At 71.3% G+C, this 57,263-nt stretch carries 49 protein-coding genes, 1 tRNA gene and 2 pseudogenes (2 of these 52 only partly in view); 20 read left to right on the top strand and 32 right to left on the bottom strand.

The window, feature by feature from the left end; genetic code table 11:
• Window position 1: a 1-nt sliver of an RNA-binding S4 domain-containing protein gene (locus TU30_RS07395; RefSeq protein ID WP_042166124.1), read on the top strand. 662 nt of this gene lie to the left of the window's left edge; just 1 of its 663 coding nucleotides falls inside the window; its start codon lies beyond the left edge, outside the window; the stop codon is cut by the window's left edge — 1 of its three bases falls inside, at window position 1.
• Between the two features lie 44 nt (window positions 2–45).
• Here the strand turns inward: TU30_RS07395 and TU30_RS07390 are convergent, their stop codons facing one another.
• On the bottom strand, window positions 46–741 hold the full coding sequence (locus tag TU30_RS07390) for a bifunctional 2-polyprenyl-6-hydroxyphenol methylase/3-demethylubiquinol 3-O-methyltransferase UbiG (protein ID WP_042166122.1): 696 nt from the start codon (window positions 739–741) through the stop codon (window positions 46–48).
• 161 nt (window positions 742–902) lie between these two features.
• Between TU30_RS07390 and TU30_RS07385 the strand changes: the two genes are divergently transcribed.
• Window positions 903–1,166 (top strand): DUF6343 family protein, encoded by a 264-nt coding sequence (locus TU30_RS07385; RefSeq protein ID WP_042166121.1) that lies wholly within the window; start codon window positions 903–905, stop codon window positions 1,164–1,166.
• Between the two features lie 58 nt (window positions 1,167–1,224).
• On the opposite strand, the gene TU30_RS07380 is transcribed toward TU30_RS07385, so the two are convergent.
• From TU30_RS07380 to rpsA, 4 genes are all read right to left on the bottom strand, one after another.
• Complete coding sequence (locus TU30_RS07380; protein ID WP_042166119.1) at window positions 1,225–1,623, bottom strand: M48 family metallopeptidase; 399 nt, start codon at window positions 1,621–1,623, stop codon at window positions 1,225–1,227.
• 50 nt (window positions 1,624–1,673) lie between these two features.
• Complete coding sequence (gene coaE / locus TU30_RS07375; protein ID WP_042166117.1) at window positions 1,674–2,291, bottom strand: dephospho-CoA kinase; 618 nt, start codon at window positions 2,289–2,291, stop codon at window positions 1,674–1,676.
• Window positions 2,292–2,345: 54 nt separating this feature from the next.
• Window positions 2,346–3,284 (bottom strand): PAC2 family protein, encoded by a 939-nt coding sequence (locus tag TU30_RS07370; protein ID WP_042166114.1) that lies wholly within the window; start codon window positions 3,282–3,284, stop codon window positions 2,346–2,348.
• A gap of 253 nt (window positions 3,285–3,537) precedes the next feature.
• A complete protein-coding gene (gene rpsA / locus TU30_RS07365; RefSeq protein WP_042166112.1) occupies window positions 3,538–5,052 on the bottom strand; it encodes a 30S ribosomal protein S1 in 1,515 nt (504 codons plus the stop codon).
• Between the two features lie 426 nt (window positions 5,053–5,478).
• On the opposite strand from rpsA, the gene TU30_RS07360 reads away from it, so the two are divergent.
• Both TU30_RS07360 and hrpB read left to right on the top strand, forming a co-directional pair.
• Complete coding sequence (locus TU30_RS07360) at window positions 5,479–6,309, top strand: class I SAM-dependent methyltransferase (protein WP_176726222.1); 831 nt, start codon at window positions 5,479–5,481, stop codon at window positions 6,307–6,309.
• 4 nt (window positions 6,310–6,313) lie between these two features.
• Window positions 6,314–8,878 carry an ATP-dependent helicase HrpB gene (hrpB, locus tag TU30_RS07355; protein ID WP_042166110.1) on the top strand — a complete coding sequence of 855 codons (2,565 nt, stop codon included), beginning with the start codon at window positions 6,314–6,316 and terminating at the stop codon, window positions 8,876–8,878.
• Between the two features lie 166 nt (window positions 8,879–9,044).
• Here the strand turns inward: hrpB and TU30_RS07350 are convergent, their stop codons facing one another.
• The gene (locus tag TU30_RS07350) at window positions 9,045–10,874 is read right to left on the bottom strand and encodes a lytic transglycosylase domain-containing protein (RefSeq protein WP_042166107.1); all 1,830 of its coding nucleotides are present in this window, start codon (window positions 10,872–10,874) and stop codon (window positions 9,045–9,047) included.
• Between the two features lie 340 nt (window positions 10,875–11,214).
• Here TU30_RS07350 and TU30_RS07345 point away from each other — a divergent pair, with 340 nt between their 5' ends.
• On the top strand, window positions 11,215–12,075 hold the full coding sequence (locus tag TU30_RS07345) for a DUF4184 family protein (protein WP_042166105.1): 861 nt from the start codon (window positions 11,215–11,217) through the stop codon (window positions 12,073–12,075).
• Here the strand turns inward: TU30_RS07345 and TU30_RS07340 are convergent.
• Both TU30_RS07340 and polA read right to left on the bottom strand, forming a co-directional pair.
• Window positions 11,993–12,436 (bottom strand): hypothetical protein, encoded by a 444-nt coding sequence (locus TU30_RS07340; RefSeq protein WP_042166103.1) that lies wholly within the window; start codon window positions 12,434–12,436, stop codon window positions 11,993–11,995. The two genes, TU30_RS07345 and TU30_RS07340, sit on opposite strands and share 83 nt — an antisense overlap.
• A 484-nt stretch (window positions 12,437–12,920) precedes the next feature.
• Complete coding sequence (gene polA, locus TU30_RS07335) at window positions 12,921–15,647, bottom strand: DNA polymerase I (protein ID WP_042166101.1); 2,727 nt, start codon at window positions 15,645–15,647, stop codon at window positions 12,921–12,923.
• A 125-nt stretch (window positions 15,648–15,772) separates the two neighbouring features.
• On the opposite strand from polA, the gene TU30_RS07330 reads away from it, so the two are divergent.
• The 8 genes from TU30_RS07330 to TU30_RS07290 all read left to right on the top strand — a co-directional run bounded on the left by TU30_RS07330 (window position 15,773) and on the right by TU30_RS07290 (window position 25,934).
• Window positions 15,773–18,052, top strand: a complete 2,280-nt coding sequence (locus tag TU30_RS07330; RefSeq protein ID WP_042166099.1) for an FdhF/YdeP family oxidoreductase — start codon at window positions 15,773–15,775, stop codon at window positions 18,050–18,052.
• 71 nt (window positions 18,053–18,123) lie between these two features.
• Window positions 18,124–18,618: a PaaI family thioesterase gene (locus TU30_RS07325; protein WP_042166097.1), complete on the top strand. Its 495-nt coding sequence runs from the start codon at window positions 18,124–18,126 to the stop codon at window positions 18,616–18,618.
• A 271-nt stretch (window positions 18,619–18,889) separates the two neighbouring features.
• On the top strand, window positions 18,890–19,249 hold the full coding sequence (locus tag TU30_RS07320; RefSeq protein ID WP_234307804.1) for a hypothetical protein: 360 nt from the start codon (window positions 18,890–18,892) through the stop codon (window positions 19,247–19,249).
• Between the two features lie 948 nt (window positions 19,250–20,197).
• Complete coding sequence (locus TU30_RS07310) at window positions 20,198–21,433, top strand: branched-chain amino acid ABC transporter substrate-binding protein (RefSeq protein ID WP_042166095.1); 1,236 nt, start codon at window positions 20,198–20,200, stop codon at window positions 21,431–21,433.
• Between the two features lie 109 nt (window positions 21,434–21,542).
• The gene (locus TU30_RS07305; protein ID WP_042166092.1) at window positions 21,543–22,475 is read left to right on the top strand and encodes a branched-chain amino acid ABC transporter permease; all 933 of its coding nucleotides are present in this window, start codon (window positions 21,543–21,545) and stop codon (window positions 22,473–22,475) included.
• Window positions 22,476–22,480: 5 nt separating this feature from the next.
• Window positions 22,481–24,307, top strand: a complete 1,827-nt coding sequence (locus TU30_RS07300) for a branched-chain amino acid ABC transporter permease (protein ID WP_042166090.1) — start codon at window positions 22,481–22,483, stop codon at window positions 24,305–24,307.
• A gap of 5 nt (window positions 24,308–24,312) precedes the next feature.
• Window positions 24,313–25,221: an ABC transporter ATP-binding protein gene (locus TU30_RS07295; RefSeq protein WP_042166087.1), complete on the top strand. Its 909-nt coding sequence runs from the start codon at window positions 24,313–24,315 to the stop codon at window positions 25,219–25,221.
• Window positions 25,218–25,934 (top strand): ABC transporter ATP-binding protein, encoded by a 717-nt coding sequence (locus tag TU30_RS07290; RefSeq protein WP_042166085.1) that lies wholly within the window; start codon window positions 25,218–25,220, stop codon window positions 25,932–25,934. The genes TU30_RS07295 and TU30_RS07290 overlap by 4 nt, the downstream gene beginning before the upstream one ends.
• Window positions 25,935–26,009: 75 nt before the next feature.
• Here TU30_RS07290 and TU30_RS07285 read toward each other — a convergent pair whose 3' ends face one another.
• Window positions 26,010–26,666, bottom strand: a complete 657-nt coding sequence (locus TU30_RS07285; RefSeq protein ID WP_042166083.1) for an ANTAR domain-containing response regulator — start codon at window positions 26,664–26,666, stop codon at window positions 26,010–26,012.
• Between the two features lie 102 nt (window positions 26,667–26,768).
• On the opposite strand from TU30_RS07285, the gene TU30_RS07280 reads away from it, so the two are divergent.
• Together TU30_RS07280 and TU30_RS07275 are read left to right on the top strand one after the other, a co-directional pair.
• Window positions 26,769–26,851: transfer RNA gene (locus TU30_RS07280), tRNA-Leu, on the top strand.
• Window positions 26,852–26,976: 125 nt separating this feature from the next.
• The gene (locus TU30_RS07275; protein ID WP_042166081.1) at window positions 26,977–27,702 is read left to right on the top strand and encodes a hypothetical protein; all 726 of its coding nucleotides are present in this window, start codon (window positions 26,977–26,979) and stop codon (window positions 27,700–27,702) included.
• 18 nt (window positions 27,703–27,720) lie between these two features.
• On the opposite strand, the gene pyk is transcribed toward TU30_RS07275, so the two are convergent.
• From pyk to TU30_RS07255, 4 genes are all read right to left on the bottom strand, one after another.
• The gene (pyk, locus tag TU30_RS07270) at window positions 27,721–29,157 is read right to left on the bottom strand and encodes a pyruvate kinase (protein ID WP_042166079.1); all 1,437 of its coding nucleotides are present in this window, start codon (window positions 29,155–29,157) and stop codon (window positions 27,721–27,723) included.
• A gap of 183 nt (window positions 29,158–29,340) precedes the next feature.
• Window positions 29,341–31,938 (bottom strand): aminopeptidase N, encoded by a 2,598-nt coding sequence (gene pepN / locus TU30_RS07265; RefSeq protein ID WP_042166077.1) that lies wholly within the window; start codon window positions 31,936–31,938, stop codon window positions 29,341–29,343.
• Between the two features lie 253 nt (window positions 31,939–32,191).
• Window positions 32,192–32,575 (bottom strand): chorismate mutase, encoded by a 384-nt coding sequence (locus TU30_RS07260; protein WP_042166074.1) that lies wholly within the window; start codon window positions 32,573–32,575, stop codon window positions 32,192–32,194.
• Window positions 32,576–32,718: 143 nt separating this feature from the next.
• Window positions 32,719–33,441, bottom strand: coding sequence for a VWA domain-containing protein (locus TU30_RS07255; RefSeq protein ID WP_042166072.1), 723 nt, complete (start codon window positions 33,439–33,441; stop codon window positions 32,719–32,721).
• Window positions 33,442–33,585: 144 nt separating this feature from the next.
• Between TU30_RS07255 and TU30_RS07250 the strand changes: the two genes are divergently transcribed.
• Together TU30_RS07250 and TU30_RS07245 are read left to right on the top strand one after the other, a co-directional pair.
• Window positions 33,586–34,515 carry a rhomboid family intramembrane serine protease gene (locus tag TU30_RS07250; protein ID WP_042166070.1) on the top strand — a complete coding sequence of 310 codons (930 nt, stop codon included), beginning with the start codon at window positions 33,586–33,588 and terminating at the stop codon, window positions 34,513–34,515.
• On the top strand, window positions 34,512–35,417 hold the full coding sequence (locus TU30_RS07245; protein WP_042166069.1) for a chitosanase: 906 nt from the start codon (window positions 34,512–34,514) through the stop codon (window positions 35,415–35,417). Before TU30_RS07250 ends, TU30_RS07245 begins: the two co-directional genes overlap by 4 nt.
• A 219-nt stretch (window positions 35,418–35,636) precedes the next feature.
• Here the strand turns inward: TU30_RS07245 and TU30_RS07240 are convergent, their stop codons facing one another.
• The 3 genes from TU30_RS07240 to TU30_RS07230 form a co-directional block, all read right to left on the bottom strand.
• Complete coding sequence (locus TU30_RS07240; RefSeq protein WP_042166066.1) at window positions 35,637–37,100, bottom strand: glutamate synthase subunit beta; 1,464 nt, start codon at window positions 37,098–37,100, stop codon at window positions 35,637–35,639.
• On the bottom strand, window positions 37,093–41,697 hold the full coding sequence (gene gltB / locus TU30_RS07235; protein WP_042166063.1) for a glutamate synthase large subunit: 4,605 nt from the start codon (window positions 41,695–41,697) through the stop codon (window positions 37,093–37,095). The genes TU30_RS07240 and gltB overlap by 8 nt, the downstream gene beginning before the upstream one ends.
• A 472-nt stretch (window positions 41,698–42,169) precedes the next feature.
• Entirely contained in the window at window positions 42,170–42,901 is a 732-nt protein-coding gene (locus TU30_RS07230; RefSeq protein WP_042166599.1) for a VIT1/CCC1 transporter family protein, read from the bottom strand.
• 353 nt (window positions 42,902–43,254) lie between these two features.
• On the opposite strand from TU30_RS07230, the pseudogene TU30_RS33775 reads away from it, so the two are divergent.
• Window positions 43,255–44,065, top strand: a pseudogene (locus TU30_RS33775) (CoA ester lyase); the annotation flags it as partial.
• A 130-nt stretch (window positions 44,066–44,195) separates the two neighbouring features.
• Here the strand turns inward: TU30_RS33775 and lgt are convergent.
• The 11 genes from lgt to hisI all read right to left on the bottom strand — a co-directional run bounded on the left by lgt (window position 44,196) and on the right by hisI (window position 53,412).
• Window positions 44,196–45,380 (bottom strand): prolipoprotein diacylglyceryl transferase, encoded by a 1,185-nt coding sequence (gene lgt / locus TU30_RS07220; protein ID WP_078878158.1) that lies wholly within the window; start codon window positions 45,378–45,380, stop codon window positions 44,196–44,198.
• An 81-nt stretch (window positions 45,381–45,461) separates the two neighbouring features.
• Window positions 45,462–46,238: a thioredoxin domain-containing protein gene (locus TU30_RS07215; RefSeq protein ID WP_042166059.1), complete on the bottom strand. Its 777-nt coding sequence runs from the start codon at window positions 46,236–46,238 to the stop codon at window positions 45,462–45,464.
• Window positions 46,239–46,368: 130 nt separating this feature from the next.
• Window positions 46,369–47,187, bottom strand: a complete 819-nt coding sequence (trpA, locus tag TU30_RS07210; RefSeq protein WP_042166056.1) for a tryptophan synthase subunit alpha — start codon at window positions 47,185–47,187, stop codon at window positions 46,369–46,371.
• Window positions 47,184–48,470 carry a tryptophan synthase subunit beta gene (gene trpB / locus TU30_RS07205; protein WP_042166054.1) on the bottom strand — a complete coding sequence of 429 codons (1,287 nt, stop codon included), beginning with the start codon at window positions 48,468–48,470 and terminating at the stop codon, window positions 47,184–47,186. The genes trpA and trpB overlap by 4 nt, the downstream gene beginning before the upstream one ends.
• A 57-nt stretch (window positions 48,471–48,527) precedes the next feature.
• Window positions 48,528–48,779 carry a tryptophan biosynthesis modulator TrpM gene (gene trpM, locus TU30_RS07200; RefSeq protein ID WP_042166052.1) on the bottom strand — a complete coding sequence of 84 codons (252 nt, stop codon included), beginning with the start codon at window positions 48,777–48,779 and terminating at the stop codon, window positions 48,528–48,530.
• Between the two features lie 22 nt (window positions 48,780–48,801).
• A complete protein-coding gene (trpC, locus tag TU30_RS07195; protein WP_042166050.1) occupies window positions 48,802–49,611 on the bottom strand; it encodes an indole-3-glycerol phosphate synthase TrpC in 810 nt (269 codons plus the stop codon).
• Window positions 49,612–49,793: 182 nt separating this feature from the next.
• Window positions 49,794–50,219, bottom strand: a complete 426-nt coding sequence (locus tag TU30_RS07190; protein WP_042166048.1) for a DUF2752 domain-containing protein — start codon at window positions 50,217–50,219, stop codon at window positions 49,794–49,796.
• A gap of 86 nt (window positions 50,220–50,305) precedes the next feature.
• The gene (locus tag TU30_RS07185; protein WP_042166045.1) at window positions 50,306–50,557 is read right to left on the bottom strand and encodes an HGxxPAAW family protein; all 252 of its coding nucleotides are present in this window, start codon (window positions 50,555–50,557) and stop codon (window positions 50,306–50,308) included.
• A 153-nt stretch (window positions 50,558–50,710) separates the two neighbouring features.
• Entirely contained in the window at window positions 50,711–51,352 is a 642-nt protein-coding gene (locus TU30_RS07180; RefSeq protein ID WP_042166041.1) for a TIGR02234 family membrane protein, read from the bottom strand.
• A gap of 117 nt (window positions 51,353–51,469) precedes the next feature.
• On the bottom strand, window positions 51,470–52,993 hold the full coding sequence (locus TU30_RS07175) for an anthranilate synthase component I (protein WP_042166038.1): 1,524 nt from the start codon (window positions 52,991–52,993) through the stop codon (window positions 51,470–51,472).
• A gap of 11 nt (window positions 52,994–53,004) precedes the next feature.
• Entirely contained in the window at window positions 53,005–53,412 is a 408-nt protein-coding gene (gene hisI / locus TU30_RS07170; protein ID WP_176726221.1) for a phosphoribosyl-AMP cyclohydrolase, read from the bottom strand.
• 149 nt (window positions 53,413–53,561) lie between these two features.
• On the opposite strand from hisI, the gene TU30_RS07165 reads away from it, so the two are divergent.
• Window positions 53,562–54,197: a TIGR03085 family metal-binding protein gene (locus TU30_RS07165; RefSeq protein WP_042166034.1), complete on the top strand. Its 636-nt coding sequence runs from the start codon at window positions 53,562–53,564 to the stop codon at window positions 54,195–54,197.
• 54 nt (window positions 54,198–54,251) lie between these two features.
• Window positions 54,252–54,638: pseudogene (locus TU30_RS33770) on the top strand (VOC family protein); the annotation flags it as partial.
• 45 nt (window positions 54,639–54,683) lie between these two features.
• Here TU30_RS33770 and hisF read toward each other — a convergent pair.
• The 5 genes in view from hisF to TU30_RS36435 are tightly spaced (at most 16 nt apart) and all read right to left on the bottom strand, a layout consistent with a single transcriptional unit that may run on beyond the window.
• A complete protein-coding gene (gene hisF, locus TU30_RS07160) occupies window positions 54,684–55,442 on the bottom strand; it encodes an imidazole glycerol phosphate synthase subunit HisF (protein WP_042166032.1) in 759 nt (252 codons plus the stop codon).
• Complete coding sequence (locus tag TU30_RS07155; RefSeq protein WP_042166029.1) at window positions 55,439–55,843, bottom strand: Rid family hydrolase; 405 nt, start codon at window positions 55,841–55,843, stop codon at window positions 55,439–55,441. Before TU30_RS07155 ends, hisF begins: the two co-directional genes overlap by 4 nt.
• A gap of 16 nt (window positions 55,844–55,859) precedes the next feature.
• Window positions 55,860–56,582, bottom strand: coding sequence for a bifunctional 1-(5-phosphoribosyl)-5-((5-phosphoribosylamino)methylideneamino)imidazole-4-carboxamide isomerase/phosphoribosylanthranilate isomerase PriA (gene priA / locus TU30_RS07150; protein WP_042166027.1), 723 nt, complete (start codon window positions 56,580–56,582; stop codon window positions 55,860–55,862).
• Between the two features lie 4 nt (window positions 56,583–56,586).
• The gene (gene hisH, locus TU30_RS07145; protein WP_042166024.1) at window positions 56,587–57,234 is read right to left on the bottom strand and encodes an imidazole glycerol phosphate synthase subunit HisH; all 648 of its coding nucleotides are present in this window, start codon (window positions 57,232–57,234) and stop codon (window positions 56,587–56,589) included.
• Window positions 57,231–57,263 carry the end of a hypothetical protein gene (locus TU30_RS36435; protein WP_042166022.1) on the bottom strand. Its footprint extends 126 nt past the window's final position, so the window shows 33 of its 159 coding nt (coding positions 127–159); the start codon falls outside the window, past its right edge — the gene reads right to left on this strand; the stop codon is at window positions 57,231–57,233. The genes hisH and TU30_RS36435 overlap by 4 nt, the downstream gene beginning before the upstream one ends.

Genomic DNA, 57,263 nt, shown 5'->3' with positions numbered 1-57,263 from the left:
AGCGCACGGCGGCAGCGGTCCGGGACGGAAGCCACCGCGTTGCGCTCAGCCTTCGGCCGCCACCGCCCTCACCCACATCCCGTCCTCCGTCAGATACCGGTCCACGCGCAGGCCCTCCTCCCCCAGCGCCTCCTCGAACCGCGTCCTCGACAGCGTCCTCGACCGGAACGTCTGCGTCCACACCGCGTCCGGGAACACGTACTCGGCGTGCACCGTGTCGACCCCGTCGCCGAGCGGCTCGACCGACACGATGCGTACGGTGAAGCCCGCCGGGTCCACCCGCTCGCGCGGCACGTTCGTGTGGTGGTCCTCGCCCTCCCGCTGGACGAGTACGCACCCTCCCTCCGCCAGATGCCGCGCACAGGTGCGCAGCAGTCCCCGCCGCACCTCCGCGTCGCCCGCGTGCACCAGGAACGAGGCGAGCAGCACCACGTCGAACGTCTCGTCCAGCCGCAGTTCCTCTATGGGGCCGCACAGGGTCCGTGCCCCGCGGACGCGCTCCAGCATCTCGGCGGACTCGTCCACGGCCGTGACCGTGAATCCGCGTTCCAGCAGTGCGTGGGTCATCCTCCCCACGCCGCTGCCCAGCTCCAGGACCCGCGCGCCCGCCGGTACCGCGGCGGCGATGATGTCCGGCTCGTCCCCGACGGGCAGCCGTGAGTACAGTTCCACCGCGCAGCCGTCCGGGGTGATCGCCCCGGGGCCCGTCCCCTCGTACCCTTCACGCCTTCTCCGCTTCATGTCCGTCCAACGGACCGGATCCGCACGCCCGTTCCCCCGCGCTCCCGGTTCACCCGTCCGAGTGACGGCAGGCCTCCGGCCGGCGACAGCGGCCGTTCCGCCGACCGGACGTGCCGTGGGCCGGCCGGACGTACCGTGGAAGGAGGAATGGTGGTGACGGCATGCGGACGGGCAGTGAGCCGAGGACCGCGCGCAGTGCGCTGCGCATGCGGCTCTGGCTGAGCGTGTGGGGCGAGGTCTGGACCGTCCTCGGGACGGTGGCGTTCGCGGTCGCCGGGCATCCCGGCTGGGCCCTGGTGTGCGCACTGCTGTGGCTGCTCGTCACCGTCGACCTGATCGTGGTCGTCCGGCATATGCGCCAGGGACCCCGCTACCAGCCGGGCCGTGATGTGCCGCCGTACGATCCGCCCTGGGGCACGAGGTGACCCGCGTGCTCTCCCTTCCGGGGCGTCGTCCCCCAGCCCTCGCCGTCAGTCCTTGTCGTCAGTTCTCGTCGCCCTGGCCGTCGTCGAAGCGCGCGGCCTTCAGGTACTCCGGGTTCGGGTCCAGGGCGGCGGCCAGCCGGAAGTGGCGCCTGGCCGGGTCGGGCCTCCGCTGCCGCTGGTAGGTGCGGGCGAGCGCGAAGTGCGCGAAGGCGTTGTCCGGCTCGCGCTCCAGGACGAGGGAGAACTCCAGCTCCGCCGGACGCAGCTGGGCCGCCGCGAAGAACGCCCGCGCGCGCAGCAGCCGCGCCGCCGTGTTCTCCGGATACGCGTCGATGACCCCGTCCAGCAGCTTCACCGCACCTCGCGGGTCCCGTGAGGCAAGCAGCTGCTCGGCGGCACGGAAGTCGATGACATGTGTCTCCGGCGTACGTCCGGTCGAACCACTGTTCTGGGGCACAGCCGCATCCTTTCCTTGCCGAACGGGTTCAACGCCCCGGCCGAAGACCTCTATTCCTGCGCGGGCCGCCGGTCCGCGGCCCGGCGCACGAGCTCGGCCCATACGTCCTCGACCCTCCGCTCCAGCTCGTCCAGGGGTACGTCGTTGTCGATGACGATGTCCGCGATCTCCCGGCGCTGCTCGCGCGTCGCCTGGGCGGCCATGCGGGCGCGGGCGTCCTGCTCGCTCATGCCGCGTCGGCCGACGAGCCGGTCGAGCTGGGTCCCGGGGCTCGCGTCGACCACGATCACGAGGTCGTAGCGGGGCGCGAGGCCGTTCTCCGTGAGGAGGGGGACGTCGTGGACGACGACGGCGTCCTCGGCGGCGGCTTCCTCCAGCTCCCGGGAGCGGGCACCCACCAGGGGGTGGACGATCGAGTTGAGGAGGGCGAGCTTCTCCGCGTCGGTGAAGACGATCGCGCCGAGCCGCGGCCGGTCCAGACTGCCGTCCCCGGTGAGGATCTCCTCGCCGAAGGCCGCCACGACCGCCGTGAGACCGGGGGTCCCCGGTGCGACGACCTCGCGCGCGATGCGGTCCGCGTCGATCAGTACGGCGCCGCGCTCGACGAGCAGCCGCGACACCTCGCTCTTGCCGGCGCCGATCCCACCGGTCAGTCCCACGGTCAGCATGCCCGAAAGCCTAGGGCCTGCCGCCGGCGGCAGGCCGGGCGGGACCCGGCCGTCTCAGACGTCGCCTTCGCGCTCCGCCAGGAACCGCTCGAACTCGAGCCCGATCTCGTCCGCCGACGGGATCTCCACCGGCTCGGCGAGCATGTTGCCCCGGGTTTCGGCCCCCGCGGCGGCGTCGTACTGGTGCTCGAGGCCCTGGATGAGGGCCGTGAGTTCCTCGTCGCCCTCCTGCACCTGGCGGTCGATCTCGGTCTGGGTGCGGTGCGCGTCGGTGCGCAGGGCGTGCGCCACAGCGGGCAGGACCAGGCCGGTCGCGGCCGTGATGGTCTCCAGGACGGTCAGCGCCGCGTCCGGGTACGGGGAGCGGGCGATGTAGTGCGGCACGTGCGCGGCGACGCCGAGCACGTCCTGTCCGGCCTGCATGAGCCGGTACTCGACGAGGGCCTCGACGCTGCCGGGAACCTGCGCCTCGTCGAAGGGGCTGCTGTGGCCGGGGACGAGGTCGGTGCGGTTGCCGTGCGGGGTGATGCCCACGGGGCGGGTGTGCGGGACGCCCATGGGAATGCCGTGGAAGTTCACCGACAGGCGGACGCCGAGCCGTTCCACGATCTGCCGCACCGCGGCGGCGAACCTCTCCCACTCGACGTCCGGTTCCGGACCGGACAGCAGCAGGAACGGCGCTCCGGTGGCGTCCTGGACCAGCCGCACCTCGAGTGCGGGCACCTCGTAGTCGGTCCAGCGGTCGCGGGTGAACGTCAGCAGGGGGCGACGGGCCCGGTAGTCGACGAGCCGGTCGTGGTCGAACCGGGCGACGACCTGGTGGGGCAGCGAGTCGAGCAGCCGCTCGACGATCTGGTCGCCGGTCTCGCCCGCGTCGATGTATCCGTCGAAGTGGTAGAGCATGACAAGACCGGCCGATTCCTGGGCGAGCGCCGTGTCGACGACGGCCAGCCCATTCGGCTCCCACGCGTACAAACCCTGCGGATCAAGCACAGTGACCGCTCCTCCTCGTGTCCGTCATCCACAACGGCCTCACGGCCGTCGGCATTCCCCGAGAAGGAGAACCATGATCGTGGAGGCGGGGACAACACCCCGAGGGCCGCGGGGAACCGCGCGACAAGCCCTCACCGGTCCGCAGGCACCCCACCACCCCGAAGCGCTCCACACCCCCAGGGCACAGCACCGAGGGCCCGCACCTCGAAAGGTGCGGGCCCTCGGTCAACGGCTGAACCTCAGCGGTCGGCGATCAGCTCTGGCCGCCGGCCAGCTTCTCGCGCAGCGCGGCCAGCGCCTCGTCCGAGGCCAGGGCACCGGAGTTGTCGCCGCCCTCGGAGGAGTACGAACCGCCGCCACCGCCACCGCCACCGGACGCGGCCGGAGCCGCACCCGCGGTGTCGACACCCTCGGCGGCGGCCTTCTCGTCCGCCTCGCGGGACTTGATGACCTGCGCCTGGTGCTGCTCGAAGCGGTTCTGCGCCTCGGCGTACTGGGTCTCCCACGCCTCCCGCTGGGTCTCGTAGCCCTCGAGCCAGTCGTTGGTCTCGGGGTCGAAGCCCTCGGGGTAGATGTAGTTGCCCTGGTCGTCGTAGGACGCGGCCATGCCGTACAGGGTCGGGTCGAACTCGACCGCCGACGGGTCGGCGCCGAAGGCCTCGTTGGCCTGCTTCAGCGAGAGGCTGATGCGACGGCGCTCGAGGTCGATGTCGATGACCTTGACGAAGATCTCGTCGTTGACCTGGACGACCTGCTCCGGGATCTCCACGTGGCGCTCGGCCAGCTCGGAGATGTGGACCAGACCCTCGATGCCCTCGTCCACGCGGACGAACGCACCGAACGGAACCAGCTTCGTGACCTTGCCGGGCACGACCTGGCCGATCTGGTGGGTGCGGGCGAACTGCTGCCACGGGTCTTCCTGGGTCGCCTTCAGCGACAGGGAGACGCGCTCGCGGTCCATGTCGACGTCGAGGACCTCGACGGTGACTTCCTGACCGACCTCGACGACCTCGGAGGGGTGGTCGATGTGCTTCCAGGACAGCTCGGACACGTGCACCAGGCCATCGACGCCACCCAGGTCCACGAAGGCACCGAAGTTGACGATCGAGGAGACGACGCCGGAACGCACCTGACCCTTCTGGAGGGTGGTGAGGAACGTCTGGCGGACCTCGGACTGGGTCTGCTCCAGCCAGGCACGGCGGGACAGGACCACGTTGTTGCGGTTCTTGTCCAGCTCGATGATCTTCGCCTCGAGCTCCTTGCCCACGTAGGGCTGGAGGTCGCGGACGCGGCGCATCTCGACCAGGGAGGCCGGGAGGAAGCCGCGGAGGCCGATGTCGAGGATGAGACCACCCTTGACGACCTCGATGACGGTACCGGTGACGATGCCGTCCTCTTCCTTGATCTTCTCGATGGTGCCCCAGGCGCGCTCGTACTGGGCGCGCTTCTTCGAGAGGATCAGGCGGCCTTCCTTGTCCTCCTTCTGGAGAACAAGGGCTTCGATCTCGTCACCGACGGCGACGACCTCGTTGGGGTCGACGTCGTGCTTGATCGAGAGCTCGCGGCTCGGGATGACACCTTCGGTCTTGTAACCGATGTCGAGCAGGACCTCGTCCCGGTCGACCTTCACGATGACGCCGTCGACGATGTCGCCGTCGTTGAAGTACTTGATCGTCTCGTCGATCGCGGCGAGGAAGGCTTCCTCGTTACCGATGTCGTTGACCGCAACCTGCGGGGTGGTGGCGGTGGTCTCGGTGCTGCTCGTCATGTGGGAAAGGGCTCCGGTACGGACAGTGAGTCGTAGGTACTGCTACGCCCGAGCCCGTTTCGCTCTGCAGAAGCCGGACAGCCTAGGAAGCGCCGTTACCAGACACCGGGTATCCGGTGACGCCTCGACAACCGAGGGGACATACAACAGACGCGAGCACAACCTGCTATGTCTGAGGTGCGCAGGCTCGCAGCGCAACTTGTAGCATACGGGGGCCGCCGGGCAGGGTCAATGAGCGAAGCCCCCCACCCGGGGCGGATCGCCGCAAAACCGGCACAATTCCCCCGTTCGGGGGTGGTGCCGCATGTCAGATACCACCTCGAGGCCACACGGAACCCGCCCCGCGGACACCACGCGGACACCACACGGCAGGACACCGCGCGCCCCGGTGGCGACAGCCGGGCGACTGGACGGAAGAGTACGACGATGGAGCCGATCATCCAAGAGCCCGAAGGTCCCGAAGCACCCGAACCGGAGGCGACCCGGCGGGACGCCGGCGTCACCGAGAGCGCCCGCGCCAACCGCGGCTGGTGGGACCGCAACGCGGACGAGTACCAGGTCGAGCACGGCACGTTCCTCGGCGACGACCGCTTCGTGTGGTGCCCCGAGGGACTCGACGAGGTGGAGGCCGAGCTGCTCGGCCCGCCGGAGGAGCTGAAGGACCGCGCCGTCCTGGAGCTCGGTGCCGGCGCGGCCCAGTGTTCGCGCTGGCTGGCCGCGCAGGGCGCGCGCCCGGTGGCCCTGGACATCTCGCACCGGCAGCTGCAGCACGCGCTGCGCATCGGGGGCCCGTTCCCGCTGGTGTGCGCGGACGCGGGCGCCCTGCCGTTCGCGGACGGCTCCTTCGACCTGGCCTGCTCGGCGTACGGGGCGCTGCCCTTCGTCGCCGACCCGCGGCTGGTGCTGCGCGAGGTGCACCGGGTGCTGCGGCCCGGCGGCCGGTTCGTCTTCTCCGTCACGCATCCCATCCGCTGGGCGTTCCCGGACGAGCCCGGCCCGGAGGGGCTGAGCGTCTCCGGGTCGTACTTCGACCGCACGCCCTACGTGGAGCAGGACGAGGAGGGCCGCGCGGTGTACGTCGAGCACCACAGGACGCTGGGCGACCGGGTCCGCGACGTCGCCGTCTCGGGCTTCCGTCTGGTGGATCTGGTGGAGCCTCCGTGGCCGGAGTGGAACAGCTCCGAGTGGGGCGGCTGGTCCCCCCTGCGCGGCCGGCTGATCCCGGGGACGGCGATCTTCGTGTGCGTACGGGACTGAGTGCGTGATCCGTCATGACGCGCTCGACGCCCTCCCGGTGCGCGAGGCGGTTCCCCCACTGACCGACGCCCTTCGGGAACGCGGCACCGCCGTCCTGGTCGCACCGCCCGGCACCGGCAAGACGACCCTGGTGCCGCTGGTGCTGGCGGGACTGGCCGGTGACGGTCCCGCGCGGCGGGTCCTGGTCGCCGAACCGCGGCGGATCGCGGCGCGCGCGGCGGCCCGGCGGATGGCCTGGCTGCTGGGCGAGGAGCCCGGCGAGTCGGTGGGCTTCACGGTGCGCGGGGAACGGGTGACCGGGCGGCACACGCGTGTGGAGGTCGTCACGACCGGTGTGCTGCTGCAGCGGCTGCAACGCGACCAGGAGCTGACCGGCGTGGACGTCGTGGTCCTCGACGAGTGCCACGAGCGGCATCTGGACGCGGACACGGCGGCGGCGTTCCTGTGGGACGTGCGCGAGACGCTGCGTCCGGAACTGCGGCTGGTGGCCGCGTCGGCGACGACCGACGCGGCGGGCTGGGCACGGCTGCTGGGCGACGCGCCCGTCGTCGAGGCGCGCGGCACGGCACATCCGGTGGAGGTGGTGTGGGCGCCTCCCGGCCGGCCGCCGCGGCCGCCGCACGGCATGCGGGTCGACCCGGCGCTGCTGACGCACGTGGCGTCGGTGGTGCGGCGGTCGCTGGCCGAACGGGACGGGGACGTCCTGGTGTTCCTTCCGGGCGTGGGCGAGATCGCCCGGGTCGCCGCGCAGCTGGGGCCGCTCCCGGACGTCGAGGTGCTCCAGGTGCACGGGCGGGCGCCGGCCGCCGTGCAGGACGCGGTGCTGGTGCCCGGACGGCGGCGCCGGGTGGTGCTGGCGACGTCGGTGGCGGAGTCGTCGCTGACGGTGCCGGGGGTCCGGGTGGTCGTCGACGCGGGCCTCGCGCGTGAGCCCCGCGTCGACCACGCGCGCGGGCTGAGCGCGCTGACGACGGTACGGGCCTCGCAGGCGGCGGGCCGGCAGCGGGCGGGGCGGGCCGGGCGTGAGGCGCCGGGCGCGGTGTACCGGTGCTGGGCACCGGCGGAGGACGCCCGGCTGCCGCGGTTCCCCTCCCCCGAGATCAAGGTGGCCGACCTGACGGCGTTCGCACTCCAGGCGGCCTGCTGGGGCGATCCCGACGCCTCCGGGCTCGCTCTGCTCGATCCTCCCCCGGCCGGGGCGATGGCGGCGGCGGGGGCCGTCCTGACCGCGATCGGGGCCGTCGACGCCGACGGGCGGGCCACGGGGCGGGGCACCCGGCTCGCCCGGCTGGGCCTGCACCCCCGGCTCGGGCGGGCCCTGCTGGACGCGGCACCGGCCGTGGGTCCGGCGCTCGCCGCCGAGGTGGTCGCGCTGATCGGCGAGGAGGCGCCGCGGAGCTACGGGGACGATCTCGCCGGCGCGCTGCGCGCCGCGCGGCGCGGGGACGACGCCTACGCACAGCGGTGGCGGACCGAGGTGCGCCGACTGCGCGCGCTCGCACCGGACGCCTCCGCGCGGACCTCCGCACCAGCGTCGGCAGAGCGCTCCTCACGGGGCTTCTCGCCGTCGGGCGCCGGCCTGCCGCGCCTGGACGGGGAGGACGCGCGGGTCGGGCTGGTGGCCGCGCTCGCGTTCCCCGAGCGGATCGCCCGCGCGGACGGCGGTTCGTACCTGATGGTGTCCGGGACGCGGGCCGAGGCCGGAGCGGGCAGCGGGCTGCGCGGCGCGCCCTGGATCGCGGTCGCCGCGGCCGACCGGCCCGTGGGGCGGGGCCACGCGCGCGTGCAGCTCGGCGCGGTCGTCGACGAGGACACCGCGCGGTGGGCGGCCGGCACCCTGCTGGAGACGCGCGAGGAGGTGCGCTGGGCCGACGGGGACGTCCTCGCCCGGCGGGTCGAGCGGCTGGGCGCCGTCGAGCTGGCCGTACGGCCCCGTACCGACCCGGAGCCGGCGCTCGTACGGGCCGCGTTGCTGGACGGGCTGCGGCGGGAGGGGTTCGGGCTGCTGCGGTGGCCGGCCGGGGCGGCCGTGCTGCGGCAGCGGCTGGCGTTCGTGCACCGGCAGGCCGGCGAGCCCTGGCCCGACGTGTCCGACGAGGCGCTCCACGCGCGCGTGGAGGAGTGGCTGGAGCCGGAGCTGAGCCGCGCCCGGCGCCGGGCCGACCTGGCCCGGATCGACGCCGGGCAGGCCCTCGGCCGGTTGCTGCCGTGGGCGTCCGGGGAGGCCGCCCGCCTGGACGGTCTCGCCCCCGAGCGGATCACCGTGCCCAGCGGGTCCGCGATCCGGATCGACTACTCCGACCCCGGGCAGCCGGTCCTCGCCGTGAAGCTCCAGGAGATGTTCGGACTCCAGGAGTCGCCGCGGGCGGCCGGGGTGCCCCTGCTGGTGCATCTGCTGTCCCCGGCCGGGCGGCCCGCCGCCGTCACCGCCGACCTCGCCTCCTTCTGGAAGGACGGCTACAAGGGTGTACGGGCCGAGCTGCGCGGCCGGTATCCCCGGCATCCGTGGCCCGAGGACCCCGCCGCCGCCGAGCCGACCCGGCACACCAACGCGCGGCTCGGGCGGTGACCTCCTGCTCCACGGCCGGACCGAGGGGCCGTCAGGTGGCGCCCGGGTCGGCACAGTGGTGACGGCGGGTGGGACGGGAACACGTCGCACGTACGCGGAAGGGCGCCCCCTCCGGCGGTGACGGAGGGGACGCCCTGTGTGCGTGCGGGTGCCCGCGCGGGCGCGGCTACGCGCCGGTGGTGGGGCCGGGGGACGCCGACGGGTCGGGGGACGCCGACGGGTCGGGGGACGCGGTCCCGTCCGCGGCCACGGTGAGTTCGGCCGTGAGGGTGACGCCGCCCGCCAGGGTGATGCGGAGCAGGAAGGTGCCGGTGGTGTCGTCCGCGTACAGCCGGGGCAGCTTCAACCGGCCGTCCGCGTCCGTCTTCAGGCCGCCGAGGGTGCGTACGGCCTTGTCGTCGGCGTCCTTGAAGTAGGGGCCCTTGTCGGTGGCGGTCGGGTCGTCGGCCGATGTGATCAGGGTGGCGGTGGCCGCGACCTTGCCGGCGGCATCGCCGTCGCGGGTGGCCCGTACCTCGAGGCGGTGGGCGAACTCACCGCCCGGCGTGCAGGTCAGCGCCTCGTCATCGGTGCGTACGACGGTGTCGGCGACGCGCTCGGTGACGGTGGCCCGGTAGTCGAGGCCCGGCACCACGCGGCCGACGACGGTGGCGCGGACAGTGACGTCGCCGGTCTTCTCGCCCGCCCGGAGTGCAGGCGCGACGGCGATCCCGGAGCTGTCGGTGAGGACGGTGGCCACGCTCTCGCCGCCGGTGAAGGTGGTGTCGGTGTCGCCGACGACGGTGAAGCGGATCCGCACCTTCGCGACGGTCCTGCCCTCGTCCGTCTCCGCGCGGGTGCTGATCCGCTCGGCGAACGTCTCGCCCGCCGTCGCGGTGAGCCTGCCGGTGCCGGCGTTCTCCAGGTGGTCCACCGTGTCGGTGGGCGTGGGGGGCGGCGTGGTGGGCGGCGGCGTTGTCGTCGGTGGCGGCGTTGTCGTCGGTGGCGGGGTCGTGGCCGGTGGCGGGGTCGTGGCCGGCGGGGTGCTCGGTGTGCCCGGCGGCCTGGTGCTGCCGCTGCCGCCGCCCTGCTTGCCGGGTCCGGTGCCGGGCTTCGTCGACGGCGTGTCCGGCTCGGACGGACCGGCGCCCGGCCTCGACGGGGTGGGGCTCGTGGTGTGGGCGTCGCTGCGGTTGTCGGGCAGGGTGCCGGTGCCGTCCGGGACCTCGTGCGTGCCCTTGCGGTAGTACTCCAGCCACGACAGGACGGTGTTCAGGTACTCCGTCGAGTTGTTGTAGCTGAGGATCGCCCTGCCGAGGTCCGCCCGGTCGGACAGGTCCCAGTCGAAGCGGCACAGGTAGTGGCCGGCCGCCAGCGCGGCGTCGTAGATGTTGTTGGGGTCCTCGCGGCCGTCGTCGTTGCCGTCACGGCCGGCCCACGCCCAGGTGGACGGGATGAACTGCATGGGGCCGACGGCGTTGTCGTAGGCGCTGTTGCCGTCGTACTCGCCGTTGTCGGTGTCCTTGATGAGCGCGAAGCCGTTGCCGTCGAGCTGCGGGCCGATGATCGGGGAGGTCGTCGTGCCCTCGGCGTCGACGCGTCCGCCGCGGGCCTGGCCGGACTCCACCTTGCCGATGGCGGCGAGCAGTTGCCAGGGCAGGTTGCAGGCGGGCTTGGACTCGCGCAGCGCGGCCTCGGCCTTCTTGTAGGCATCGAGGACGGTCGCGGGTATGCCCGCTTCGGAAGCGCCCGAGGCGATGGGGTCGGAGCTCGCGGACGGCGCGGGGTTGGGGCTGTTGAGCGGCGGCAGGTCCGTGTAGTACGGCGAGTTGCCGGTCGCGCCGGGGTCGCCGGCGCTCTCCTCGGGCGCCGATGCGGCATCGGACGAGGTCCGGCCGCCCGGGCCGTCGACCGTCGCACCCGGAGCCTGGGACGCGGACAGAGCCGCAACCGCGGCCGCCGCCACGGCGGTGGTCGCCGCTCCCTTGCGCAGCCTCCTGCCGAAATGCGCCGCCATAGAGTGAATCCCTCCCCGTGGACGCCGGAGCATCCGTCGACGTCTGTCACGCTCGCCTGTGGTGCCGATCGGCCGCGACCGTCGGTGGTGACGACCGGTGCGATGATCCGGTGCACCGATCCGTTCCGGCGGTGCGGCCCGCCCCACCGGTTGCACCGGACACGGCAACTCCCGCGACCCTACGGCAACATCCTTTGCCCGGACACCCGTTCATGCCCGGTATTCACCGGTTGACCACAGTCGTTCTCTCCCCGGTCACGGACGAGCGCGTCACGCATACTGGGGCCCGCCGAACGCCCGGGCCGAACCGCCGGGTCAACCACCCTCCCGAGGAGCCGGGTTGCCTTTCACACTGAGCCACGCGGTGGCGGTCCTGCCCGCCGTACGCACCGACGGGACCGGCCGGGGCCCGCTGGTACCTGCCGTGCTGGTGGCGGGCAGTCTCGCTCCGGACCTGACCTACTACGCGGCCGGTGTCCGGTCCGGGGCGATGGAGTTCGGGGAGGTCACGCACTCGTTGCCGGGCGTTCTCACCGTCGATGTGTGCATCGCCTGGGCGCTGGTGGGGCTCTGGCTCCTGGTCCGCGAACCGCTCGTCGCGCTGCTGCCGCGGTCTCGGCAGGGGCGGACGGCCGCTCTGCTGCGCTGCGGCACGCCCCGCGCACGCGTCCGCGCCTCCTTGGTGGCGCGCTGGTACGTCTCGGCCGTGCTGGGCGCGTTGACGCACGTGGTCTGGGACGAGTTCACGCACCTCGACCGGTGGGGGATGCGGGTCCTCCCCGTCCTGGGGCAGGAGATCGCGGGCTCACCGCTGTACTGGTACCTGCAGTACGGCGGGTCGGCGGTGGCCGCGGTGGTGATCGTCGTGTTCCTGGCACGGGCACTGCGCCGTGCGACACCCCGCCCGGGGCCGGCGGGGGTGCCGGTGCTGTCCGCGGCCGACCGGTGGGCAGCAGCCGCGCTGCTCGGCGGCTGCGTGCTGGCGGGGGCCGTGCAACGGGCCTCGCGCTGGTGGGCCTACTGGGGCGAGGTCGCGAAGCCCTGGGAGCTGATCCCCACGGTGTGTTTCGGGGCGGGCGCCGGGCTCGTCCTCGCGCTGCCGGTGTACGCCGTGGCGGTCAGGGCGTGGCGTCCGGCCCCGGCCACCGGGGTCCCCGAGGGCGTGGAGAGGAAGCGGCCGAGCCGTACGGCCGCGCGCTGAGGGTCTCGCCCGCCGCCACGAACACGGTGACGGTACGGACCGGGCGGGGCCGGGGCAGCAGGGTGAGGGCGAGCGTCAGACAGCCGCGGGCAAGTTCGGCCCACAGCCGCCACGGCAGCGGCTCGCCGGGGCGTGGGAGTGCGGGGCCCGCGGCACGGCCGGGGCGCCAGGGGCCGCCGGCGATGCGGTGGCCGAGGTCCGCGGTGGTACGGCGCAGCGCGCGGGTGAGGGGGAGGACGGGGGTGCGGGCGGTACTCGCGTCGGCCGCGAAGACCGGAACCGGCGACGGCGCCTCGGGGGTGGGTCCGTCTGCGGCGGCCCTCGGGGATGCCGCTCTGCGGTGAAGCATGCGTATACCCATGACCCGCATCCTGGCGCCCGACCCACCCGACGGCCTGCCCGTACGGTCCACGCGGGTGAAGCAGCCTGCGGAAGGGGAGAGCGGAGTGAGCCGTGAGCCGTGCGGGGAGAGGAGGGCGGGCGCCGGGGTGGGCGGGACGGCGGCATGGCGCGTATGCCGCCGTCCCGGCTCGGCAGGCGGAGGCGGCGAGCGGACGCCCGCGGGCCCCGCACCGCGAGACGGCTGCGGCCGCACGAGGACGGAGAGCCTCGGCGACAGGCAGCAGACGGTCGCTCCTGAGGGTCCCGGCGGCCTCGGGCGCGCCGCCCCGTGCCGCCGCCGTGCCCGGGGGAGTAACTGGTGACCGGCGTCCCCGCGCGGGAATCGCACAGGGCGCCGACGGGTCACGGGGTGGGAGGGGCCGGGCGGTGACGGCCGACGCCTGCCGGCAGCCCTCCCGCTTCCCTCTGCCACCGCCCGTCGCTCCCGGCCGAGCCCGGTGTCGTCAGTGTGCCGCCGACTCCCAGTCCGGGCCCGCGCCGACCGAGACGCCCAGCGGGACGCGGAGCCGGACCGCGTCGGCCATCTCCCGGCGGATCAGTTCCTCCGCCGCCGGGCGCTCCCCGGGGGCGATCTCCAGGACGATTTCGTCGTGGACCTGGAGGAGCAGGCGGGACTTGAGGTCCGCCTCGCGCAGGGCGCGGTCCACGTTCAGCATGGCGATCTTGACGATGTCCGCCGCCGTGCCCTGGATCGGCGCGTTCAGCGCCATGCGCTCGGCCGCCTCGCGGCGTTGGCGGTTGTCGCTGTTGAGGTCGGGCAGGTAGCGCCGGCGGCCGAAGAGGGTCGCCGTGTAGCCCGTCGCCCGCGCCTCGTCGACCACGCGGTGCAGGTAGTCCCGTACGCCGCCGAACCGCTCGAAGTACGCGTCCATCAGGGCGCGGGCCTCGGCCGCCTCGATGTTCAGCTGCTGCGAGAGCCCGAAGGCCGACAGCCCGTACGCGAGGCCGTACGACATCGCCTTGATCTTGCGGCGCATCTCCGCGTCCACGGCGGACTGCTCGACCGCGAACACCTGCGCGGCGGCCGTGGTGTGCAGGTCCTCACCGGAGGTGAACGCCTCGATGAGACCGGCGTCCTCGGAGAGGTGGGCCATCACCCGCAGCTCGATCTGGCTGTAGTCGGCGGTGAGGAGGGACTCGAAGCCCTCGCCGACGACGAAGCCCCGGCGGATCGCGCGTCCCTCGTCGGTACGGACCGGGATGTTCTGCAGGTTCGGGTCGGTCGACGACAGGCGGCCGGTGGCGGCGACCGTCTGGTTGAACGTGGTGTGGATCCGGCCGTCCGCGGCGACCGTCCTGATCAGTCCCTCGACGGTCACGCGCAGCTTCGCCTGCTCACGGTGGCGGAGCATGATCACCGGAAGCTCGTTGTCGGTCTGCCCGGCCAGCCAGGCCAGGGCGTCGGCGTCGGTCGTGTAGCCGGTCTTGGTCTTCTTCGTCTTCGGCAGGCCGAGTTCGCCGAAGAGGACCTCCTGGAGCTGCTTGGGCGAACCCAGGTTGAACTCGTGCCCCGCCGCCGCGTGCGCCTCCTTCACGGCCTGCTGCACGGCGCCCGCGAACATCTGCTCCATGGACTCCAGATGGGTGCGGTCCGCCGCGATGCCGTGCCGCTCCATGCGGGCCAGCAGGGCGGACGTCGGCAGCTCCATGTCCCGCAGCAGGTCCGCGGCGCCCACCTCCCGCAGGCGGCCCTCGAAGGCCTCACCCAGGTCGACGACCGCGCGGGCCTGCACCATCAGCGCCTCGGCCTCGGCGGCGTCGTCCGCGCCGAAGGCCAGCTGGCCGTCGGCCGCGGCGGCGGGCGCCAGCTCGCGGTGCAGGTACTCCAGGGACAGGGCGTCCAGGGCGAAGGAGCGGCGGCCCGGCTTGACCAGGTAGGCGGCGAGCGCCGTGTCCATGGAGATGCCCTCGGCGCTCCAGCCGTGCTCGGCGAGGACCCGCATCGCACCCTTGGCGTTGTGGAACACCTTGGGCCGGTCCGCGTCCGCGAGCCAGGCGGCGAACGCCTGCTCGTCGCTCTCGTCCAGCTCGGCCGGGTCGAACCAGGCGGCCGGTCCGGCGGCCGCGGCCAGGGCGATCTCGGCGACCGAGCCGGTTCCCAGCGCCCAGGTGTCGACCGTGGCGACGCCGAGGGGACGGGTGGCGTGCTCGGCGAGCCAGCCGGTCAGCTCGCCCGCGCCCAGGACGGTCCCGTCCAGCTCCACGCCGTCCGCGACGACCGGGGCGGTCTCGGCCTCCTGGGCTCCGGGGTCGACGGCGAAGAGCCGCTCGCGCAGCGACGGGTTCCTGATCTCCAGGGTGTCCAGGATCATCGTGACGGCCTTGCGGTCGTAGGCCGTCCGCTCCAGGTCGGTGACGCCCTTGGCCAGCTCGACCTGCCGCTCCAGCTCGGTGAGGCGGCGGTTGAGCTTGACCGACTCCAGGTGGTCGCGCAGATTCTGGCCGGCCTTGCCCTTGACCTCGTCGACCCGCTCGACGAGGTCCGCGAAGGAACCGAACTGGTTGATCCACTTCGCGGCCGTCTTCTCACCGACACCGGGAATACCGGGCAGATTGTCGGACGGGTCGCCGCGCAGTGCCGCGAAATCGGGGTACTGCGCGGGTGTCAGCCCGTACTTCTCGAACACCTTCTCGGGGGTGAACCGGGTCAGCTCGGAGACGCCCTTGGTCGGATACAGCACCGTGGTGTGCTGGGAGACCAGCTGGAAGGAGTCCCGGTCACCGGTGACGATCAGCACGTCGAAGCCCTCGGCCTCGGCTCGGGTGGCGAGCGTGGCGATGACGTCGTCCGCCTCGAACCCGTCGACCGCGAAACGCGGGGCGTGCATCGCGTCGAGCAGCTCCCCGATCAGCTCGACCTGTCCCTTGAACTCGTCCGGGGTCTTGGAGCGGTTCGCCTTGTACTCGGCGAACTCCGCCGAGCGCCAGGTCTTGCGGGAGACGTCGAAGGCCACCGCGAAGTGCGTGGGCGCCTCGTCGCGCAGCGTGTTCGCCAGCATCGACGCGAAGCCGTAGATCGCGTTCGTCGGCTGGCCCGTCGCGGTGGTGAAGTTCTCCACGGGCAGCGCGAAGAACGCGCGGTAGGCCAGCGAATGCCCGTCCATGAGCATCAGTCGCGGTCGGGCCTCGCCGGAGGTCTGGTCGGTCTTCTTCGCTGCTGTCTCTGCCACGCCCCCGATCCTGCCACGCGACGCTGACACCCGGCCCCGCACCCGCTCACGCCCGGCCTCCGTCGTCGCCTCCCGTGCGAGGATCGGAGGCGTACCTCACATGTGTACGCGAAGAGGAGTGCGCGATGGCCAGCAAGCCGCCCAAGGGTGACCCGGTCCAGGACGCGCCGAAGGTCGCCGGACCGAAACACACGGCCGCCGGCCTCACGGCGGTCGGCCACAGCCTGCGCATGGCCCACCAGCAGATGGGCGTGAAACGCACGGCGCTGACCCTCCTCAGCGTCAACCAGAAGAACGGCTTCGACTGCCCGGGCTGCGCCTGGCCCGAGCCCGAGCACCGGCACACGGCGGAGTTCTGCGAGAACGGCGCGAAGGCCGTGGCCGAGGAGGCCACCCTGCGCCGGGTCACCCCCGAGTTCTTCGCCGAGCACCCCGTCGCCGACCTGGCCGGCCGCAGCGGCTACTGGCTGGGCCAGCAGGGCCGCCTGACCCACCCCGTCCACCTCCCCGAGGGCGGCGACCGCTACGAGCCCGTCACCTGGGAGCGCGCCTTCGACATCATCGCCGAGGAGATCAACGCCCTCGGTTCCCCCGACGAGGCCGTCTTCTACACCTCCGGACGCACCAGCAACGAGGCCGCGTTCCTCTACCAGCTGTTCGCGCGCGAGCTCGGCACCAACAACCTGCCCGACTGCTCGAACATGTGCCACGAGTCCTCCGGCTCCGCCCTGTCCGAGACGATCGGCGTCGGCAAGGGCAGCGTCCTGCTCGAGGACCTCCACAAGGCCGACCTGATCATCGTCGCCGGACAGAACCCCGGCACCAACCACCCGCGCATGCTCTCCGCCCTGGAGAAGGCCAAGGGCAACGGCGCACGGATCATCAGCGTCAACCCGCTGCCCGAGGCCGGCCTGGAACGCTTCAAGAACCCGCAGACCCCCAAGGGCCTCACCACCGGCGCCGCCCTGACCGACCTGTTCCTGCGGATCCGCCTCGGCGGCGACCAGGCACTCTTCCGCATCCTCAACAAGCTGATCCTCGATACGCCCGACGCCGTCGACGAGGACTTCGTCCGTGAACACACCCACGGCTACGAAGACTTCGCCGAGGCCGCCCGCGCCGCCGACTGGGACGCCACCCTCACCGCGACCGGCCTCACGCGCGAGGACATCGAGACGTGCCTGCGCATGGTCCTCGCGTCCCGGCGCGTCATCGTGTGCTGGGCGATGGGCCTCACCCAGCACAAGCACTCCGTGCCCATGATCCGCGAGATCGTCAACTTCCTGCTGCTGCGCGGCAACATCGGCCGCCCCGGCGCGGGCGTCTGCCCGGTGCGCGGCCATTCCAACGTGCAGGGCGACCGCACCATGGGCATCTTCGAACGCCCCGCCGGGGCGTTCCTGGACGCCCTGGAGAAGGAGTTCGGCTTCACCCCGCCGCGCGAACACGGCTACGACGTCGTACGGGCCATCCGCGCGCTGCGCGACGGGGACGCGAAGGTCTTCTTCGCCATGGGCGGCAACTTCGTCTCCGCCTCCCCCGACACCGAGGTCACCGAGGCCGCGATGCGCCGGGCCCGGCTGACCGTGCACGTGTCGACCAAGCTGAACCGCTCGCACGCCGTCACCGGCGCGCGCGCCCTCATCCTGCCGACCCTGGGCCGCACCGAACGCGACCTGCAGGGCAGCGGCGAGCAGTTCGTGACGGTCGAGGACTCCATGGGCATGGTGCACGCCTCCCGCGGACGCCTCGAACCGGCGAGCGCACAGCTGCTGTCCGAGCCCGCCATCGTCTGCCGGCTGGCCCGCGGCGTCCTGGGCGCCGGCAGCAGGGTGCCGTGGGAGGAGTTCGAGAAGGACTACGCGACGATCCGCGACCGCATCGCACGCGTGATCCCCGGCTTCGAGGACTTCAACGCGCGCGTGGCCGACCCCTCGGGCTTCGCCCTCCCCCACGCCCCGCGCGACGAGCGGCGCTTTCCCACCGCCACCGGCAAGGCCAACTTCACCGCCGCCCCGGTCGAGTACCCCGAACTGCCCAAGGGGCGGCTGCTGCTGCAGACCCTGCGCTCGCACGACCAGTACAACACCACGATCTACGGCCTCGACGACCGCTACCGCGGCATCAGGAACGGCCGCCGCGTGGTGCTCGTCAACCCCGAGGACGCGCGCGAGCTGCGGCTCGCGGACGGCTCGTACGTCGACCTGGTCGGCGAGTGGAAGGACGGCGTGGAGCGCCGGGCCCCCGGATTCCGCGTCGTGCACTACCCGACGGCCCGCGGCTGCGCCGCCGCGTACTACCCGGAGACCAACGTCCTCGTGCCGCTGGACGCCACCGCCGACACCAGCAACACCCCTGCCAGCAAGTCCGTCGTGGTCCGTCTGGAACAATCCGGGACCGACTGAGCGTTTACTCAGTGCGGTACGGCGGCGCAGCCGCACCGCCTCGGGGATCACGACGAACGGAGCCCGGCCCCATGGGAGAGCAGCAGCACGTCACGTTCCCGCAGGAGGTCATCGACGAGTACGCCTCGCTCGGCGTGGACCTGCGGGCACTGTTCTCCGCCGGCCACCTCGGCGCCCGCATGGGCGTGCAGATCCTGGAGGCCTCGGCCGAGCGCGTCGTCGGGACGATGCCGGTGGAGGGCAACACCCAGCCCTACGGGCTGCTGCACGGCGGCGCCTCCGCCGTCCTGGCCGAGACCCTCGGGTCGGTGGGGTCGATGCTGCACGGCGGCGCCGGCCGGATCGCCGTGGGCGTCGACCTCAACTGCACCCACCACCGCGGCGTGCGCTCCGGACTGGTCACCGGGGTCGCCACCCCGGTGCACCGGGGACGCTCCACCGCCACGTACGAGATCGTCATCAGCGACGAGGCCGGCCAGCGGGTGTGCACCGCGCGCCTGACCTGCCTGCTGCGCGACCTCGGTCCGAAGGACGCGCAGCAGGCCTTCGGCACCGCGACGGGCTGACCCGACGGGCCGACCGGCCAAGTGGGTGCGGGGCGCGTGACCGCCCCGCACCACCCGCCGCCCGCCCATTGCCCGGGAGCCGTGGGCGTCCTACCGTGCGGACATGGAACGGGGAGGCGCCACCCGGCCCGCCACGCGGGGCCCCGGCCGCCCCCTGCGCACACCGGCGCCGCTCCCTCCTCTCCCGCCGCTCCCCTCACTCCTCGGACTCCTCCCGTCGTTCCCCGGTCTCCTCCCGCCGGGCTTCACGACCGCGTTGCCCGCTGCCCTCGTGACCGTCCTCCTGGCAGCCGGATGCGGCCCGTCCGGACGTGCCGGCGCCCCGGCACCGTCCCTGCCGTCGGCGTCCCCGGCGTCCTCACCGCCGGCGACCGCCCCCGAGGACGTGTGCGTACGGATCGTCACCCACTGGGCCCGCGAGGTGCTGGACGGCACCTCCTACGGCGACTACCAGTCGATGGGCCTGTCCAACGGCCAGTACGACATCCTGCGCGACGCCGTGGACGCCGCCCGCCCCGCCCGCGAGCGCCAGGGCACCGCGGCCGCGCACGAGGTGATCGGCCGTCACGTCCGCGAGGCCTGCGCCGAGCGGTACCGCCCCGGCGGACCGGACGAAGGCGCCTGGCGGTGAACGCCGTCGGCCCCGTGGAACCCGGCGACGGAACCCGCCCCCCGTCCGCCCCGCCGCTCCCCCGCGGCCCCCGCGGACTCCTCGGATTCCTCGGATTCCTCGGCTCTCGCCGCGAGTGCCTCACGCGGCGGTACGGGCGTCACCGCCGGACCGTACTCGTCGCCCTCACCGCGGCGGCCGTCCTCGCGGCCGGCACCCTCCTGCACGTCACCCGGCCCCGGCAACCCCCGCCGCCCGCACCGCCGTTGCCGTCCGGAGCGACGACCGTCAGCTACCCGTAACCGCAGCCCGCAGGCCCGGGCACAGACAAACGGAATTTCACCTTCACCATCGAACCCGTCGTGGAATCAGGCCCTCCGGTCACCGTCACCCGCACATCCCAGCCGTACGCCGGCCTTTCCGCGACCTCCAGCCCGCACGCCCCTTTCCGGACAAAAGCGGGGTCCCCCCACAGGATCGCCGTCACCCTGCGCATCACGGAATGCGGAGGATTGCCGGGGAACGCCGGACTCCCTTTCCTGGATGTAACTCTGCGTAATACGCACGCAATGCAGACCCACAGCTTCACCCTCGGACCACGGTACGCACAGGACCTCTCCCTGGCCCTGCAGGTCGCCTGCAGGTCGCCTGCAGGTCGCCTGCAGCAACGATTTTCGGTAATCACCAAAACCCCTGATACGCCTGAACACACCCCGCCCGGTCCTGCGGTTTCTCACCATCCGGACAGGTCAAAACGGCTTGAATTCCGCCGTTCCCCCCACTCGGTACCGCTCTGCAATACGTCGTGTCATAACAAGAGAGTCACAGCATGGTCCAGACCCTCCTCCCCGTTCCCCCCACCCGCTTAGAGTCACGGCCAGTCACCGCGCACCCCGATTATCACTTCGGCCCCGCGCTCGACTCGGCCGTTTCCACCGGGAAACGACCGTCAGGGGAAAGGACTGGATCGTGCGTCAACGTTCACTCATCGCCGTCACCGCTGCCTTGGCGGCGGGAGCACTCACCCTCACCGCTTGCGGTTCGCGCGACGAGAACGGCGGCGGCAGCTCGGACTCCGGCAACGGCGGCACCACCGTCGTCATCGGCGTCGACGCGCCGCTGACCGGCGACCTGTCCGCGCTGGGCCTCGGCATCAAGAACTCCGTGGACCTCGCCGCCAAGACCGCCAACAAGGAAAAGACCGTCGAAGGCATCACCTTCAAGGTCGAAGCCCTCGACGACCAGGCACAGCCCTCCTCCGGCCAGCAGAACGCCACCAAGTTCGTCGCCAACGACGAAGTCCTCGGCGTCGTCGGCCCGCTGAACTCCTCCGTCGGCGAATCCATGCAGAAGGTCCTCGACGACGCCAAGCTCGTCCAGGTCTCACCCGCCAACACCAGCCCCGCCCTCACCCAGGGCACCGACTGGCAGACCAAGCCGGTACGCACCTACAAGTCCTACTTCCGTACCGCGACCACGGACGCCATCCAGGGCCCCTTCGCCGCCCAGTACCTGTACAACGACTCCAAGAAGCGCAAGGTCTTCGTCATCGACGACAAAAAGACCTACGGCGCCGGCCTCGCCGGCACCTTCACCGACGAGTTCAAGGAACTCGGCGGCGACGTCGTGGGCACCGAGCACATCAACCCCGACACCAAGGACTTCTCCGCAGTCGCCACCAAGGTCAAGAACTCCGGCGCCGACGTCGTCTACTACGGCGGCGAATACCCCCAGGCCGGCCCCCTCAGCAAGCAGATCAAGGCCGCAGGCGCCAAGATCCCCCTCGTCGGCGGCGACGGCATCTACAGCGCCGAGTTCATCAAGCTCGCCGGCACCACCGGCACCGGCGACCTCGCCACCTCCGTCGGCGCCCCCGTCGAAGACCTCCCCTCCGCCAAGGAGTTCGTGGCCAACTACGAGGCCGGGAACTACAAGGAGGACTACGAGGCCTACGGCGGCTACAGCTACGACTCGGCCTGGGCCGTCATCGAAGCCGTCAAGAAGGTCGTCGAGGACAACGACGGCAAACTCCCCGACGACGCCCGCGAAAAGGTCACCGCCGCCATGCAGGACGTCTCCTTCGACGGAGTCACCGGCCCCGTCGCCTTCGACGAGTTCGGCGACGCCACCAACAAGCAGCTCACCGTCTACGCCGTCGAGAACGGCGACTGGAACGACGTCAAGTCCGGCACCTACACCGGCTGACCCAAGCCCGCACCCACCGAGCCGCGCGGGGCGCCACACCACTGGCGCCCCGCGCGGCTCGCATCCGGCCCCATCCGTCGAACATTCCGAACGTCTCGGAGGACATGCGGTGAACGAACTGCCGCAGCAGCTGGTCAACGGCCTGCTACTGGGATCCATGTACGGGCTGGTCGCCCTCGGCTACACAATGGTCTACGGCATTGTCCAGCTCATCAACTTCGCCCACGGCGAGATCTTCATGACCGGCGCCTTCGGCGCACTCACGGTCTACCTCTACATCCTGCCCGACGGCACCTCCATGCTCATCGCCCTCCCCCTCATGATCATCGGCGCGATGCTCGTCTCCGCCACCGTCGCCGTCGGAGCGGAACGATTCGCCTACCGGCCCCTCCGAGGCGCCCCACGCCTCGCCCCCCTCATCACCGCCATCGGCCTCTCCCTCGCCCTCCAGCAAGCCGTATGGGCCTGGTACCCCGACGCGAAATCCGCCCACACCTTCCCCAGCATCCCCGGCGGCCCCTTCGACATCGGCTCCGTCACCATCCAGACCGGCGACATCTTCGTCCTCTGCGCCGCCCCCCTCAGCATGGCCATCCTCGGCTACTTCGTCATGCGCACCCGCACCGGACGCGGCATGCAAGCCACCGCCCAGGACCCCGACACCGCCAAACTCATGGGCATCAACACCGACCGCATCATCGTGGTCGCCTTCGCCCTCGGCGCCGTCTTCGCCGCCGTCGGCGGCGTCGCCTACGGCCTCAAATACGGCCAGATCGACTTCCGCATGGGCTTCATCCTCGGACTCAAAGCCTTCACCGCCGCCGTCCTCGGCGGCATCGGCAACATCTACGGAGCCATGCTCGGCGGCCTCGTCCTCGGCATCGCCGAAGCCCTGTCCACCGCCTACATCTCCGACATCCCCGGCATGAACCAGTTCGGCAGCCAGTCCTGGGCCGACGTCTGGGCGTTCGTACTCCTCATCCTCGTGCTCCTCTTCAGGCCCCAAGGCCTGCTCGGCGAGCGCGTCGCGGACAGGGCGTGACACCGATGACCACACACACCACCACCCCCAAGACCCCCCACACCCCCACCACCCCCACCCCCACAGGCCTCATCGGCATACCCCCGCACACCGGCCGCGCCCTCGCCACCGGCAGCGCCGCCCTCACCGCCCTCTCCACCCTCCTCGCCTGGACCTGGACCAGCGAATTCCCCGGCGACCTCACCTACTACGGCTACCCCGGCGGCCTCCAGGTCCTCGTCCTCATCGGCGGCCTCCTCACCACCCTCCTCGGCCTCGCCTCCTACGGCACCAAAGGCCTCCAATGGCTCACCCCCGCAGGAGCCGACAGCGCCCTCAAACTCGCCGCCACCGGCACCTTCGCCACCACCTGGTACACCGTCACCGCCATCAGCATCAACCTCGGCGGAATCGTCAACCTCGAACCCGGCGGCTGGATCGCAGCCCTCACCACCCTCACAGCCCTCCTCGGCGCCCACGCCCTCCCCTTCGAACGACCCGCACCCGACCCCCACGACCCCGACGACAGCAGCTGGGAAAAACTCCGCCACACCACCCGGCACAACATCACCGTCCTGCGCGCATCCATCGCCACCGGCCGCACCCGGCCCGCACGCGAACTGCCCGCCTACGCCGAAATCCTCATCATCGTCGCCGCCCTCGCCCTCGGCCTGATCGTCTTCACCTACGGCATCGGCACCGAATACGACGAACTCTTCATCGGCTTCCTCATCACCGCCGGCTTCGGCTTCGCCGCCCTCACCAAAGCCGGACTCATCAACCGCATCTCCGCCATCACCGCCGAACACCGCAACGTCACCCTCATCGGCGCCTTCGTCGCAGCCGCCGCCTTCCCCTTCACCCAGTCCGACGACCAGTACGCCACCATCGGCGTCTACATCCTCATCTTCGCCACCGTCGCACTCGGCCTCAACATCGTCGTCGGCCTCGCCGGCCTCCTCGACCTCGGATACGTCGCCTTCCTCGGCGTCGGCGCCTACACCGCCGCCATGGTCTCCGGAAGCCCCTCCAGCCCCTTCGACATCCACCTCCCCTTCTGGCTCAGCGCCCTCCTCGGCGCAGCCGTCGCCATGGTCTTCGGCGTCCTCATCGGAGCCCCCACCCTCCGCCTGCGCGGCGACTACCTCGCCATCGTCACCCTCGGCTTCGGCGAAATCTTCCGCATCGCCGTCCTCAACACCGACGGCACCTCCGGACCCGACATCACCAACGGCTCCAACGGCATCTCCTCCATCCCCAACCTCAACATCCTCGGCTTCGACTTCGGCCAGGAACACAGCATCGCCGGCTTCACCATCGGCCGCTTCGCCAACTACTTCCTGCTCATGCTCCTCATCACGCTGATCGTCGTCATCGTCTTCCGACGCAGCAGCGACTCCCGCATCGGCCGAGCCTGGGTAGCCATCCGCGAAGACGAAACCGCCGCCCTCGCCATGGGCATCAACGGCTTCCGCGTCAAACTCATCGCCTTCGCCCTCGGCGCCACACTCGCCGGCCTCGCCGGCACCGTCCAGGCCCACGTCACCTACACCGTCACCCCCGAGCAGTACCAGTTCGCCCACGTCGTCCCACCCAACAGCGCCTTCCTCCTCGCCGCCGTCGTCCTCGGCGGCATGGGCACCATCAGCGGACCCCTCGTCGGCGCAGCACTGCTCTACCTCATCCCCGCCAAACTCCAGTTCCTCGGCGACTACCAACTCCTCGCCTTCGGACTCGCACTCGTCCTCCTCATGCGCTTCCGCCCCGAAGGACTCATCCCCAACCGGCGCCGACAGCTCGAATTCCACGAAGAGGCCGAACCACCCACAGTCCTCAGCAAGGCAGGGGCCTGACCACCATGACTACCGACACCACCACCAAGAACACCTCCACCGGCGCCACCCCCGGCGAAACCGTCCTCGACGCCCGCGGCGTCACCATGCGATTCGGCGGCCTCACCGCCGTCCGCGACGTCGACCTCACCGTCAACAGCGGCGAAATCGTCGGCCTCATCGGACCCAACGGCGCCGGAAAAACCACCTTCTTCAACTGCCTCACCGGCCTCTACATCCCCACCGAAGGCGAAGTCCGCTACAAGGGCAACGTACTGCCCCCCAAATCCTTCAAAGTCACCGCCGCCGGCATCGCCCGAACCTTCCAGAACATCCGCCTCTTCAGCAACATGACCGTCCTGGAAAACGTCCTCGTCGGCCGCCACACCCGCACCAAAGAAGGCCTCTGGTCCGCCCTCCTCCGCGGCCCCCGCTTCCACAAAGCCGAAGCAAAATCCCGCGAACGCGCCATGGAACTCCTCGACTTCGTCGGCCTCGCCGACAAAGCCGACCACCTCTCCCGCAACCTCCCCTACGGTGAACAACGCAAACTCGAAATCGCCCGCGCCCTCGCCAGCGAACCCGGCCTCCTGCTCCTCGACGAACCCACCGCCGGCATGAACCCCCAGGAAACCCGCGCCGCCGAAGAACTCATCTTCGCCATCCGCGACATGGGCATCGCCATCCTCGTCATCGAGCACGACATGCGCTTCATCTTCAACCTCTGCGACCGCGTCGCCGTCCTCGTCCAAGGACAAAAACTCGTCGAAGGCGACGCCACCACCGTCCAGGGCGACGAACGCGTCATCGCCGCCTACCTCGGAGAGCCCCTCGACAACGACTCCGGCACCGAAGAAGCAGCCGAAGTCGAAGCCGCCGAAGCCGCAGCCGAAACCACCACGGACGCAGCGCCCGGCAAGGAGAACGACCGATGACCGCACTCCTCGAAGTCGAAGACCTCAAAGTCGCCTACGGCAAAATCGAAGCCGTCAAAGGCATCTCCTTCAAGGTCGAAGCCGGCGAAGTCGTCACCCTCATCGGAACCAATGGCGCAGGCAAAACCACCACCCTCCGCACCCTCTCCGGCCTCCTCAAGCCCACCGGCGGCCACATCAAATTCAACGGCAAATCCCTCAAAAAAATCCCCGCCCACGAAATCGTCTCCCACGGCCTCGCCCACTCCCCCGAAGGCCGACACATCTTCCCCCGCATGACCATCGAGGACAACCTCCGCCTCGGCGCCTTCCTCCGCACCGACAAAACCGGAATCGAAAAAGACATCCAACGCGCCTACGACCTCTTCCCCATCCTCGGAGAACGCCGCAAACAAGCCGCCGGAACCCTCTCCGGCGGAGAACAACAAATGCTCGCCATGGGCAGAGCCCTCATGTCCCAACCCAAACTCCTCATGCTCGACGAACCCTCCATGGGCCTCTCACCGATCATGATGCAGAAAATCATGGCCACCATCACCGAACTCAAAGCCCAGGGCACCACCATCCTCCTCGTCGAACAGAACGCCCAAGCCGCACTCTCCCTCGCCGACCACGGCCACGTCATGGAAGTCGGCACCATCGTCCTCTCCGGAACCGGACAAGACCTCCTCCACGACGAATCCGTCCGCAACGCCTACCTCGGCGTCGACTGACCCACCCCCACCCGACGCAACACCGAGGCCCGCGCCCCCCACCAGGGACACGGGCCTCAACAACACCACCGACACCTACCCCTTCGACGCCTTCTTCTCCGCCGCGTCGTCAATAACCGCCTGCGCCACCTGCTGCATCGACATCCGCCGATCCATCGACGTCTTCTGAATCCACCGGAACGCCGCCGGCTCCGACAACCCGTACACCGTCTGCAACACCGACTTCGCCCGATCCACCAACTTCCGCGTCTCCAACCGCAGACTCAGATCCGCGACCTCACGCTCCAACTCCCGCAACTCCGTGAACCGCGACACCGCCATCTCGATCGCCGGCACCACATCACTCTTCGAGAACGGCTTCACCAGATACGCCATCGCCCCCGCATCCCGCGCCCGCTCCACCAGATCACGCTGCGAGAACGCCGTCAGCATCAACACCGGCGCGATACTCTCCTCAGCGATCTTCTCCGCCGCCGAGATCCCATCCAGCTTCGGCATCTTCACATCGAGAATCACCAGATCAGGACGGTGCTCACGGGCCAGCTCCACCGCCCGCTCACCATCACCGGCCTCACCGACGACGGTGTACCCCTCCTCCTCCAGCATCTCCTTGAGATCGAGCCGGATCAGCGCCTCGTCCTCGGCGATGACGACGCGCGTCGTCATCGGAGGCACGTGCGACTTGTCGTCGTCGGACGCGTCTACTGGCTGGGGCGACTCGGGGACGCTCACGTGGGGCTCCTTGGTGCGGGCCGGGCAGGTGCTGCTGCCTATGCAGCCTACCTAGCGGCGGCGACTACGACCGACCCGGTATGCTTCCGAGCAGCCAGTCCTGCCGGGTTGGTGGAATGGCATACACGGATGTCTCAAACACATCTGCCCGAGAGGGCTTGCGGGTTCGAGTCCCGCACCCGGCACACTGTAAGCGGAGGATCACATTCGCGTGATTCTCCGCTTTTTCGTACACTCGGTCACATTTCGTGACGCACAGTGGTTGCATGGATCAGCACAGTCCTTCGATCCGCGCCCAGGCTGTCGACCGATGCGCCAAGGTGTTCCGAACCGTGTCGTCGCGGAGCGGCTCAATATCCCCCGGGGAACTGTTGGCTGGTGGCGCAGCGAGGACCGCAAGGTGCGGGGCGAGGTGCATCAGCCACCAACCGACTGCCCCAGGTGCACCGGCCGCACACTCGATGAGGAAGCGTACGCATACCTACTGGGGCTGTACCTCGGTGACGGGCATATCGTCTCGAAGCGCAAGCAACATCATCTGTCGATCTACTGCAACGCCACCCAGGGCGGCCTGATCGCCGCTGCGGCGGATGCCCAGCGCAGGGTGATGCCGTTGACCAGCGTGGCGCTGCGGCCCAAGCCCGGCTGTGTCGAGGTTCAGTCCTTCACCAGGCACTGGGTCTGCATGTTCCCCCAGCACGGTCCCGGCAAGAAGCACGATCGGCCGATCACCCTCGCCCCGTGGCAACGGACCATTGTCGACGTGCACCCCTGGAAGTTGGTTCGAGGTCTGATCCACTCCGACGGATGCCGGATCACCAACTGGACCACCAGAGTGGTCGGCGGTGAGCAGAAGCGTTATGAGTACCCGCGTTACGTTTTCACCAACAAGTCCGACGACATCCGGGCCCTCTACACCGACACCCTGGACCGCCTCGGCGTCGAGTGCACGCGTGACGGTGTGCCGTTCAACATCTCGGTCGCCGAGAAGGCGTCCGCCGCGCTGATGGATCTTCACGTGGGCCCCAAGTACTGAACCGGGGCCCCGGTCGGGTCACTTGGGGCTGTCGTCCTCGCCGATGCGGTGGACGCGGACGAGGTTGGTCGTGCCGGAGACGCCGTGTGGGGAGCCTGCGGTGATGACGACGATGTCGCCCTTCTTGCAGCGGCCGTAGGCCAGGAGGAGTTCGTCGACCTGGTCGACCATGGCGTCGGTGGAGTCGGCGTGGGGGCCGAGGAACGTCTCCACGCCCCAGGTGAGGCTGAGCCGGGAGCGGGTGGCGGGGTCGGGGGTGAAGGCGAGGAGGGGGATGGGCGAGCGGTAGCGGGAGAGGCGGCGGGCGGTGTCGCCCGACTGGGTGAAGGCGACGAGGTGGGTGGCGTCGAGGAAGTCGCCCATTTCGGCGGCGGCCCGGGCGACGGCGCCGCCCTGGGTGCGGGGTTTGTTGGTTTCGGTGAGGGGTGGGAGGCCCTTGGCGAGGAGGTCTTCTTCGGCTGCTTCGACGATGCGGGCCATGGTGAGGACGGTGCTGAGGGCGTGTTTGCCGACGCTGGTTTCGCCGGAGAGCATGACGGCGTCGGTGCCGTCGAGGACGGCGTTGGCGACGTCGGAGGCTTCGGCGCGGGTGGGGCGGGCGTTGTCGATCATCGAGTCGAGCATTTGGGTGGCGACGATGACCGGTTTGGCGTTGCGTTTGGCGAGTGTGATGGCGCGTTTTTGGACGATGGGGACTTGTTCGAGTGGCATTTCGACGCCGAGGTCTCCACGGGCGACCATGATGCCGTCGAAGGCGGCGACGATGTCGTCGAGGTTCTGGACGGCTTGGGGTTTTTCGATTTTGGCGATGACGGGGAGGCGGCGGCCTTCTTCTTCCATGATGCGGTGGACGTCTTTGATGTCGTGTCCGCTGCGTACGAAGGAGAGGGCGATGGTGTCGAAGCCGGTGCGCAGGGCCCAGCGGAGGTCGTCCTCGTCTTTTTTGGAGAGGGCGGGGACGGAGACGGCGACGCCGGGGAGGTTGAGGCCTTTGTGGTCGGAGACCATGCCGCCTTCGATGACGGTGGTGTGGACGCGGGGGCCGTCGACGGTGTCGACCCGGAGGGTGACTCTGCCGTCGTCGACGAGGATGCGTTCGCCGGTGGTGACGTCGTCGGCGAGGCCTGCGTGGGTGGTGCCGCAGGTGTGGCGGTCGCCTTGGGTGCCGTCTTCGACGGTGATGGTGAAGGTGTCACCGCGTTCGAGGAGTACGGGTCCTTCGGTGAAGTGGCCGAGTCTGATTTTGGGGCCTTGGAGGTCGGCGAGGAGGCCGACGCTGCGGCCGGTTTCGTCGGCGGCTTTTCGGACCCGGTGGTAGCGCTCCTCGTGTTCGGCGTGGGTGCCGTGGCTGAGGTTGAGTCGGGCTACGTCCATTCCGGCGTCGACCAGGTTTTTGATCTGGTCGTATGTGTGGGTGGCGGGCCCTAGTGTGCAGACGATTTTTGCTCGGCGCATGGTGTGAGCCTAGGGCTTACCGGTGGGTAGCGATCAGGTCGCATGTGACCGTTCGGCGCACTGGTCATGAATGGTTATGGGCAGGTGTTGAATTGCGCGACCGGGTGCTCCGATGAGCACACCGGTTCGCGGACCGGGTGCCGCGTGGTGCGGCACCCCCGGTTGTGCGGTGTGCCTGCCGGTCTATGCCTGGGTCTGCTGTATGCGCAGTGCGCGGGCCAGGTCGTCGAGCTGGTCGACGAGTTTGCGGCGGAGGGCGGGGGTGGGGTCGGCCTTGCGGAGGCATTTCTGGCCGAGGCGGAGGGTTTCGGGGTCGATGGCGTGGGCGGGGAAGGCCCAGTGGCCGGCGGCTTCGGCGATGGCGGGGCCGCGGCGGGCGGCGAGGGCGACGGCGTCCTTGTAGTAGCGGGCGACGTGGGGGCGGGTGAGGTCGGCCTGTTCGGGTTGCCAGAAGCCCTGGGCGGTGGCGGTGAAGAGGTAGGTGGACAGGTCGTCGGTGTGGAACATGGCGTCCCAGGCGCGGTTTTTGGCGTCTTCGTGGGGCAGGGCGGCGCGGCAGCGGGCGGCGCCTTCCTGGCCGGCGGCGCTGGGGTCGTTGGCGAGTTCTGCGGTGATGGCGGCTTCGTCGGTAGCGTCGAGGACGGCGAGTCGGGTGAGGATGCGCCAGCGCAGTTCGGGGTCGAGTTCGGGGCCGCCGGGGACGGTGCCCTCGGTGAGCCAGGCGGCGATGGTGTGGGGGTGGGCGGCGGTGTCGATGCGGTGGCGTACGGCGATGAGGCGCAGGCCGGGGTTGTCGCCGTCCTCGGTGCGGCGGATGAGGTCGCGGCACAGGTCGGTGAGGGTGGCGAGGGCGGCGGGCCGCCCGCCGGGGGTGACGTAGCGGCCGGTGATGTGGGTGGTGGCGAAGGCGAGGACGCCCTGGACGAGGGCGAGGTCGGTTTCGTGGGGGAGGTGGGTGCGGGCGATGTCGAGGTAGTCGGTGGGGGGGAGTTCGCCGTCGCGGACGGCGTCGCGGAGGGCGTTCCAGACGACGGCGCGGGTGAGGGGGTCGGGGAGTCCGGAGAGGCGGGTGCGGAGGGTGTGGGTGGATTCGTGGTCGAAGCGGATTTTGGCGTAGGTGAGGTCGCCGTCGTTGAGGACGAGGAGGGCGGGGCGGGGTCCGGCGGCGCTGATGTCGATGCCGTCGGTGGTGGGGAGGTCGATGTCGAGGTGTTTGCGGAGGGTGAGGCCGTGGGCGTCGTGGAGGTCGTGGTCGTAGAGGCCGAGGGTGATGCGGTGGGGGCGGCCGGCTCCGCCGGTTTCGAGGGTGGTGAGGTGTGTGAGGCCGTCGCGGTTCTTGGCGGGGTCGGGTTCGGACCAGGTGGGGGGGGTGGGTTCGTGCTGGACGGTGAGGTGCCAGTGGCCGTTGTCGGTGTGGAGTCGGGGGGTGAGGGTGTCGACTCCGGTGGTGGTGAGCCAGGCGTTGGCCCATGCGTGGACGTCGCGGTCGGTGGCGGTGGCGAGGGAGTCGATGAAGTCGGTGAGGGTGGCGTTGGCGAACTTGTGGCGGTCGATGTGGGTGTTGATGCCGGCGAGGAAGGCGTCCTGGCCGAGCCAGGCGACGAGTTGGCGCAGGGCGGAGGCGCCCTTGGCGTAGGAGATGCCGTCGAAGTTGAGGAGGGCGGAGGCGGTGTCCTGGACGTCTTCGGGGGCGACGGGGTGGGTGGAGGGGCGTTGGTCGGCGTCGTAGCCCCAGGGTTTGCGGGTGACTCCGAAGTCGGTCCAGGTGTCGGTGTGGCGGGTGGCTTCGGCGGTGATCTGGTAGCCCATGTATTCGGCGAAGGACTCGTTGAGCCAGATGTCGTCCCACCAGGTGAGGGTGACGAGGTCGCCGAACCACATGTGGGCCATTTCGTGGGCGATGACCATGGCGCGGGTCTGTCGTTGGGTGTCGGTGACGGCGGACCGGAAGACGAATTCGTCGCGGAAGGTGACGAGGCCGGGGTTTTCCATGGCGCCGGCGTTGAATTCGGGGACGAATGCCTGGTCGTAGGAGTCGAAGGGGTAGGGTTCGGCGAATTTCTCGTGGTAGCGGTCGAAGCAGGCGCGGGTGATGTCGAGGAGTTCGTCGGTGTCGGCGTCGAGGTGGGGGGCGAGGGAGCGGCGGCAGTGGAGGCCGAAGGGGAGGCCTCGGTGTTCGGTGCGTACGGAGTGCCAGGGTCCGGCGGCGACGGCGACGAGGTAGGTGGAGATGAGGGGGGTGGTTGCTGCTTTCCAGCGGCCGTTGCCGAGGTGTTCGGTGATGCCGTTGGCGAGGACGGTCCAGGTGGGGGGAGCGGTGACGGTGAGGTCGAAGACGGCCTTGAGGTCGGGCTGGTCGAAGGCCGGGAAGACGCGTTGGACGTCGTCGAGGAAGAGCTGGGTGTAGGTGTAGGTCTCGCCGTCGGCGGGGTCGGTGAAGCGGTGCATGCCTTCGCCGGTGCGGGAGTAGTGCATGGCGGCGTCGACGTGGAGTTCGTGCGGGCCGGGGGTGAGGTCCTTGAGCGGCAGCCGGTTGCCGTCGAGGGTCGCGGGGTCGAGGGGGTGTCCGTCGAGGGTGACGGAGCGCAGCTCGGCGGGCTTGACTTCGACGAAGGTGTCCGTGGTGTCCTGGTCTGCGAGGACGGTGAAGTGGATCACGGTGTGGGAGTCGAAGGTGTCGTCACCGGTGGTGAGATCGAGTTCGATCGCGTAGCGGTGGACGTGGAGGAGCTGTGCTCGGTTCTGCGCTTCGTCGCGCGTCAGTACGGACATGCGGGCCATGCTGCCTGATGGCGGTGGTGTGGCACAGAGGCGGATCGGTACACGGCTTATGTCCGGGCCTGGGTCGGGGTTCTGGATGTGCGCCCGCGTGCGGGGGTTCTGGGGTGTGGGGGGCCTGCGGAGTGTGCGGCGTGTGAGTGCCGTCACAGGGGGGAGGCCTGCCGGGTGGTGTGGGGGCGCACGTGGAGGGGTGGGGCGGGGGGCGGTCCGGCAGGTCGTGGTGGTGGTGTCGCGTCGCGGTGTGGGGGCGGGGTCAGCCGGTGGTGGGTGCCGGGGCGCCGGTGGAGCTGGTGGGACCGGTGAGGGTGTTCTTGGTGGTGTCGTCGGCGATGCGTTCGTGGTGGCGGATCACTTCGGCGATGATGAAGTTGAGGAACTTCTCGGCGAAGGCCGGGTCGAGTTTCGCGTTCTCGGCGAGGGCGCGCAGCCGGGTGATCTGGCGGTTTTCGCGGGCCGGGTCGGCGGGGGGCAGCCGGTGTTCGGCTTTGAGGCGTCCGACTTGCTGGGTGCATTTGAAGCGTTCGGCGAGCATGTGGACGACGGCGGCGTCGATGTTGTCGATGCTGTCGCGCAGTGCGGCGAGTTCCTCGCGGACTGCGGGGTCGACGTCGCTGGTGCCGGTGTTGCTGGTGGTCATGGGGAGTCAGCCTACGGGGCTGTGGTGGGGTGCCGGGTGTTCGCGGTCGGCGGTCGTTGTGCCGCGTGCCCGGGGTGCGGGCCGATCCTGCGGCCGCTGTGCTGCTGGAGGACACCGTTGTGCCGCGTGTCCGGGCTACGGCGCTACGGCGCTACGATCCCGCGCGTCCGCGCGGCCGCCAGCCAGGTGGGGAACCCGTCCAGCAGCCGGTCGTACAGTTCGGTGTCGGGCAGTGTGCGGGGGTCGGTGCCCGCGAGGAAGAAGCCTGCGTTGTCGACGATCCGCTGGTCCGGCACGGCCAGGTCGTCCAGTGTGCGCAGGTGGTCGAACTGGCGGCTGTCGGGGTCGCCGAAGCCGATGAACTGCCAGAACAGCGGTAGTTTCGCCGCCTTGCACAGGTAGCGCTGTGCGGCGAGGCGGTTGACGGGGGCGCCGTCGGTCTGGAAGACGACGAGGGCCGGCTCGGTCGTTCTGCTGTCGAGGTAGTGGTCGATGACGGCGTCCATGGCCAGGTGGTAGCTGGTCCTTCCCCTGTGGCCGAGTCCGGCCGCGATTCGTTCGACCCGTCCCTCGTGGTCGGCGAGGGTGATGTGGGTGACGGCGTCGATGTCCGTGGAGAAGAACACCACCGGGACGATGCCGTCGTCGTCGAGGTGGGCGGACAGGCCCAGCACCCGGTCGGCGAGTGCCTGGACGCTGCCGTCCTTGTAGTACGGCCTCATCGATCCGGAGTGGTCGAGTACGAGGTAGACCGCGGCGCGCAGGCCGTCCGGTCCGTGTCCGGACACGGCGTGTCCTGCGGTTTTGTACAGGCTGACCAGCTGGGGCGCGGTTTCCTCGATCTTGGTCAGGCTGATCGCGGCCATGCGCGTTTCCTCTCGGTCACCGGGACTGGCGCCGAGGGTACGGCACCTCGACCCCGCCTTCGCGGCGCTCCCCCGCTGTTGGCTATTTTGTTCGCCGCCGTCCCCACCGGCTCGTCCGTCCCGTTCTTCGCTAGGAGCCGGCTCGTGGATTCCGAGTCCACCGTGACCACCTGTTACCGCCATCCGAAGGTGGAGTGCCGTGTCCGCTGTGTGCGCTGCGACCGGTACATCTGCCCGGACTGCATGCGTGAGGCGGCGGTCGGCCATCAGTGTCCGGGCTGTGTGAAGGAGGGCGTGCGGTCGGTGCGGCAGGCCCGTACCGTGGTCGGCGGCCGTGTCTCGGCGGTGCCGGTGGTGACGTACGTGCTGATCGCCGTCTGTGTGGTGGTGTATCTGGCGGAGCTGGCGCTGCCGGAGGTGGTGGACCGGTTCGCGATGCTGGGGGCGGGGCTGGTCGGGCCGGACGGCGGTCACTATCTGTGGGTCGAGGGGCCGCTGTTCGAGGGTTTCCGTCCGGAGGGCGTGTTGGACGGGGAGTGGTACCGGCTGCTGACCGGTGCCTTCCTGCATCTGCCGCCCGCCGAGGGCACGTTCGGGATCCTGCACATCGCCATGAACATGGTGGCGTTGTGGAACCTGGGCCGGGTTGTCGAGCCGATGCTGGGCCGGGTGCACTGTCTCGTGCTGTATCTGCTGTCGGCGCTGGGTGGTTCGGTGCTGGTGCTGCTGCTGGCGCCGCAGGATTCCGTGGTGGGTGCGTCCGGGGCGGTCTTCGGGCTGGGTGCGGGGTACTACGTGCTGGCCCGTCGGATCGGCGCCGACATGGGGGTGGTCAACCGGTTCATGGGCGGGCTGCTGCTGTGGCTGGTGATCTCCGCGGTGGCCACGTCCTGGGAGGGGCATCTCGGGGGGCTGCTGACGGGCGGTGCAGTGGCGGTGGCCTTCGCGTACGCGCCCAGGGGCAGGCACCGTATGGTGCTGCAGGCGGGAGCGTGTCTGGTGCTGCTCGGGCTGCTCGTGGTCCTGACGGTGGTCGAGGTGGCGGAACTGAAGGGTGGAGGTGTTTCCCGGTGAAGCGTTCGGCTCTGCTGATCGCGGCTGTACCCGTGGTGGCGACGGCCGTGTACCTGTCGGTGCCCGGGGGGTCCGACGGCGCGGCCGTGGGCGGGGGCCCGGCCGTGTCCGCCTCGCCGCATGCGGGAGAGCTGGCGAAGGAGCGCGCCGAGTCGGAGTCGGCCGAGGACGACAGGCTGGTGACGAGTCGGCCGCCGGGGCTGGCCGCCCCGGCGAAGAAGGAACTCGCCCAGCAGATTTTGGCGAGCGCCGAGAACTCGACGCTGCGCTGGCGGGAGACCTACGGCGTCATCGAGGACGCCGGTGACGGGGACGGCTACACGGCCGGCATCGTCGGTTTCTGCACCGGCACCCACGACCTGCTCGCCCTGGTCGAGGGCTATACCGAGGACCACCCGGGCAACGGTCTGGCGGGGTATCTGCCGGCGCTGCGCGAGGTGGACGGCACGGATTCGCACGAGGGTCTGGATCCGGGCTTCACGGACGCCTGGCGGGCCGAGGCGGAGGTGCCGGCGTTCCGGGCGGCCCAGGAGGCCGAGCGCGACCGGGTGTACTTCGAGCCGGCGGTGCGGATGGCGAAGCTCGACGGCCTCGGTACGCTCGGTCAGTTCGTGTACTACGACGCGATGGTCGCGCACGGTCCCGACACCTCTCCCGCGGGCTTCTACGGCATCCGGGAGCAGGCGGTGCGCAAGGCGGGGACGCCGGGCGGGGGTGGCGGTGAGGAGGCGTACCTGGAGGCGTTCCTGGAGGTGCGCCGCGCCGCGGTGCTGGCACGGGACGCGGGCGCGGACACGTCCCGGATCGACACCGCCCAGCGCCGGTTCCTGCGGGAGGGGAACCTGGAGCTGTCCGCGCCGCTGACGTGGCAGGTGCACGGGGAGACCTTCCGGATTCCCTGAGACCTTCCGGGTTCCCCGACCGTGCGGGGAGCGCGCGGGGAGCGGGTGGGGGCATGCGGCAGCGCCTGCCCGGTTCGTCCGGTCGGGGACTGGCGGGCAGGCGCCACCTGTTGTTCCGTACGCCTTTGTACGGGACCTCTGTGGGGGACCGTCAGGTCCCGTCGTGCGCGGTCCGGGCCGGTGCGGTCCGGACCGCGTGGTGGGGTGCGGGCGGGCCGGTCACACCATCAGGGAGCGGTCGGTCGGGCGGATCGGGGCGTGCAGTTCGCTCGTCCCGGTGAGGTGGCGGTCGCAGCCGCGGGCGGCGGAGCGGCCCTCGGCGATCGCCCAGACGATGAGCGACTGGCCGCGTCCGGCGTCACCGGCGACGAAGACGCCCGGCACGCTGGTCTGGAAGTCGGCGTCGCGGGCGATGTTGCCCCGTGCGTCGAGTTCCAGGCCGAACTGCTCGACCAGGCCGTTGTCCCGGTCGGTGCCGGTGAAGCCCATGGCGAGGGTGACCAGCTGGGCCGGGATCCTGCGCTCGGTGCCGGGCTTCTGGGTGAGCTTGCCGTCGACGAACTCGACCTCGGTCAGGTGCAGCCACTGCACGTTGCCGTCCTCGTCGCCCTCGAAGTGGGTGGTGGAGACGGAGTAGACCCGCTCGCCGCCCTCCTCGTGCGCGGAGGTGACCTTGTAGAGCATGGGGAAGGTCGGCCAGGGCTGGGAGAGGGCGTCGCGCTCCTCGTTCGGGCGGGGCATGATCTCGAGCTGGGTGACGGAGGCGGCGCCCTGGCGGTGGGCGGTGCCCACGCAGTCGGCGCCGGTGTCGCCGCCACCGATGACGACGACGTGCTTGCCCTCGGCGGTGATCGGCGGGGCGACGTAGTCGCCCTCCTGGACCTTGTTGGCCAGCGGCAGGTACTCCATGGCCTGGTGGATGCCGGCCAGTTCGCGGCCCGGTACCGGCAGGTCGCGCGCGGTCGTCGCGCCGACGGCGAGGACGACGGCGTCGTAGCGCTTGCGCAGCGCGGTGGCCGGCATGTCCCGGCCGATCTCGACACCGGTGCGGAACTTGGTGCCCTCCGCGCGCATCTGTTCGATACGGCGGTTGATGTGCCGCTTCTCCATCTTGAACTCGGGGATGCCGTAGCGCAGGAGGCCGCCGATGCGGTCCGCCCGCTCGTACACGGCGACCGTGTGGCCGGCCCGGGTCAGCTGCTGGGCGGCGGCGAGGCCGGCCGGTCCCGAGCCGACGACGGCGACGGTCTTGCCGGAGAGGCGTTCGGGGATCTGCGGGGCGACGTCGCCGGTCTCCCACGCCTTGTCGATGATGGAGACCTCGACGTTCTTGATGGTGACCGGCGGCTGGTTGATGCCGAGCACGCACGCCGACTCGCACGGAGCGGGGCACAGGCGGCCGGTGAACTCCGGGAAGTTGTTGGTGGCGTGCAGGCGTTCGCTCGCCGCCGACCAGTCCTCGCGGTAGGCGTAGTCGTTCCACTCGGGGATGAGGTTTCCGAGCGGGCAGCCGTTGTGGCAGAACGGGATGCCGCAGTCCATGCAGCGGCTCGCCTGCTTGCTGATGATCGGCAGCAGGGAGCCGGGGACGTAGACCTCGTTCCAGTCCTTGACGCGTTCGGTGGCCGGGCGGGAGGTGGCGACCTCGCGGCCGTGGTTCAAGAAGCCCTTCGGATCAGCCATTGGTCGCCGCCTCCATCATCTTCCGGTGGGTGTCGGACTCGGAGAGTCCGGCTCGCTCGGCGGCGTCCTTGGCGGCGAGCACTGCCTGGTACGTACTGGGGATGATCTTGCTGAAGCGGGCGGCGCCTCCGTCGGGGCCGTCCCACTCGGCCAGCAGCTTGGCGGCGACGGTGGAGCCCGTCTCCTCCTGGTGCCGGCGCACCACGTCGTGCAGCCAGGCGCGGTCGGTGTCGTCGAGCTCGTGGACGGCGTCCAGGTGTCCGGGGTTGACGTTGTCCCGGTCGAGGTCGATGACGTAGGCGGTGCCGCCGGACATGCCGGCCGCGAAGTTGCGTCCGGTCTCGCCGAGGACGACCGCCTGGCCGCCGGTCATGTACTCGCAGCCGTGGTCGCCGACGCCCTCGGAGACGACGAGCGCGCCGGAGTTGCGGACGCAGAAGCGTTCGCCGACCTTGCCGCGCAGGAACATCTCGCCGCCGGTGGCGCCGTAGGCGAGGGTGTTGCCGGCGATGGTGGAGTACTCGGCGAGGTGGTCGGCGCCCCGGTCGGGGCGGACGACGATCCGGCCGCCGGACAGGCCCTTGCCGACGTAGTCGTTGGCGTCACCCTCCAGGCGCAGCGTGATGCCGCGCGGGACGAAGGCGCCGAAGGACTGGCCGGCGGATCCGGTGAAGGTGATGTCGACGGTGTCGTCGGGCAGGCCGGCGCCGCCGAACTTCTTCGTCACCTCGTGGCCGAGCATCGTGCCGACGGTGCGGTTGATGTTGCGGATGGGGACCTGGGCGCGTACGGGCTGGGCCTCGCTCGCGCCGTCGGCGGCGAGGGCGTCGGCGGCGAGTTTGATCAGCTCGTTGTCGAGGGCCTTCGCCAGGCCGTGGTCCTGGGTGACGGTCCGGTGGCGGACGGCGCCTTCGGGCAGGCCGGGCACGTGGAAGAGGGGAGCCAGGTCGAGGCCCTGTGCCTTCCAGTGGTCCACCGCGCGGGTGACGTCGAGGACCTCGGCGTGGCCGACGGCCTCCTCGATGGAGCGGAAGCCGAGTTCGGCGAGGAGTTCGCGGACCTCTTCGGCGACGAAGCGGAAGAAGTTGACGATGTACTCGGCCTTGCCGGCGAACCGGTCGCGCAGGACCGGGTTCTGCGTGGCGATGCCGACCGGGCAGGTGTCCAGGTGGCAGACGCGCATCATGACGCAGCCGGAGACGACCAGCGGGGCGGTCGCGAAGCCGAACTCCTCGGCGCCCAGGAGGGCCGCGATGACGACGTCGCGGCCGGTCTTGAGCTGGCCGTCGGTCTGGACGACGATCCGGTCGCGCAGGCCGTTGAGGAGCAGGGTCTGCTGGGTTTCGGCGAGGCCGAGCTCCCAGGGGCCGCCGGCGTGCTTGAGGGAGGTCAGCGGGGAGGCGCCGGTGCCTCCGTCGTGGCCGGAGATGAGCACGACGTCGGCGTGGGCCTTGGAGACGCCGGCGGCGACGGTGCCGACGCCGACCTCGGAGACCAGCTTGACGTGGATGCGCGCCTGGGGGTTGGCGTTCTTCAGGTCGTGGATGAGCTGGGCGAGGTCCTCGATGGAGTAGATGTCGTGGTGCGGCGGCGGGGAGATGAGGCCGACGCCGGGCGTGGAGTGGCGGGTCCTGGCGACCCACGGGTAGACCTTGTGGCCGGGCAGCTGGCCGCCCTCGCCGGGCTTGGCGCCCTGGGCCATCTTGATCTGGATGTCGTCCGCGTTGACCAGGTACTCGGAGGTCACACCGAAGCGGCCGGAGGCGACCTGCTTGATGGAGGAGCGGCGGGCCGGGTCGTACAGGCGCTCCGGGTCCTCGCCGCCCTCACCGGTGTTCGACTTGCCGCCGAGCTGGTTCATGGCGATGGCGAGGGTCTCGTGCGCCTCCTGGGAGATGGAGCCGTACGACATGGCGCCGGTGGAGAAGCGCTTGACGATCGCGGAGACCGGTTCGACCTCGTCGAGGGGGATCGGCCCCCGGTCCGAGGTGAAGCCGAAGAGGCCGCGGAGCGTCATCAGGCGCTCGGACTGCTCGTTGACGCGGTCGGTGTACTGCTTGAAGACGTCGTAGCGGCCGGAGCGCGTGGAGTGCTGGAGGCGGAAGACCGTCTCGGGGTCGAACAGGTGCGGTTCGCCCTCGCGGCGCCACTGGTACTCGCCGCCGATGTCGAGCGCGCGGTGCGCGGGGGCGATGCCGGTGGCGGGGTACGCCTTGGCGTGGCGGGCGGCGACCTCCTTCGCGACGACGTCGAGGCCGACGCCGCCGATCTTGGTGGCGGTGCCGTGGAAGTACTTCTCGACGAATTCCGCGTCGAGGCCGACGGCCTCGAAGACCTGTGCGCCGCGGTAGGAGGCGACGGTGGAGATGCCCATCTTGGACATGACCTTCAGGACGCCCTTGCCGAGGGCGTGGATGAGGTTGCGGATGGCCTTCTCGGACTCGATGCCGGGCAGGAAGGTGCCGGCGCGGACGAGGTCCTCGACGGACTCCATCGCCAGGTAGGGGTTGACGGCGGCGGCGCCGAAGCCGATGAGGAGGGCCACGTGGTGGACCTCGCGGACGTCTCCGGCCTCGACGAGGAGACCCACCTGGGTGCGCTGCTTGGTGCGGATGAGGTGGTGGTGGACGGCCGCGGTGAGCAGCAGCGACGGGATGGGCGCGTGCTCGGCGTCGGAGTGCCGGTCGGACAGGACGATCAGGCGGGCGCCGTTGCCGATGGCGGCGTCGGCCTCGGCGCAGATCTCGTCGATGCGGGCGGCGAGGCTGTCGCCGCCGCCGGAGACGCGGTAGAGGCCGGAGAGGGTGGCGGCCTTGAAGCCGGGCAGGTCGCCGTCGGCGTTGACGTGGATGAGCTTGGCGAGCTCGTCGTTGTCGATGACGGGGAAGGGCAGGACGACGGTGCGGCAGGCCGCGGCGCTCGGTTCGAGCAGGTTGCCCTGGGGGCCGAGCGGGCTGCGCAGGGAGGTGACCAGTTCTTCGCGGATCGCGTCCAGCGGCGGGTTGGTGACCTGGGCGAACAGCTGGGTGAAGTAGTCGAAGAGGAGCCGGGGGCGGTCCGACAGGGCGGCGATGGGCGAGTCGGTGCCCATGGAGCCGATGGGCTCGGCGCCGGCCTTGGCCATCGGGGCGAGCAGGACGCGCAGTTCCTCCTCGGTGTAGCCGAAGGTCTGCTGGCGGCGGGTGACCGAGGCATGGGTGTGCACGATGTGCTCGCGCTCGGGCAGGTCGGACAGCTGGATCTCGCCGGCTTCGAGCCACTGGGTGTAGGGGTGTTCGGCGGCGAGCTGGGCCTTGATCTCGTCGTCCTCGATGATGCGGTGCTCGGCGGTGTCGACGAGGAACATGCGGCCGGGCTGCAGGCGGCCCTTGCGGACGACCTTCGCGGGGTCGATGTCGAGGACGCCGACCTCGGAGCCGAGGACGACGAGGCCGTCGTCGGTGACCCAGTAGCGTCCGGGGCGCAGGCCGTTGCGGTCGAGTACGGCGCCGACCTGGGTGCCGTCGGTGAAGGTGACGCAGGCGGGGCCGTCCCAGGGCTCCATCATCGTGGAGTGGTACTGGTAGAAGGCGCGGCGTGCGGGGTCCATGGAGCCGTGGTTCTCCCACGCCTCGGGGATCATCATGAGCACCGAGTGCGGCAGGGAGCGGCCGCCGAGGTGCAGCAGTTCGAGGACCTCGTCGAAGGACGCCGAGTCGGAGGCCTCCGGGGTGCAGACGGGGAAGATCCGCTCGAGGTCGGCGGAGGTGCCGAACCGGTCGGAGGCCAGCTGGGACTCGCGGGCGCGCATCCAGTTGCGGTTGCCCTTGACGGTGTTGATCTCACCGTTGTGGGCGACGAAGCGGTAGGGGTGTGCGAGGGGCCACGAGGGGAAGGTGTTCGTGGAGAACCGGGAGTGCACCAGTGCGAGCGCGGAGCCGAAGCGGCGGTCGGACAGGTCGGGGAAGAAGGGCTCGAGCTGGCCGGTGGTGAGCATGCCCTTGTAGACGATGGTCCGCGCGGACAGCGAGGGGAAGTAGACGCCGGCCTCGCGCTCGGCGCGCTTGCGCAGCACGAAGGCCGTGCGGTCGAGGTCGATGCCCCGGGACGCGTGGTCCGTGACGAAGATCTGGCGGAAGACGGGCATCGTGGAGCGGGCGGTGGCGCCGAGCAGGTCGGGCGCGACGGGCACCTCGCGCCAGCCGAGGACGGTCAGGCCCTCGGTGGCGGCGATCTCCTCGATACGGGCGACGGTCTCGTCGGTGGCGTCCGCGGGGAGGAAGGCGGTGCCCACGGCATAGGCGCCGGCCTCGGGCAGTTCGAATCCGGCCACTTCGCGGAAGAAGGCGTCCGGGACCTGGGAGAGGATGCCCGCGCCGTCACCGGAGTCCGGCTCGGAGCCGGTGGCGCCGCGGTGTTCCAGGTTGCGCAGGACGGTGAGTGCCTGCTCGACCAGGGTGTGGGACGCCTCGCCGGTGAGAGTGGCGACGAAGCCGACGCCGCAGGCGTCGTGCTCGTCGCGGGGGTCGTACAGGCCCTGCGGGGCAGGGCGAGCATCCATGAAGGACCAGTTCTGGCCCTGCGCGGAATGCTGGGACGGCTGGCGCGGCGTACGCATCGGCTCTCCCGTCGTCGTCATGTGGCATGTGCAAAGTGCCGAGGGACGACGTTGGCCCTCTGCGTGACTGCAAAATTTCGTGCAGGTTACACGATGGATCGGTTCCCGGTAAGCGGGACATCCTGTTCCACCATGTGGACACCATGCAGGTCGCGGCGGGGGTTCCGCGCCTGGCGGTGGAAGCTGGGGGGACCGGGGCGGGCAGATCGGTGTCCGCCGGTCCGGGGGCGGGCGTCTTCACCCACTCCCGCGGCTGCGCCGTGGGCCTCATTGCCCACAGTGCTTTCGGCTCATGCCCCGTCGTCACGCGGTCGAAACCAACGGGTAACAGATACTTGTGCGGTCCCTCGCGGGGAAGCGGAGCCGGGGCGCCGGTGCTGCTCGTCCGTGCCGGGCGCCGTGCCGGGCGCCGTACCGGCACCCGGTCGGGGCAGCGGTACCGGGCCGTGCGGGCACGGTCGTCCGGGCCGGTTCATCCTACGGCCGTTCCGAGCAGTGTGCCCAGGGCGTACGTCACACCGGCCGCCGCGCCACCGAGGGCGAGCTGGCGCAGACCGCTGTACCACCAGGTCCGCGCGGTCACCTTGGCGACGACCGCGCCGCACAGGAAGAGCCCCAGCAGCGCCACCAGCACGGCGGGCCACAGAGCGCTCGCGCCGAGCAGGTACGGCAGGACGGGGAGCAGCGCGCCGAGCGCGAAGGCGCCGAAACTGGAGGCCGCGGCCACGGTGGGCGAGGGCAGGTCGCCGGGGTCGATGCCCAGTTCCTCGCGGGCGTGGATCTCCAGGGCCTGCTCGGGGTCCCGCGACAGCTGCCGGGCCACCTCGGCGGCGAGCTCCGGCTCGACGCCCCGGGCCTCGTAGAGGGCGGCGAGTTCGGCCTCCTCGTCCTTGGGGTGCTTGCGCAGCTCGCGTCGCTCGACGGCCAGCTCGGCCTCGACGAGTTCGCGCTGGGAGGCGACGGAGGTGTACTCGCCCGCGGCCATGGAGAAGGCGCCGGCCGCCAGACCCGCGAGACCGGTGATGACGATGGTCTGCTGTCCGACCGAGCCGCCGGCGACGCCGGTCATCAGTGCGAGGTTGGAGACCAGGCCGTCCATCGCTCCGAACACGGCGGGGCGCAGCCAGCCGCCGCTGACGTCACGGTGCGTGTGGTTGTCGCGGTGCGCCTCGTGCAGCGTCGCCTCGGTCTCGATGATCGCCATGCCGTCCCCCAGGGAGTTCGCGAAAGTGCCTGCGAAGCCGCCGACGACCACGGCTGACGCAGACCCGTTTTTAGACAGTTTCTACTTCTCGACTTGACCCAATCTACGTCTCCGGATCTCTTGCCGCCAGCCAGGAAAGGCTGGTCTAACCTGCGGTTTCGTCCATCCGGCCGCGCGCGTGCGGGAGGGCCCGCGCAGATGTCGACCGGGTGACACCAAGGCCTGTGAGGCCGTGACGGACATCACACCGGGGACGGTTCCGCACAGGGCTCCGCGCCTCTCGGGGCGCCCCTGAGAGGCGAGCCGTGTAGGGCATCGACCGCCCGCATCACCTCGGCCCCGGTGCCCGGGGACTGCCCCGGGCACCGCGAACGGGCACGCGGCGCGCTGCTCGGCCTGGGCTGTACGCGCCGGGCGACCGGCCGCGTGGGGTGGCGAAGGCGCTCGGCCGCGGGGCCGACGTAGTGGTGATCGGCCTGGAGGACGCGGTCGCCCCCGACCGCAAGGCGTACGCCCGTGCCGCCACCGCCGAGCTGCTGCGCGACCCGCAGCCGGTCCCGGTCCACGTCCGCGTCAACGCCCCGGCCTGCCCCTGGGGCGGGGCCGACCTGGCGGCCGTCGCCCCGGCCGGCCTGCGGCTGCCCAAGGTGTCCTCCCCCGCCGACGTCGTGCGGGTGACGCGGCGGACCGTGTCCGCCGACGGCGGCGGGCTCGCCCTGTACGCGCCGCTGGAGACGGCCCTCGGCATCGAGCGTGCGCACGACGTGGCCACCGCCCATCCGTCCCTGCGCGGCATCCCGACCGGCGAGGAGGACCTGCGGACCGGCCTGGGCGTGCCTGAGGACGCGGGCCTCGACTGGTCCCGCTCCCGCGTGGTCGTCGCCGCGCGGGCGGCGGGCCTGGCCCCGCCCGCCGAGTCCGTCCGTCCCGACATCCGCGACCTGGACGGACTCCGCGCCTCCTGCGCCCGTGCCCCGGGCTTTCCGGGCCGCGCCGCCGTTCACCCGCGTCAGCTGCCGGTCATCGAGCGCGCCCGCCTGCCCACGGAGGAGGAGATCGAGCGGGCGGAGACGGTCGTCAAGGCGGCGGCCGGCGAGAAGGGCGCCCAGGCGCTTGTCCGACGGCCGCTTCACCGACACGGCGGTGGTGACGGCCGCCCGGCGGGAGCCTCTGCCCGGCCCGCCGCGTCTGAGGCTCCCGCACGCACGCCGTGGGGCGCCCGGGGGTCCCGGGCGCCCCACGGCGTCGTACCTGTGCAAGGGGCCGGCGGCAGAGCGGCCGGCCGGACGGACCGTCAGCTCTTCTTCGCCGCCCCGGCCCCGTCCCTGGACCGCGCGTCCCCGGACTCCGCAGGCCCGGAGCCGGTGTCCGCCGGCTCCCCGTCCCCGGAATCCGTCCGGGCCGTCTGCGCCCCGGCGTCCTCGGCCTTCGCGTTCTCGATCTTCGCGTCCTCGGCCTTCGCGTCACCCGGACCGGCGCCGCCCTCGGCCGCCGCGCCGTCGCCGTCGTCCTCCTCCGGGCCCGTGCCGGCCTTCGACCCGGTGCCCGGCTTCTTCGGCCCGGCTTCTTCCTTTTCCTGCTCCGCCTCCGGAGAGTCCGTCTTGCCGTCCTTGCCGTTCTTGCCCACGGGCTGCGCCTCGTCGCCCCCGGCGAAACCGTCTGCCGCCCCCGGTTCCACCACGGTCTCGCGTCCCGGGCGCAGCTTCGCCGACACCACGAAGTACACGACCGCGAGCACGAACACGATCAACGCGGTCCAGTTGTTCAACCGCAGGCCCAGGACGTGGTGGGCCTCGTCGACGCGCATGTACTCGATCCAGAACCGGCCCGCGCAGTACGCGGCGACGTACAGCGCGAACACCCGCCCGTGTCCGAGCTTGAAGCGGCGGTCCGCCCAGATGACCAGCAGGGCGACACCCACGCACCACAGCGACTCGTACAGGAACGTCGGGTGGTAGTACCCCGGTACCCGGCCGCCGTCCGTGGACGTGATGTGCAGGGCCCAGGGAAGGTCCGTCTCCCGCCCGTACAGCTCCTGGTTGAACCAGTTGCCCCAGCGTCCGATGCCCTGGGCCAGCACCAGGCCGGGGGCCAGGGCGTCGGCGTACGGCGGCAGGGCGATGCCTCGGCGCCGGCAGCCGATCCAGGCACCCACCGCGCCCAGCGCGACGGCGCCCCAGATACCGAGGCCGCCCTCCCAGATCTTGAAGGCGTCGACCGGGTTCCGGCCCTCACCGAAGTAGAGCTGGTAGTCGGTGATCACGTGGTAGAGGCGACCACCGACCAGGCCGAACGGGACGGCCCAGAACGCGATGTCCCAGGCGGTGCCCTTCCGGCCGCCGCGCGCCACCCACCGGCGGTCGACGATCCAGAGGGCGACGAAGAGGCCGGCGAGGATGCTGAAGGCATAGCCGCGGAGCGGAACGGGGCCGAGGTACAGCACCCCGCTCGACGGGCTGGGAATGTAGGCAAGTTCCATGGCAGGGTCGACGCTACCGTGCCGGGCCGGCCGCACGGCGGGCGGTCCGGCTACGGGTCCATAACGGGAAGGCGCTCAGCCCTACTGCCGATTGGCCTCCTCCACCATCTCCTTGAGCTTCGCCGGGGTCATCGACCGGTCCTGGTAGATGTTCTTGTCGCCGAGCAGGACGGTCGGGGTGCCGGAGAAGCCGCCCTTCTGGAAGGCCTCGTTGGACTTCGCCACCCAGCTGTCGTGCGTGCCGTCCTCCACACAGCTGCGGAAGGCGGGGGTGTCGAGCCCTTCGACCTTGCCGGCCAGCTCGATGAGCTTGGCGTTGTCGGCGAAGGCGTCGTCCGGCTCCGGGGGCTGGTTGTCGAACAGCACGTCGTGGTACTCGGTGAACTTGCCGGCGTCCTGGGCGCAGGCCGCCGCGTTGGCGGAGTTGAGGGAGCCGGTGCCGCCCATGTTCCCGTCGATGAGCGTGACCAGGTGGTACTCGATCTTCAACTGGCCGGACTCGGTCAGCTCGTGGAGCGTCGGCCGGTACGCCAGCTCGAAGGACTTGCAGGCGGGGCAGCGGAAGTCCTCCCACACGGTGAGGGTGGACTCGGCGCTCTCCTCGCCGGCCGGGACGGCCAGGCCGTCCTTGCCGAGCGCCCCCGAGGGCGCCACCACCGGGCCTGCCTCCTCACCGCCTTCGTCCTTGCCCGCGTTGGCGGCGACGACGCCGATCACCGCCGCGAGTGCCAGGACACAGACCACACTCGCACCCACGATCAGGGTGCGGCGCCGCCTGTCCGCCGCCTTCTGCTTCTCACGCTCGACCGCCAGCCGCTCACGAGCGGTGCGCTTTCCCTCACGGTTCTTCTCGCTCACACCCCGCAGAACGAACCGGGGAGGCGCAACGCGCCTCCCCGGCACCAGGTCCACCCGTACGAGGGACCCGTATGACTCACTGCTGACTACCCGCCGAACGCCTGCCGGTGCCCGGGCACCGGTGTCGCCGTCACGTCCGGCCGCGCACGCCCCTGGCCAGCTCTCCCGCGAGTGTCCGCACGGCCTGGAGGCCCGCGGCCGGGTCGGGGGCGTCCAGCAGCCGCTTGACGAAGGCCGATCCGACGATCACGCCGTCGGCGAAGCGGGCGACCTCGGCGGCCTGGGTGGCGTCGGAGACGCCGATCCCGACGCACACCGGCAGGTCGGCGCGGCTCGCCCGGGCGCGTGCCACGAGTTCCTCGGCCTGTGCGCCGACCGACTCACGGGTACCGGTGACGCCCATGAGGGAGGCGGCGTAGACGAAGCCGCTGCCCGCCGCGGTGATCTCGGCGAGCCGCTCGTTCCTGCTGCTGGGCGCGACGACGAAGACGGTGGCGAGTCCGTGCTTGTCGGCGTGCTCCCGCCACAGCGCCGATTCCTGGACGGGCAGGTCGGGCAGGATGCAGCCGGCGCCGCCCGCCTCGGCGAGTTCGGCGGTGAACCGCTCGACGCCGTAGCGGTCGATGGGGTTCCAGTACGTCATGACGAGGATCGGCTTCCCGGTGACCCGGTGGGCCTCCCGGACCGTGCGCAGCACGTCGGCGATCCGCACGCCGCCGCGCAGCGCGATGTCGTCGGCGGTCTGGATGACGGGCCCGTCGAGGACGGGGTCGCTGTGCGGCAGGCCCACCTCCACGACGTCGGCGCCGCCGTCGATGACGGCCTTGACGGCGTCGATGCCGCCGTCGACGGTCGGGAACCCGGCCGGCAGGTAGGCGATCAGCGCGGCGCGGCCCTCGGACTTCGCCGCGGCGAGGGTGTCGCTCAGCAGCCTCACGTTCCCGCTCACTTGGCGTCCCCCTCGATCTCGGCGGTGCCGGCGTCCGCGTCGGCGGCGACGGTCCTGTCGGTGTCGTACAGGCCGAAGTAGCGGGCGGCGGTGTCCATGTCCTTGTCGCCGCGGCCGGACAGGTTGACGACGATCAGCCCGTCCTTGCCCAGTTCCCTGCCGACCTCCAGGGCGCCGGCCAGCGCGTGCGCGCTCTCGATGGCCGGGATGATGCCCTCGGTGCGCGACAGCAGTCTCAGGGCCTGCATGGCGGCGTCGTCGGTGACCGCGCGGTATTCGGCGCGGCCGGAGTCCTTGAGGTGGGAGTGCTCGGGTCCGATGCCCGGGTAGTCGAGCCCGGCCGAGATGGAGTACGGCTCGGTGATCTGGCCCTCGTCGTCCTGGAGGACGTAGGACCGCGAGCCGTGCAGGATGCCGGGCTCGCCCGCGGTGAGGGTGGCCGCGTGCTCGCCGCTCTCGATGCCGTGTCCGGCGGGTTCGCAGCCGATGAGCCGGACCGGGGTGTCCGGGATGAAGGCGTGGAAGAGGCCGATGGCGTTGGAGCCGCCGCCGACGCAGGCGATCGCGGCGTCGGGCAGCCGTCCGGTGCGTTCCAGCAGCTGGCGGCGGGCCTCGACGCCGATGACGCGGTGGAAGTCGCGGACCATGGCGGGGAAGGGGTGGGGTCCGGCGACGGTGCCGAAGAGGTAGTGCGTGCGGTCGACGTCGGCGACCCAGTCGCGGAACGCCTCGTTGATGGCGTCCTTGAGGGTGCGGCTGCCGGACTTCACGGCGATGACCTCGGCGCCGAGCATGCGCATCCGGGCCACGTTGAGGGCCTGGCGCTCGGTGTCGATCTCGCCCATGTAGATGGTGCAGTCGAGGCCGAACAGGGCGCAGGCGGTGGCGGTGGCGACGCCGTGCTGGCCGGCGCCGGTCTCGGCGATGACACGGGTCTTGCCCATGCGCCGGGTGAGCAGGGCCTGGCCGAGCACGTTGTTGATCTTGTGGGAGCCGGTGTGGTTGAGGTCCTCGCGCTTGAGGAAGACCCGGGCGCCGCCGGCGTGCCCGGCGAACCGGGGCACCTCGGTGAGGGCGCTCGGGCGGCCGGTGTAGTGGACCATCAGGTCGTCGAGTTCGCGGGCGAACTCGGGGTCGGCCTTGGCCTTGTCGTACTCGACGGCGACCTCGTCCACGGCGGCGACGAGCGCCTCCGGGATGAACTTGCCGCCGAACGCGCCGAAGTAGCCCTCGGCGCTGGGGGTCCGGCCCTCGGGGTCGGGGATGAAGAAGTCGCTGGGCATGCGTGGTCCTCACGGTGAGTGGTGTTCGGGCACTGGTCGCCGTGGGGGCGGGGGTGGTCAGGCCGCCGCGGACCGGACGTGACCGGTCGCGTCCGCGCGGCACAGCCGCGTGTCCGGGCACAGTCCCGCGCCCCTGCGGGCGGGGTGCTGCCATCGCATGCCGTTGACCTGGCCGGGCTCGTCACCGATGACGTAGCGCACCCGGCGGCCGTGCACGCGGCGTGCGGGGGCCCGGCAGCCGCGCGGGCGGCAGCCGCGGGCGAGGCGCGCGTACGGGTCCCTGGTCGTCAGGGTGATCGGGAGCGTCATCGGTGCCCAGCCTAGCGGGGGGTCAGCCGCGCCCGTGGCGCAGTGCCGGGTGTTCGCCGGCCGCCACCAGGTCGGCGACCGCGGTCTTCGGGTCGCGGCCGGTGACCAGGGACTCGCCGACCAGGACGGCGTCGGCGCCGGCGTTGGCGTAGGCGATGAGGTCGTGCGGGCCGCGGACGCCGGACTCGGCGACCTTGACGAGGCGGTCGGGGATCTCGGGGGCGATCCGCTCGAAGGTGCCGCGGTCGACCTCGAGGGTCTTGAGGTTGCGCGCGTTGACCCCGATGATCCTGGCGCCTGCGTCGACCGCGCGCTCGACCTCGTCCTCGTCGTGCACCTCGACGAGGGGGGTGAGTCCGATGGACTCGGCGCGCTCGATCAGCGATTCCAGGGCGGGCTGCTCGAGGGCGGCGACGATGAGCAGGGCGAGGTCGGCGCCGTGCGCCCGTGCCTCCCAGAGCTGGTAGGAGGTGACGATGAAGTCCTTGCGCAGGACGGGGATGTCCACCCGCGCGCGGACCGCCTCCAGGTCGGCGAGCGAGCCGCCGAAGCGGCGCTGTTCGGTGAGGACGGAGATGACGGCCGCGCCGCCCGCCTCGTAGTCGGCGGCGAGTCCGGCCGGGTCGGCGATCGCGGCGAGCGCGCCCTTGGACGGGCTGGAGCGCTTGACCTCGCAGATCACCTTGACGCCTTCGCCGCGCAGGGCGGCCACGCCGTCCCTGGCCGCGGGAGCCTTCGCCGCGCGCTCCTTGAGCTCGTCGAGGCTGACCCGTGCCTGCCGCTCCGCGAGGTCGGCACGGACTCCGTCGATGATCTCGTCGAGCACACTCACGGGAGAGGCCCCCTTCCAGACGGTCCGTCTTCAGTGCGTTCGTTTCCGTCCTCACGGCGGTCCCCGTCCTCTCGGGCGGGTCGCCGGACGAAACCGGTGGTCACTGCGATGGTATCCGCAGCAGGGGGTACGCCTCACATCCGGTTGACGCCGGTCCCTCTACCTGGACGTTCACCAGTTGATCAAGGATGTAGCCAGCCACCGAACGGCAGGTTCCGGACAACCGTGAAGACCAGCACGAACGCTCCCAGGGACCACAGGAGCACCGGCCCGGGGTCGATGCGCAGGGGTTTTCCGCGCGCCGCGCGGACCACCCATACGGTCCACAGGACGGCGAAGGCCGCGTAGCCGAGAACGGCCGGCGCGTTGGCCTGCAGGGCGGCCAGGAGGTCGCCGTGGACGACGGCGTGCGCGCTGCGCAGCCCGCCGCAACCGGGGCAGTACAGGCCGGTGAGGCGCAGCAGCGGGCAGGCGGGGTAGTGCCCGGGTTCGTTGGGGTCCACCGCCCCGACGTAGGCGAAGGCTCCGGCGACGGCGGCGAGTGCTCCGGCGGGGAGGGCCAGACGGGCGGCGGTGCCGCGGGACACGCTGGGGCTGACGGCGTTCACCCGGGCATTGTGCCCCGCGCGCACGCGTCAGGGGCGGTTGCGGCACCCGTGTGCCGACCGCCCCCGTCCGGGAGTGTTCCCGGTCTTCAGCTGTCGGCGCGGACCGGCTCGCGGTGGGCGGAGGGCGGGTTGACGGGGTGGACGTGCTGCTGCTGGCCCATGCCCATCCTTCTCATGACGCCGCCGACGACACCGCCGAGCAGCACGACGACCATGCCGGCCCAGAAGCCCACCGGCATGTTCATCACCATGAACATGCTCGCGGCGCAGAAACCGATGAACGAGATGATGACACCGGTCCAGGCGGCCGGGGTGTGACCGTGGCTGCTGCCCGCCATTGCTTGCTCCTCAGGGCTGTGTACGTGTCTGAGCAGGACGCTCGGATCAATTGTCCCGCACGCGCGCGCGGGCCGTGCTCGGGGGTGCTCCTCGGCGCGGTGGACGCCCGTCGCCTGCCGCTCGACGGAGCGGAGGCGGCGCGGCCGGGTGGTTCAGGCCCCGGTCGGGTCCTCACCGCGGTCGAGGGCCTTCCACAGTTCCTCCGGCCGGTCGGGATCGCCGGCGGCGGCCGTACGGCGTGGCCGCGGGGCGGCGGCGCGCTCGTAACGGCCGGACATCGCGGGCCACAGCCCGCCGTGGCGCAGGGCGAGCGCACCGGCCACCAGGAGCAGCAGGCCGCCCACGGCCGCGACGTAGGGCCAGGCCGTGTGGCTGAGGGCCTCCACGGTGGCCGACGTGTCGCCGGAGACCTCGGCGGCCTTGTCGTCGAGCGCGGAACCATCGGAAGCGCCGAGCAGGGCCGCCACGGCGGTGCCCGCTCCGGACAGGGCGAGCAGCGCGGCGACGGCGAACCGGCCGGCCCGGCGGACGGCGAAGACGGCGACGAGCGCGGCCAGGCCCACCACGGCGAGGGCGGCGGGGACGCCGGTGACCTCGCTGCCGCTCGCGGTCAGGGGGAAGGAGCCGCCGGCCACGGTCGCGGTGCCCTCGGACCACTGCTGCCGGGTGGCGAGCAGGGCCACGGCCGCGCCCAGGGCACCGCAGAGCAGGGCGACGGCGAGGCTGAGGCGGCCGGTCCGGGCGGGGCCGGCGGCCTCGGAACGGGGGTGAGGAACAGCAGTCACGTACTCCACTATCGCGTGCACCGCGCGCGGACGGTCACCCGGGGCTCGTCCCGGCGCCTCCCGCACGGCCCCGGGCGCGTGGCACACGGCTCCCGGTACGGTCCGGCACCTCCCCGGGCGCGCGGGTCACACCGTGCCCAGCCGGTTCGCCGTGTGGACGGCGCGCAGCACGGCGGCCGCCTTGTTGCGGCACTCGGCGTCCTCGGCGACGGGGTCGGAGTCGGCGACGATCCCGGCGCCCGCCTGGACGTACGCGGTGCCGTCGCGCAGCAGCGCGGTGCGGATCGCGATGGCGGTGTCGGAGTCACCGGCGAAGTCCAGGTAGCCGACGCAGCCGCCGTACAGCCCGCGCCGGGACGGCTCGAGTTCGTCGATGATCTGCATGGCACGGGGCTTGGGCGCTCCGGAGAGGGTGCCGGCCGGGAAGCAGGCGGTGAGCACGTCGAAGGCGGACCGGCCGGGCGCGACCCGGCCGGTGACCGTCGAGACGATGTGCATGACGTGCGAGTACCGCTCGACGGACATGAAGTCGACGACCTCGACGGAGCCGGGCTCGCAGACCCGCCCGAGGTCGTTGCGGCCCAGGTCGACGAGCATGAGGTGCTCGGCGCGCTCCTTGGGGTCCGCGAGCAGTTCCTCGGCGAGGGCCTGGTCCTTCTGCGGGGTGGCGCCGCGCGGTCGGGTACCGGCGATGGGGTGGACCATCGCCTGCCCGTCGTCGACCTTCACGAGTGCTTCGGGGGACGATCCGACGACGTCGAACGCGTCGAAGCGGAGCAGGTACATGTAGGGCGAGGGGTTGGTGGCCCGCAGCACCCGGTAGACGTCGAGGGCGCTCGCCGTGCAGGGGGTCTCGAACCGCTGGGAGGGGACGACCTGGAAGGCCTCTCCGGCGCGGATGCGTTCCTTGACGTCCTCGACGGCGGCCCGGAAGTCGGGACCGCCCCACAGGGCGGTGTGTTCGGGGAGTTCGGAGGGCGGCAGGGCGGCCGGGGGCTGGGCCACCGCGCGGGAGAGGTCGGCCTCCATGGCGTCCAGCCGGGCCACGGCGTCGGCGTGGGCCTCGTCGACGCCGGTCTCCAGGTCGTTGTGGTTGATCGCGTTGGCGATCAGCCAGACGGAGCCCTCCCAGTGGTCCGTCACGGCGAGGTCGCTGGTGAGCAGCATGGTCAGCTCGGGCAGCCGCAGGTCGTCCCGCTCGCCGGGGCCGATGTTCTCGAGCCTGCGCACGATGTCGTAGCCGAGGTAGCCGACCATGCCGCCGGTGAAGGGCGGCAGGCCGAGGTCGTGGGCGAGGTCGCGCGGGGTGTGCAGGGCTTCGAGGGTGGCGCGCAGCGCGGCGAGGGGGTCGCCGCCGGCCGGTACGCCGACGGGCGGGGTGCCCTGCCAGTGCGCCTGTCCGTCCTGCTCGGTGAGGGTGGCGGCGCTGCGGACACCGACGAAGGAGTAGCGGGACCAGGAGCGCCCTCCCCCACTGCTGAACGCGTGGGCGGTACTCCCATCGGCGGACTCCAGGAGGAAGGTGCCGGGGCGGCCCGCGGCGAGCTTGCGGTAGAGCGCGACCGGGGTGTCGCCGTCGGCGAGCAGTTTGCGGGTGACCGGGATGACCCGGCGGTCGGTGGCGAGCTTGCGGAACGTCTCGAGGTCCATGGCGGCAGACCTTACTGACCGGGGGCGTGCGCGCCGCGGCCGGCGCGGTCCGCGGGGGCGTCCGTGAGCAGCACGTCGGCGTCGAAGCAGGTGCGGGCTCCGGTGTGGCAGGCGGCGCCCGTCTGGTCGACCTGGACGAGGACGGTGTCGGCGTCGCAGTCCAGGGCGACGGACTTCACGTGCTGGACGTGCCCGGAGGTGTCGCCCTTGACCCAGTACTCCTGGCGGCTGCGCGACCAGTAGGTGCAGCGGCCGGTGGTCAGGGTGCGGTGCAGCGCCTCGTCGTCCATCCAGCCCAGCATCAGCACCTCGCGGGTGTCGTACTGCTGGGCGATGGCGGGCAGGAGGCCGTCTGGGCTGCGCTTGAGCCGTGCGGCGATCTCGGGGTCGATGCGGCTGGGCCGGGACGTGCTGGTCATGGGAACCATTGTGCCGCGCGGGAGGGCGGCGCCCGGCTGCCGTCCACCGGCTGGAAGGGCGCGGCGGGAGCCGGGGGCGCGTACGCGCCTCGTCGGGGGTGGCCGGGCGACGGGTGTGCGGACCGGGCGGGTCGCCGTAGGCTGGCTGCATGTCGACCCATGCAAAGCGTGAACGACTCCTGCTGGCCGATCTGCTGGAGACCGCGGGCCCGGAAGCGCCCACTCTGTGCGAGGGCTGGCGCACCCGCGATCTCGCCGCCCACGTGGTGGTGCGCGAGCGTCGCCCGGACGCCGCCGGCGGGATCGTGGTCAAGCAGCTCGCCCAGCGTCTGGAGCGGGTGACGGCGGAGTTCACCGCCAAGCCGTACGAGGAGCTGGTCCGGCTCGTCCGTACCGGCCCGCCGCGGTTCTCGCCCTTCAACCTCAAGCAGATCGACGAGCTGTCGAACGTCGTCGAGTTCTACGTCCACACGGAGGACGTGCGCCGCGCGCAACCCGACTGGACACCGCGTGAACTCGACCCGGTGTTCCAGGACACCCTGTGGTCGCGGCTGGAGCAGACCGCCCGGATGGTGGGCCGCGGCGCGGCCACGGGCCTGGTGCTGCGCCGCCCGGACGGCCGGACGGCGGTGGCCCACCGCGGCACACCGGTGGTCACGGTGACCGGTGAGCCCTCGGAGCTGCTGCTGTTCGTCTACGGGCGGCGCGAGGTGGCCGGGGTCGAGCTGGTGGGCGACGCGGACGCGATCGAGAAGCTGAACGCGTCCAGGCAGCTCGGCATCTGAATCCGGACGGTCCCGGGAGCCGTCCGGCACCGCAGGACCGGAAGAAGAATCGCCATGATCAAGGTCGCCATGACCAGCGTGTACGTCGACGACGTGGCCGGGGCGCACGCGTTCTGCACCGGCGTCCTCGGCTTCGAGACCCGCACCCGGACGGACCAGGGCGACGGCACCCTGCTCGTCACGGTCGGGGCGGCCGAGGGGGCACAGCGGGATCCGGAGCTGCCGCTGGAGCCGGGGCGGGATCCCCTCGCGGAGCCGTACCGCAGGGCGGTGCGGGAGACGGGGCTGCCCGTCATCGTGTTCTCGGTGACGGACCTCCGCGCGGAGTACGAGCGGCTGCGCGGCGAGGGCGTGGCCTTCGTCCAGGAGCCGCAGGACCAGGGCCCGGTACTCACCGCCGTCCTGGACGACACGGTCGGCGATCTGGTCCGGCTCGCCCAGTCCGGGGAGGAGCGAGCGAGCCGGCCGGGCGTCGGGCGTCGGGCGTCACCGCACCGGGTGGCCCGCCTCCCGCAGGGTCTGCTTGACCTGGCCGATGCGCAGGTCGCCGAAGTGGAAGACCGAGGCGGCCAGGACCGCGTCGGCGCCCGCGGCGACGGCGGGCGGGAAGTCGGTGAGCCGGCCCGCGCCGCCCGAGGCGATCACCGGGACGGTGACGTGTGTGCGGACGGCGGCGATCATGTCCAGGTCGTAGCCGTCCTTGGTGCCGTCCGCGTCCATGGAGTTGAGCAGGATCTCGCCCGCGCCCAGTTCGGCGGCCCGGTGGGCCCACTCGACGGCGTCGATGCCGGTGCCCCGGCGCCCGCCGTGCGTGGTGACCTCGAAGGAGTCGCCGGACCCGGTGCGGCGGGCGTCGACCGACAGGACGAGGACCTGGCGGCCGAAACGCTCGGCGATCTCCCGGATGAGGTCCGGGCGGGCGATCGCGGCGGTGTTGACACCGACCTTGTCGGCGCCCGCCCGCAGCAGTTTGTCCACGTCCTCGGTGGTACGGACGCCGCCGCCCACGGTCAGGGGAATGAACACCTGTTCGGCGGTGCGGCGCACCACGTCGTAGGTCGTCTCGCGGTCGCCCGACGAGGCGGTGATGTCCAGGAACGTCAGCTCGTCGGCGCCCTCGGTGTCGTACACCTTGGCCATCTCGACGGGGTCGCCCGCATCACGCAGGTTCTGGAAGTTGACGCCCTTGACGACCCGGCCGTTGTCCACGTCCAGGCAGGGGATGACTCGGACCGCCAGGGTCATGGGATCACGGCTCCTCTGAATGCTTCGACTTCCACCGACACCAGTACGCGCGAGTCCATGAAGCCCTCCACCACCAGGAGGGTCGTGACCGGGCGCACCGTGTCGAACAGCTCCTTGTGGGCGCGGCCCGCCGCGTCGATGTCCCGCGAGTGCGCGAGGTACACGCGCGTGCGGATCACGGAGCCGGCGCCGAGCCCGAACTCGGCGATCGCCTCCAGGGCGCTGCCGAAGGCCGCCCTGGCCTGTTCGTACGGGTCGCCCTCCCCGTACAGGACATCGCCCTTGAACGCGGTGGTGCCGGCCACCAGGACGCGGTCGCCCGCCGCGACGGCGCGCGCGGACCCGAAGGACTCGTCCCAGGGACTGTCGCCCCGTACGCGCCGTACGGCTTCGGGGGTCATCGGGCTGTGTCCTTTTTCACGAGGTGGCCTCCAGGGCCTCTTCCAGGGTGAACGCCTTCGCGTACAGGGCCTTGCCGACGATGGAGCCCTCGACGCCGAGCGGGACGAGCTCGGCGATGGCCCGCAGGTCGTCGAGCGACGACACGCCGCCGGAGGCGACGACGGGGCGGTCGGTGGCGGCGCAGACGTTCTTCAGGAGCTCCAGGTTGGGGCCCTGGAGGGTGCCGTCCTTGGCGATGTCGGTGACGACGTAGCGGGCGCAGCCCTCCTTGTTGAGGCGCTCCAGCGTCTCGTAGAGGTCGCCGCCGTCGCGCGTCCAGCCGCGGCCGCGCAGCGTGGTGCCGCGCACGTCGAGACCGACGGCGATCCTGTCGCCGTGCTCGGCGATGACCTTGGCGACCCACTCGGGGGTCTCCAGGGCGGCGGTGCCGAGGTTGACACGGGTGCAGCCGGTGGCGAGGGCGGCGGCGAGGGTGTCGTCGTCGCGGATGCCGCCGGACAGTTCCACCTTGATGTCCATGGCGCCGGCGACCTCGGCGATCAGCGCGCGGTTGTCGCCGGTGCCGAACGCGGCGTCCAGGTCGACCAGGTGCAGCCACTGGGCGCCCGAGCGCTGCCAGGCGAGCGCGGCCTGGAGGGGGGAGCCGTAGGAGGTCTCGGTGCCGGACTCGCCGTGCACGAGGCGGACGGCCTGGCCGTCGCGGACGTCGACGGCGGGGAGAAGTTCGAGCTTGGCCATGTCGCTACAGGGTTCCGATCCAGTTGGTGAGGAGCTGGGCTCCGGCGTCGCCGGACTTCTCGGGGTGGAACTGTGTCGCCCACAGGGTGCCGTTCTCCACGGCGGCGACGAACGGTTCGCCGTGGGTGGACCAGGTGACCTTGGGCGCCCGCATCACCGGGTTGTCCACCTGGAGGGTCCAGTCGTGGACGGCGTAGGAGTGCACGAAGTAGAAGCGGGCGTCCGCGTCCAGGCCGGCGAAGAGCTCGGAGCCGGCCGCCACGTCCACGGTGTTCCAGCCCATGTGGGGCACGATGTCGGCCTGGAGCGGCGAGACCGTCCCGGGCCACTCGTCCATGCCCTCGGTCCCGACGCCGTGCTCGATGCCGCGGGCGAACAGGATCTGCATGCCGACGCAGATGCCCATGACGGGCCGGCCGCCGGACAGCCGGCGGTCGATGATCCAGTCGCCGCGCGCCTCCCTGAGGCCCTTCATGCAGGCGGCGAAGGCGCCGACGCCGGGGACCAGCAGCCCGTCGGCGTTCATGGCGGTGTCGAAGTCACGGGTTATCTCCACGTCGGCGCCCGCGCGGGCGAGGGCGCGCTCGGCGGAGCGGACGTTGCCGAAGCCGTAGTCGAAGACCACGACCCGCTTGGTGGTGCTCACGGTCACACCTCCAGCCGCAGGACGCCCGCGGTCAG

The sequence above is a fragment of the Streptomyces sp. NBRC 110035 genome, assembly GCF_000829695.1.
Classification (GTDB): Bacteria; Actinomycetota; Actinomycetes; order Streptomycetales; family Streptomycetaceae; genus Streptomyces.
This window is presented reverse-complemented; position numbering and strand designations above follow the sequence as displayed.

Excerpts from the sequence above, each read along its gene's own strand:
- TU30_RS07255 (WP_042166072.1), bottom strand. The coding sequence starts at position 33,441 with ATGGCCGCGATCAGCCTGACCAAGATCGAGGAAACCGCGCCCCAGCTG.
- TU30_RS07340 (WP_042166103.1), bottom strand. The coding sequence starts at position 12,436 with ATGGGTATACGCATGCTTCACCGCAGAGCGGCATCCCCGAGGGCCGCC.
- TU30_RS07300 (WP_042166090.1), top strand. The coding sequence starts at position 22,481 with ATGACCACACACACCACCACCCCCAAGACCCCCCACACCCCCACCACC.
- pyk (WP_042166079.1), bottom strand. The coding sequence starts at position 29,157 with ATGCGCCGAGCAAAAATCGTCTGCACACTAGGGCCCGCCACCCACACA.
- pepN (WP_042166077.1), bottom strand. The coding sequence starts at position 31,938 with ATGGCCCGCATGTCCGTACTGACGCGCGACGAAGCGCAGAACCGAGCA.
- TU30_RS07260 (WP_042166074.1), bottom strand. The coding sequence starts at position 32,575 with ATGACCACCAGCAACACCGGCACCAGCGACGTCGACCCCGCAGTCCGC.
- TU30_RS07155 (WP_042166029.1), bottom strand. The coding sequence starts at position 55,843 with ATGACCCCCGAAGCCGTACGGCGCGTACGGGGCGACAGTCCCTGGGAC.
- coaE (WP_042166117.1), bottom strand. The coding sequence starts at position 2,291 with ATGCTGACCGTGGGACTGACCGGTGGGATCGGCGCCGGCAAGAGCGAG.
- priA (WP_042166027.1), bottom strand. The coding sequence starts at position 56,582 with ATGGCCAAGCTCGAACTTCTCCCCGCCGTCGACGTCCGCGACGGCCAG.
- TU30_RS07175 (WP_042166038.1), bottom strand. The coding sequence starts at position 52,993 with ATGGACCTCGAGACGTTCCGCAAGCTCGCCACCGACCGCCGGGTCATC.
- hisI (WP_176726221.1), bottom strand. The coding sequence starts at position 53,412 with ATGACCAGCACGTCCCGGCCCAGCCGCATCGACCCCGAGATCGCCGCA.
- TU30_RS07165 (WP_042166034.1), top strand. The coding sequence starts at position 53,562 with ATGTCGACCCATGCAAAGCGTGAACGACTCCTGCTGGCCGATCTGCTG.
- TU30_RS07290 (WP_042166085.1), top strand. The coding sequence starts at position 25,218 with ATGACCGCACTCCTCGAAGTCGAAGACCTCAAAGTCGCCTACGGCAAA.
- TU30_RS07295 (WP_042166087.1), top strand. The coding sequence starts at position 24,313 with ATGACTACCGACACCACCACCAAGAACACCTCCACCGGCGCCACCCCC.
- rpsA (WP_042166112.1), bottom strand. The coding sequence starts at position 5,052 with ATGACGAGCAGCACCGAGACCACCGCCACCACCCCGCAGGTTGCGGTC.
- hisF (WP_042166032.1), bottom strand. The coding sequence starts at position 55,442 with ATGACCCTGGCGGTCCGAGTCATCCCCTGCCTGGACGTGGACAACGGC.
- lgt (WP_078878158.1), bottom strand. The coding sequence starts at position 45,380 with ATGGAACTTGCCTACATTCCCAGCCCGTCGAGCGGGGTGCTGTACCTC.
- TU30_RS07325 (WP_042166097.1), top strand. The coding sequence starts at position 18,124 with ATGGGAGAGCAGCAGCACGTCACGTTCCCGCAGGAGGTCATCGACGAG.
- TU30_RS07230 (WP_042166599.1), bottom strand. The coding sequence starts at position 42,901 with ATGGCGATCATCGAGACCGAGGCGACGCTGCACGAGGCGCACCGCGAC.
- TU30_RS07385 (WP_042166121.1), top strand. The coding sequence starts at position 903 with ATGCGGACGGGCAGTGAGCCGAGGACCGCGCGCAGTGCGCTGCGCATG.
- TU30_RS07350 (WP_042166107.1), bottom strand. The coding sequence starts at position 10,874 with ATGGCGGCGCATTTCGGCAGGAGGCTGCGCAAGGGAGCGGCGACCACC.
- TU30_RS07360 (WP_176726222.1), top strand. The coding sequence starts at position 5,479 with ATGGAGCCGATCATCCAAGAGCCCGAAGGTCCCGAAGCACCCGAACCG.
- TU30_RS07390 (WP_042166122.1), bottom strand. The coding sequence starts at position 741 with ATGAAGCGGAGAAGGCGTGAAGGGTACGAGGGGACGGGCCCCGGGGCG.
- gltB (WP_042166063.1), bottom strand. The coding sequence starts at position 41,697 with ATGCGTACGCCGCGCCAGCCGTCCCAGCATTCCGCGCAGGGCCAGAAC.
- trpB (WP_042166054.1), bottom strand. The coding sequence starts at position 48,470 with ATGCCCAGCGACTTCTTCATCCCCGACCCCGAGGGCCGGACCCCCAGC.
- TU30_RS07275 (WP_042166081.1), top strand. The coding sequence starts at position 26,977 with ATGCGCCAAGGTGTTCCGAACCGTGTCGTCGCGGAGCGGCTCAATATC.
- TU30_RS07240 (WP_042166066.1), bottom strand. The coding sequence starts at position 37,100 with ATGGCTGATCCGAAGGGCTTCTTGAACCACGGCCGCGAGGTCGCCACC.
- trpM (WP_042166052.1), bottom strand. The coding sequence starts at position 48,779 with ATGACGCTCCCGATCACCCTGACGACCAGGGACCCGTACGCGCGCCTC.
- TU30_RS07185 (WP_042166045.1), bottom strand. The coding sequence starts at position 50,557 with ATGGCGGGCAGCAGCCACGGTCACACCCCGGCCGCCTGGACCGGTGTC.
- TU30_RS07330 (WP_042166099.1), top strand. The coding sequence starts at position 15,773 with ATGGCCAGCAAGCCGCCCAAGGGTGACCCGGTCCAGGACGCGCCGAAG.